This window comes from uncultured Rikenella sp., assembly GCF_910579375.1.
Taxonomy (GTDB): Bacteria; Bacteroidota; Bacteroidia; order Bacteroidales; family Rikenellaceae; genus Rikenella.
In genome coordinates, this window is sequence record NZ_CAJTUJ010000007.1 from 1 (window position 1) to 43876 (window position 43876).

At 53.8% G+C, this 43876-nt stretch carries 58 protein-coding genes and 1 tRNA gene; 45 read left to right on the forward strand and 14 right to left on the reverse strand.

Features of this window, described 5'->3' with window-relative positions:
* Nucleotides 1-857: 857 nt before the first annotated feature.
* From rplT to thrS, 4 genes are all read right to left on the reverse strand, one after another.
* Nucleotides 858-1202, reverse strand: coding sequence for a 50S ribosomal protein L20 (gene rplT / locus QZ302_RS01495; protein WP_294591686.1), 345 nt, complete (start codon nucleotides 1200-1202; stop codon nucleotides 858-860).
* Between the two features lie 144 nt (nucleotides 1203-1346).
* On the reverse strand, nucleotides 1347-1541 hold the full coding sequence (gene rpmI, locus QZ302_RS01500) for a 50S ribosomal protein L35 (RefSeq protein WP_294591688.1): 195 nt from the start codon (nucleotides 1539-1541) through the stop codon (nucleotides 1347-1349).
* A gap of 68 nt (nucleotides 1542-1609) precedes the next feature.
* Complete coding sequence (gene infC, locus QZ302_RS01505; protein ID WP_294591802.1) at nucleotides 1610-2182, reverse strand: translation initiation factor IF-3; 573 nt, start codon at nucleotides 2180-2182, stop codon at nucleotides 1610-1612.
* A 62-nt stretch (nucleotides 2183-2244) separates the two neighbouring features.
* Nucleotides 2245-4197 (reverse strand): threonine--tRNA ligase, encoded by a 1953-nt coding sequence (gene thrS, locus QZ302_RS01510; RefSeq protein WP_294591690.1) that lies wholly within the window; start codon nucleotides 4195-4197, stop codon nucleotides 2245-2247.
* Between the two features lie 209 nt (nucleotides 4198-4406).
* On the opposite strand from thrS, the gene QZ302_RS01515 reads away from it, so the two are divergent.
* Nucleotides 4407-4493, forward strand: a tRNA-Leu gene (locus tag QZ302_RS01515).
* Nucleotides 4494-4574: 81 nt separating this feature from the next.
* Here the strand turns inward: QZ302_RS01515 and QZ302_RS01520 are convergent.
* From QZ302_RS01520 to QZ302_RS01535, 4 genes are all read right to left on the reverse strand, one after another.
* A complete protein-coding gene (locus tag QZ302_RS01520; RefSeq protein ID WP_294591692.1) occupies nucleotides 4575-5102 on the reverse strand; it encodes an ion transporter in 528 nt (175 codons plus the stop codon).
* Nucleotides 5099-5305 carry a hypothetical protein gene (locus QZ302_RS01525; RefSeq protein ID WP_294591694.1) on the reverse strand — a complete coding sequence of 69 codons (207 nt, stop codon included), beginning with the start codon at nucleotides 5303-5305 and terminating at the stop codon, nucleotides 5099-5101. The genes QZ302_RS01520 and QZ302_RS01525 overlap by 4 nt, the downstream gene beginning before the upstream one ends.
* Before the next feature lie 29 nt (nucleotides 5306-5334).
* Nucleotides 5335-6429, reverse strand: coding sequence for a type I restriction endonuclease (locus QZ302_RS01530; RefSeq protein ID WP_294591696.1), 1095 nt, complete (start codon nucleotides 6427-6429; stop codon nucleotides 5335-5337).
* Between the two features lie 86 nt (nucleotides 6430-6515).
* Nucleotides 6516-6896 carry a hypothetical protein gene (locus QZ302_RS01535; protein WP_294591698.1) on the reverse strand — a complete coding sequence of 127 codons (381 nt, stop codon included), beginning with the start codon at nucleotides 6894-6896 and terminating at the stop codon, nucleotides 6516-6518.
* A gap of 134 nt (nucleotides 6897-7030) precedes the next feature.
* On the opposite strand from QZ302_RS01535, the gene QZ302_RS01540 reads away from it, so the two are divergent.
* The 43 genes from QZ302_RS01540 to QZ302_RS01750 all read left to right on the forward strand — a co-directional run bounded on the left by QZ302_RS01540 (nucleotide 7031) and on the right by QZ302_RS01750 (nucleotide 38437).
* A complete protein-coding gene (locus QZ302_RS01540; RefSeq protein WP_294591701.1) occupies nucleotides 7031-7402 on the forward strand; it encodes a hypothetical protein in 372 nt (123 codons plus the stop codon).
* 167 nt (nucleotides 7403-7569) lie between these two features.
* The gene (locus QZ302_RS01545; protein WP_294591703.1) at nucleotides 7570-7776 is read left to right on the forward strand and encodes a hypothetical protein; all 207 of its coding nucleotides are present in this window, start codon (nucleotides 7570-7572) and stop codon (nucleotides 7774-7776) included.
* A gap of 1 nt (nucleotide 7777) precedes the next feature.
* Nucleotides 7778-8098, forward strand: coding sequence for a helix-turn-helix domain-containing protein (locus tag QZ302_RS01550; protein WP_294591705.1), 321 nt, complete (start codon nucleotides 7778-7780; stop codon nucleotides 8096-8098).
* Nucleotides 8099-8109: 11 nt separating this feature from the next.
* Nucleotides 8110-9027, forward strand: a complete 918-nt coding sequence (locus QZ302_RS01555; RefSeq protein WP_294591707.1) for a hypothetical protein — start codon at nucleotides 8110-8112, stop codon at nucleotides 9025-9027.
* A gap of 4 nt (nucleotides 9028-9031) precedes the next feature.
* Nucleotides 9032-9334 carry a hypothetical protein gene (locus tag QZ302_RS01560; RefSeq protein ID WP_294591709.1) on the forward strand — a complete coding sequence of 101 codons (303 nt, stop codon included), beginning with the start codon at nucleotides 9032-9034 and terminating at the stop codon, nucleotides 9332-9334.
* Complete coding sequence (locus QZ302_RS01565; protein ID WP_294591711.1) at nucleotides 9318-9836, forward strand: DUF1064 domain-containing protein; 519 nt, start codon at nucleotides 9318-9320, stop codon at nucleotides 9834-9836. The genes QZ302_RS01560 and QZ302_RS01565 overlap by 17 nt, the downstream gene beginning before the upstream one ends.
* 4 nt (nucleotides 9837-9840) lie before the next feature.
* On the forward strand, nucleotides 9841-12339 hold the full coding sequence (locus QZ302_RS01570) for a DNA methyltransferase (protein WP_294591713.1): 2499 nt from the start codon (nucleotides 9841-9843) through the stop codon (nucleotides 12337-12339).
* Nucleotides 12340-12341: 2 nt separating this feature from the next.
* On the forward strand, nucleotides 12342-12716 hold the full coding sequence (locus tag QZ302_RS01575; protein ID WP_294591715.1) for a hypothetical protein: 375 nt from the start codon (nucleotides 12342-12344) through the stop codon (nucleotides 12714-12716).
* 16 nt (nucleotides 12717-12732) lie between these two features.
* Nucleotides 12733-13560, forward strand: coding sequence for a DNA cytosine methyltransferase (locus QZ302_RS01580; protein ID WP_294591804.1), 828 nt, complete (start codon nucleotides 12733-12735; stop codon nucleotides 13558-13560).
* Nucleotides 13557-14144 (forward strand): hypothetical protein, encoded by a 588-nt coding sequence (locus QZ302_RS01585; protein ID WP_294591717.1) that lies wholly within the window; start codon nucleotides 13557-13559, stop codon nucleotides 14142-14144. The genes QZ302_RS01580 and QZ302_RS01585 overlap by 4 nt, the downstream gene beginning before the upstream one ends.
* A gap of 455 nt (nucleotides 14145-14599) precedes the next feature.
* Entirely contained in the window at nucleotides 14600-15118 is a 519-nt protein-coding gene (locus QZ302_RS01590) for a hypothetical protein (RefSeq protein WP_294591719.1), read from the forward strand.
* Nucleotides 15119-15138: 20 nt separating this feature from the next.
* On the forward strand, nucleotides 15139-15363 hold the full coding sequence (locus QZ302_RS01595; RefSeq protein WP_294591721.1) for a hypothetical protein: 225 nt from the start codon (nucleotides 15139-15141) through the stop codon (nucleotides 15361-15363).
* Nucleotides 15360-16028, forward strand: a complete 669-nt coding sequence (locus QZ302_RS01600; RefSeq protein ID WP_294591723.1) for a phage tail protein — start codon at nucleotides 15360-15362, stop codon at nucleotides 16026-16028. The genes QZ302_RS01595 and QZ302_RS01600 overlap by 4 nt, the downstream gene beginning before the upstream one ends.
* A gap of 113 nt (nucleotides 16029-16141) precedes the next feature.
* The gene (locus QZ302_RS01605) at nucleotides 16142-16744 is read left to right on the forward strand and encodes a hypothetical protein (RefSeq protein WP_294591725.1); all 603 of its coding nucleotides are present in this window, start codon (nucleotides 16142-16144) and stop codon (nucleotides 16742-16744) included.
* Nucleotides 16741-18603 carry a phage terminase large subunit family protein gene (locus QZ302_RS01610; RefSeq protein ID WP_294591727.1) on the forward strand — a complete coding sequence of 621 codons (1863 nt, stop codon included), beginning with the start codon at nucleotides 16741-16743 and terminating at the stop codon, nucleotides 18601-18603. Before QZ302_RS01605 ends, QZ302_RS01610 begins: the two co-directional genes overlap by 4 nt.
* 114 nt (nucleotides 18604-18717) lie before the next feature.
* On the forward strand, nucleotides 18718-19017 hold the full coding sequence (locus tag QZ302_RS01615; protein WP_294591729.1) for a hypothetical protein: 300 nt from the start codon (nucleotides 18718-18720) through the stop codon (nucleotides 19015-19017).
* A 359-nt stretch (nucleotides 19018-19376) separates the two neighbouring features.
* Nucleotides 19377-19505: a hypothetical protein gene (locus QZ302_RS01620; RefSeq protein WP_294591731.1), complete on the forward strand. Its 129-nt coding sequence runs from the start codon at nucleotides 19377-19379 to the stop codon at nucleotides 19503-19505.
* Entirely contained in the window at nucleotides 19502-20878 is a 1377-nt protein-coding gene (locus QZ302_RS01625) for a phage portal protein (RefSeq protein WP_294591733.1), read from the forward strand. The genes QZ302_RS01620 and QZ302_RS01625 overlap by 4 nt, the downstream gene beginning before the upstream one ends.
* Entirely contained in the window at nucleotides 20871-21449 is a 579-nt protein-coding gene (locus QZ302_RS01630) for a hypothetical protein (protein WP_294591736.1), read from the forward strand. Before QZ302_RS01625 ends, QZ302_RS01630 begins: the two co-directional genes overlap by 8 nt.
* Complete coding sequence (locus QZ302_RS01635) at nucleotides 21442-22998, forward strand: Mu-like prophage major head subunit gpT family protein (RefSeq protein ID WP_294591738.1); 1557 nt, start codon at nucleotides 21442-21444, stop codon at nucleotides 22996-22998. Before QZ302_RS01630 ends, QZ302_RS01635 begins: the two co-directional genes overlap by 8 nt.
* 74 nt (nucleotides 22999-23072) lie before the next feature.
* Nucleotides 23073-23405, forward strand: coding sequence for a capsid cement protein (locus QZ302_RS01640; RefSeq protein ID WP_294591740.1), 333 nt, complete (start codon nucleotides 23073-23075; stop codon nucleotides 23403-23405).
* A gap of 1 nt (nucleotide 23406) precedes the next feature.
* Nucleotides 23407-23757, forward strand: a complete 351-nt coding sequence (locus QZ302_RS01645) for a hypothetical protein (protein ID WP_294591742.1) — start codon at nucleotides 23407-23409, stop codon at nucleotides 23755-23757.
* Nucleotides 23758-23759: 2 nt separating this feature from the next.
* Entirely contained in the window at nucleotides 23760-24230 is a 471-nt protein-coding gene (locus tag QZ302_RS01650; RefSeq protein WP_294591744.1) for a Gp37 family protein, read from the forward strand.
* Complete coding sequence (locus QZ302_RS01655) at nucleotides 24227-24418, forward strand: hypothetical protein (protein WP_294591746.1); 192 nt, start codon at nucleotides 24227-24229, stop codon at nucleotides 24416-24418. Before QZ302_RS01650 ends, QZ302_RS01655 begins: the two co-directional genes overlap by 4 nt.
* A 22-nt stretch (nucleotides 24419-24440) precedes the next feature.
* Entirely contained in the window at nucleotides 24441-25643 is a 1203-nt protein-coding gene (locus QZ302_RS01660) for a phage tail sheath subtilisin-like domain-containing protein (RefSeq protein ID WP_294591748.1), read from the forward strand.
* A 2-nt stretch (nucleotides 25644-25645) separates the two neighbouring features.
* Nucleotides 25646-26158, forward strand: a complete 513-nt coding sequence (locus QZ302_RS01665) for a phage major tail tube protein (protein WP_294591751.1) — start codon at nucleotides 25646-25648, stop codon at nucleotides 26156-26158.
* A gap of 2 nt (nucleotides 26159-26160) precedes the next feature.
* Nucleotides 26161-26445: a hypothetical protein gene (locus QZ302_RS01670; protein ID WP_294591753.1), complete on the forward strand. Its 285-nt coding sequence runs from the start codon at nucleotides 26161-26163 to the stop codon at nucleotides 26443-26445.
* Between the two features lie 173 nt (nucleotides 26446-26618).
* On the forward strand, nucleotides 26619-28772 hold the full coding sequence (locus QZ302_RS01675; protein ID WP_294591755.1) for a phage tail tape measure protein: 2154 nt from the start codon (nucleotides 26619-26621) through the stop codon (nucleotides 28770-28772).
* 8 nt (nucleotides 28773-28780) lie between these two features.
* On the forward strand, nucleotides 28781-29650 hold the full coding sequence (locus tag QZ302_RS01680) for a phage tail protein (protein ID WP_294591757.1): 870 nt from the start codon (nucleotides 28781-28783) through the stop codon (nucleotides 29648-29650).
* Nucleotides 29650-29874 carry a tail protein X gene (locus QZ302_RS01685; RefSeq protein ID WP_294591759.1) on the forward strand — a complete coding sequence of 75 codons (225 nt, stop codon included), beginning with the start codon at nucleotides 29650-29652 and terminating at the stop codon, nucleotides 29872-29874. Before QZ302_RS01680 ends, QZ302_RS01685 begins: the two co-directional genes overlap by 1 nt.
* Complete coding sequence (locus tag QZ302_RS01690) at nucleotides 29853-30851, forward strand: contractile injection system protein, VgrG/Pvc8 family (protein ID WP_294591761.1); 999 nt, start codon at nucleotides 29853-29855, stop codon at nucleotides 30849-30851. The genes QZ302_RS01685 and QZ302_RS01690 overlap by 22 nt, the downstream gene beginning before the upstream one ends.
* Nucleotide 30852: 1 nt before the next feature.
* Nucleotides 30853-31446, forward strand: a complete 594-nt coding sequence (locus tag QZ302_RS01695; RefSeq protein WP_294591763.1) for a phage baseplate assembly protein V — start codon at nucleotides 30853-30855, stop codon at nucleotides 31444-31446.
* A 7-nt stretch (nucleotides 31447-31453) separates the two neighbouring features.
* Nucleotides 31454-31813 carry a GPW/gp25 family protein gene (locus QZ302_RS01700; RefSeq protein WP_294591765.1) on the forward strand — a complete coding sequence of 120 codons (360 nt, stop codon included), beginning with the start codon at nucleotides 31454-31456 and terminating at the stop codon, nucleotides 31811-31813.
* A gap of 2 nt (nucleotides 31814-31815) precedes the next feature.
* On the forward strand, nucleotides 31816-32913 hold the full coding sequence (locus QZ302_RS01705) for a baseplate J/gp47 family protein (RefSeq protein WP_294591767.1): 1098 nt from the start codon (nucleotides 31816-31818) through the stop codon (nucleotides 32911-32913).
* On the forward strand, nucleotides 32906-33823 hold the full coding sequence (locus QZ302_RS01710) for a phage tail protein (protein WP_294591769.1): 918 nt from the start codon (nucleotides 32906-32908) through the stop codon (nucleotides 33821-33823). The genes QZ302_RS01705 and QZ302_RS01710 overlap by 8 nt, the downstream gene beginning before the upstream one ends.
* The gene (locus QZ302_RS01715; RefSeq protein ID WP_294591771.1) at nucleotides 33820-34272 is read left to right on the forward strand and encodes a hypothetical protein; all 453 of its coding nucleotides are present in this window, start codon (nucleotides 33820-33822) and stop codon (nucleotides 34270-34272) included. Before QZ302_RS01710 ends, QZ302_RS01715 begins: the two co-directional genes overlap by 4 nt.
* Before the next feature lie 2 nt (nucleotides 34273-34274).
* Nucleotides 34275-35708: a BACON domain-containing protein gene (locus tag QZ302_RS01720; protein ID WP_294591773.1), complete on the forward strand. Its 1434-nt coding sequence runs from the start codon at nucleotides 34275-34277 to the stop codon at nucleotides 35706-35708.
* Nucleotides 35709-35721: 13 nt separating this feature from the next.
* A complete protein-coding gene (locus tag QZ302_RS01725) occupies nucleotides 35722-36213 on the forward strand; it encodes a phage holin family protein (protein WP_294591775.1) in 492 nt (163 codons plus the stop codon).
* A gap of 12 nt (nucleotides 36214-36225) precedes the next feature.
* Nucleotides 36226-36744, forward strand: coding sequence for a glycosyl hydrolase 108 family protein (locus QZ302_RS01730; RefSeq protein ID WP_294591777.1), 519 nt, complete (start codon nucleotides 36226-36228; stop codon nucleotides 36742-36744).
* Nucleotides 36741-37181 carry a hypothetical protein gene (locus QZ302_RS01735; RefSeq protein ID WP_294591779.1) on the forward strand — a complete coding sequence of 147 codons (441 nt, stop codon included), beginning with the start codon at nucleotides 36741-36743 and terminating at the stop codon, nucleotides 37179-37181. The genes QZ302_RS01730 and QZ302_RS01735 overlap by 4 nt, the downstream gene beginning before the upstream one ends.
* 22 nt (nucleotides 37182-37203) lie before the next feature.
* Entirely contained in the window at nucleotides 37204-37668 is a 465-nt protein-coding gene (locus QZ302_RS01740; protein ID WP_294591781.1) for a DUF6808 domain-containing protein, read from the forward strand.
* Nucleotides 37669-37807: 139 nt separating this feature from the next.
* Nucleotides 37808-37996 (forward strand): type II toxin-antitoxin system HicA family toxin, encoded by a 189-nt coding sequence (locus QZ302_RS01745; RefSeq protein ID WP_294591782.1) that lies wholly within the window; start codon nucleotides 37808-37810, stop codon nucleotides 37994-37996.
* Nucleotides 37997-38029: 33 nt separating this feature from the next.
* Nucleotides 38030-38437, forward strand: coding sequence for a type II toxin-antitoxin system HicB family antitoxin (locus tag QZ302_RS01750; protein WP_294591784.1), 408 nt, complete (start codon nucleotides 38030-38032; stop codon nucleotides 38435-38437).
* 80 nt (nucleotides 38438-38517) lie between these two features.
* On the opposite strand, the gene QZ302_RS01755 is transcribed toward QZ302_RS01750, so the two are convergent.
* The 6 genes from QZ302_RS01755 to QZ302_RS01780 form a co-directional block, all read right to left on the reverse strand.
* Nucleotides 38518-38949, reverse strand: coding sequence for a hypothetical protein (locus tag QZ302_RS01755; RefSeq protein ID WP_294591786.1), 432 nt, complete (start codon nucleotides 38947-38949; stop codon nucleotides 38518-38520).
* Entirely contained in the window at nucleotides 38930-39490 is a 561-nt protein-coding gene (locus tag QZ302_RS01760; RefSeq protein ID WP_294591788.1) for a type II toxin-antitoxin system antitoxin SocA domain-containing protein, read from the reverse strand. The genes QZ302_RS01755 and QZ302_RS01760 overlap by 20 nt, the downstream gene beginning before the upstream one ends.
* A 140-nt stretch (nucleotides 39491-39630) precedes the next feature.
* Nucleotides 39631-40956 (reverse strand): site-specific integrase, encoded by a 1326-nt coding sequence (locus tag QZ302_RS01765; protein ID WP_294591791.1) that lies wholly within the window; start codon nucleotides 40954-40956, stop codon nucleotides 39631-39633.
* Between the two features lie 281 nt (nucleotides 40957-41237).
* Nucleotides 41238-41669 carry a hypothetical protein gene (locus QZ302_RS01770; protein ID WP_294591793.1) on the reverse strand — a complete coding sequence of 144 codons (432 nt, stop codon included), beginning with the start codon at nucleotides 41667-41669 and terminating at the stop codon, nucleotides 41238-41240.
* A 108-nt stretch (nucleotides 41670-41777) separates the two neighbouring features.
* Nucleotides 41778-42134 (reverse strand): hypothetical protein, encoded by a 357-nt coding sequence (locus QZ302_RS01775; RefSeq protein ID WP_294591795.1) that lies wholly within the window; start codon nucleotides 42132-42134, stop codon nucleotides 41778-41780.
* A complete protein-coding gene (locus tag QZ302_RS01780) occupies nucleotides 42131-43084 on the reverse strand; it encodes a CorA family divalent cation transporter (protein WP_294591797.1) in 954 nt (317 codons plus the stop codon). The genes QZ302_RS01775 and QZ302_RS01780 overlap by 4 nt, the downstream gene beginning before the upstream one ends.
* A gap of 157 nt (nucleotides 43085-43241) precedes the next feature.
* Here QZ302_RS01780 and QZ302_RS01785 point away from each other — a divergent pair, with 157 nt between their 5' ends.
* Entirely contained in the window at nucleotides 43242-43373 is a 132-nt protein-coding gene (locus tag QZ302_RS01785) for a hypothetical protein (RefSeq protein ID WP_294591799.1), read from the forward strand.
* The last annotated feature ends 503 nt before the right edge of the window (nucleotides 43374-43876 follow it).

The window sequence follows — 43876 nt, forward strand, 5'->3', positions numbered from 1 at the left end:
AAAAGACGCTGTGCGTCCCTCCGCGGCGGGAGGCTTCGGCCCGCGCGACCCTTTAGGGTCGCAAGAACTCCGCCCAAACCTGTGGGGCTCTTCTTCGGCGCACTATTCGCTCTCAGCCTATAGCAATTCGCCGCCAGCGGTGAATGCAACGAGCTCCGGCAAGTTGCAGTCCGCCGCGTGGGGTGGGGCGCACTGCGCGGCTCTGTGAGCCGCAACTGCACTACCTCATTCGTCGCCCCATTCTGCGAAATGCGTTTTCAGCCGCAGCCAGCGGAGAACGAATACGGAGTGCGAGCGGAGTATTTCGGCCCTCCGCATCCGGGGGCTGCGGGCCGACCGTTGGCACGGGAACTTAGCTATTCGCTCTCGGCCCCAAAGCTTGGCAAAAGCACGGCCCAATTCTCTGCCCCGTGTCCGCCTCACTGCGGCTACGGGAGGAGACTGCCCTCGGGCCGGGCAGGCCCCGCGTGCCCGCGGTGGGCAATGGGCCGCCTCGGCCCAATTCCTCCCCCATTCTTTGTTCCGCGCGCCTTGAAAATCCAGTCAAAACGTGCGAGCACATTTTGACGATTTTCCTATTTAGGCGTGGCGCGCGGTCGAATTTTGACCCAGATGGAACTGCCCTCAAGCCGGGCAGGCCACCCTTATACCGGACGGGTGCGTCCACAGGGCGTTTTTACTGCCAAACTCTACCCAAAACTACACGCTACTACCGAGATCCCACAACTGCCCCGCCTCATCTTCCTGCCCCACAAAAAAGATCGGGGAGCAGACCGCTGTATACCGCAAATGCGGCCACAAAACGGTGCTCCCCGATCGGGTGACACACTATCGATAAAATAGACGACGGGCGTTTATTACTTAACCGTCTTGACGATTTCGGCGAATGCCGTCGGGTGGTTCATCGCCAGGTCGGCCAAAACCTTACGGTTCAAGGCGATCCCTTTGGCGTTCACTTTACCCATGAATTCGGAATAGGTCATCCCGTTAGCCCGCACGGCTGCGTTGATACGCTGAATCCAAAGGCCACGGAAATTCCGTTTTTTGTTTTTGCGGTCACGGTAGGCGTAGGTCAAACCTTTTTCTACCGTGTTTTTTGCGACGGTCCAGACGTTCGAACGAGAACCGAAGTTCCCTTTGGCGAGCTTAAGAACCTTTTTGCGGCGAGCGCGACTGGCTACCGCGTTGACACTTCTTGGCATAATGATGCGATTTTCGATCGGCCGGCGGTCGACCCGTTCGGGCGACGCTTGGGGGAACCTGCGTGGGTTCCGCCGGACGCGATCTGGGTTAAAATAAAGTATCGCCCGGTTTTTATGGCCCGGACGGAGGCCGTCGAACAGAATCTACTTCACGAGCATCAGCTTGACAGCCGGCGTGTCGGTAGCGCTCATCGTCCCGGTGTGGGTGAGATTGCGTTTCTGTTTGGTCGTTTTTTTGGTGAGGATGTGGCTTTTGAAAGCGTGTTTCCTCTTCACTTTGCCGGTGCCGGTGAGCGTGAAGCGCTTCTTGGCGGCGGCAACGGTTTTCATTTTCGGCATGGTCGAAATTTATTTAGATGGTTAAAATAGTGTGTTTCAACACAATGAATCCCCTGAAAACATCGGGATTACTTTTTCGCCTTCGGCGCGAGCATAATGCTCATCCGTTTCCCTTCGAGTTTGGGCATCTGTTCGACTTTAGCCCATTCTTCGAGGTCCTGGACAAACCGCAGCAGGAGAATTTCCCCCTGATCTTTGAAGACGATCTGACGTCCGCGGAAGAAGACGTAGGCCTTGACTTTCGCCCCCTCTTTCAGGAAGTTTTCGGCGTGTTTGAGTTTGAAGTTATAGTCGTGGTCGTCGGTCTGAGGCCCGAACCGGATCTCTTTGACAACGACCTTAACGGCCTTGGCTTTAATCTCTTTGGCCTTTTTCTTCTGTTGGTACAGGAATTTCTGGTAGTCGATGATGCGACACACCGGCGGCTCGGCCTTCGGCGAGATTTCCACCAGGTCGAGTTCCTGTTCCTGTGCCATGCGCAACGCCTCCTGCAACGAATAAACATCCTGCCGGGCGATATTTTCCCCGACTAACCGCACCTGCGGAGCGGTAATTTCCCGGTTGATCCGGTGGGGATTCTCTTTCTGTACGCGTCCGCGGAAGGGCGGGCGCGACGGTCTTGGGCGCGGTGGTAGTGCTATAGTTTTGTCCTCCTTAGTATATTTAGTCCAGGGTGTGGCGGTCGCAAAAAGCGTGCCGCACGTTACATGTTATCGGCGATGGGCCGAATCTCTTCGGCAACGAGGTCGGCCACCATCTTGGTGAAGTCGGCCAGAGTCATCGCTCCGCGATCCTTACCCTCGCCCTGCATCCGGACGGTGACGGTCTCGTCCCGCTGTTCGTTGTCGCCCACGATGAGCAGAATGGGCACCTTGGCCAACTCGTTATCCCGGATTTTACGGCCGATTTTTTCGTCGCGGTCGTCGACGCGGGTGCGAATATCGCAATTATTCAGCAATTTAGCAACTTTTTTCGCGTAGTCGTTGTACTTTTCGCTGATGGGCAGTACGACGGCCTGCTCCGGGGTCAGCCACAGCGGGAATTTCCCGCCGGTATGTTCCAACAACACGGCGACGAACCGTTCCATCGATCCGAACGGGGCGCGGTGGATCATGATCGGCCGGTGTTCCTTGTCGTCCGATCCTTTGTAGGTCAGGTCGAAACGCTCCGGCAGGTTGTAGTCCACCTGGATCGTCCCGAGCTGCCACTTCCGCCCCAAGGCGTCTTTGACCATAAAGTCGAGCTTGGGCCCGTAGAAAGCCGCTTCGCCGGTCTCCACAATGGTCTCCAGCCCCTTTTCCGCCGCCGCTTCGATAATCGCGGTCTCGGCCTTGTGCCAGTTCTCGTCCGTCCCGATGTATTTCTCCTTGTTATCCGGATCGCGCAACGAAACCTGTGCCGTAAACTCCTTGAAGTCCAAGGTCTTGAAGATATACAGCACGATGTCGATCACCTTCTTGAACTCGTCTTTGAGCTGGTCGGGCCGACAGAAGAGGTGGGCGTCGTCCTGCGTAAACCCGCGCACACGGGTCAACCCGTGCAGCTCCCCGCTCATCTCGTACCGGTACACTGTCCCGAACTCCGCCAGCCGAACGGGCAAGTCCTTATAAGAACGCGGTTTCGACCGATAAATTTCGCAGTGGTGCGGACAGTTCATCGGTTTGAGCAAAAATTCCTCGTTCTCGTCCGGCGTATGAATAGGCTGAAAAGAATCCTTCCCATACTTGGCATAGTGTCCCGAGGTGACATACAGATCTTTCATCCCGATATGCGGGGTAATGACCTGTTCGTACCCGTACTGTTTCTGCACCCCTTTGAGAAAATTCTCCAGCCGCTCTCTGAGCGCCGCCCCCTTGGGCAGCCACAGGGGCAAGCCCTGCCCCACCCGCGGACTGAAGGTGAAGAGTTCCAGCTCTTTCCCCAGCTTCCGGTGGTCGCGTTTCTTCGCCTCCTCGACCAGCGCCAGATATTCGTCGAGCATCGATTTCTTCGGGAAGGTAATACCGTAAATCCGGGTGAGCATCTTCCGCTTTTCATCCCCGCGCCAGTAAGCCCCCGCCACGGCGGTCAATTTCACGGCCTTGATCGGAGCGGTATCCGCCAGGTGCGGCCCCCGACAAAGGTCGGTGTACGCGCCGTTGCTGTAGAAGGTAATCGTCCCGTCGGTCAAGTCGCCGATGAGCTCGCACTTGTACTCGTCGCCCTTCTTCGTATAGGTCTCCATCGCTTCCGCCTTGGAGACTTCGCGCCGCACGAACGGCTGTTTCTCTCTGGCGATTTCGAGCATCTTCTGTTCGATCTTCGCCAGGTCGCCTTCGGTAATCGGCGTGGGCGAGTCGACGTCGTAATAGAATCCGTTATCGATGGCCGGCCCGATCCCGAACTTGATGCCGGGATACAGCTGCTCGAGCGCCGCGGCCAACAGGTGCGACGAGGAGTGCCAGAAAGCATGCTTCGCCTCCGGTTCGTCCCATTTGTGGAACCGGACAGAGACGCTGTTTTCGATCGGTTTCTGAATATCCCAGCTCTGTCCGTTCACGGTCGCGGCAAAGGTCTCCTGCGCCAGTCTCGGACTAATCGATTCGGCGATCTGAAGCGGCGTGACGCCTGCTGCGAACTGACGGCTGCTGCCGTCGGGGAATGTAATGTCGATCATACTTGCTCGGTGTGTAAAACGCCGTCCGCTCCGGCTCGGCGCGGACGGATTGACAAAGTTAGCCATTTTTCTCTGTTTCGGTACACGGAGGGGCGGAAAAGCGAACTTCCGAACGGTTTTTTCATCCGAGGGGTTGCACGAATCAAAAAAAGCGTTACCTTTGTCCCGCTTTCGTACTTTTCTGCGGTTTGCGGAGGGTGCGGCCTCTCGCCCAGGTGGTGAAATTGGTAGACACGCTACTTTGAGGGGGTAGTGCCGGTTGCGGCGTGCAAGTTCGAGTCTTGTCCTGGGCACCATGAAGAAAGAGAGATGATTGACATTCAGTCGGTTACCTCTCTTTCTTTTTCTATCCGCACAACATTTGCACAACAAATCCCCTATTTCCCGTCCCGCTCCTTGCGCAATTCATCCAGGTAAGAAGCCGTGATAATCCCCGACGGCAGCGCAATGATCGCCACGCCGAACAACGCAGAAAGCATACTAATCACCCGCCCCAAGTCATTCGCCGGGCAAATATCGCCGTATCCTACCGTCGTCAAGGTCGTCGTGGCCCAATACAGCGCATCGAAATAGGAATCGAAATGGGAACTCCCCTGCCCCGCATTGAACATGATAAGCGCGGTAACAACGATGTAGAACACGGCGATCATCAACACCGACAACAGCACCTTCCGTTCGTTCCGCAAGACGCGAAACAGCAGCTGGAACTGCTCGGAGTAGCGAAAGAATTTGAACACCCGCACGATCTTCAGCAGCCGCGACACCCGGAAAATCTTGTACCCGTTCGGTAGCAGATTGACGCCGGGCAAAATGGACAACAAATCCACAATCCCCATCGGCGTGATCGGATACAGCAGGAAAGCCGCCCACCGATGCGCGTAAGTCCGCCGCAGGTCGGCGGTCATCCAATGGGCGATATAGTCAGGATAAAGACAATAACGGTGAAGAGGTCGAAATAGTAAAACACCGGATACTGCTGCCGAAAGAACAGCGGCAACAAGCTCAGGCAGATGCAAACGGACATGAATATGTCGTATCCGTAACTGAGTCCGCTGTGCCCCTCGCTCTTTTCTACGATCTGATATATCCGCTGGCGAAATTCAATCATACTTTGCATGAAACGCCCAGGGTCTACTATTACTCCCCGCCGTTGGTCGTCCCTTCGTAATAATCGACAGCCGCACAGATAGGTTCCGCCAAAGTATAAATCTCGTCCAGGCTGTTGATCAAATGTCGAGTTTCATTCTTCTCCGCATCGAATGTGCCGACGTATTTATTGCTCCGGTTGAACCACAATCGACAAATCGGCTTCCGGTTGTTGTCATCCAGCAGAACCCCGAAATACGACTTCGTATCGCGCCCGACAACTCGATTCAAAGATACTTTTTGCGCCAGAATAGACTTAACGATATAATAGCCCTGCAATTCTTCCGCAGTAGTTACGATACCGTTGTCGGAATCTTCGCAATGTTCCGCCTCTGGTTCCGATTTTTCCGCAGTTGAAGTAGTCGAAACTTGAACGTCATTATTTAAAGCGGCTTTCAACCGTTCATTGATAATGTCGTTTTTCCACTGCGAGGCGGCACGCTTCATCAAGCCGGTAAACTGCTCCATTGCCCGCTCTTTCATCTGGCCGCTATACACCTGCCGAGCGAAAAACTTCACAAATTCCGGCGTCGGATTACTCATCTCGGAAGCGATCAGCCGTTTCAACTCATTCGTATATTTGAGTTCGCTTGCCGTATTCATGATGTTATCCACATCGAAATACGACTTATGGAACTTGCGCAACTCCTCGATCTGCGTGTCCCGCAATTCCAACAAATTGACCTCCAAGAACGGTTTTTCATCCATCACATTCTCTTTCTCCAGATCGGTATAGAATCGATAGATGATACCATTGGTCAACACACCGAATTTGGCCGGCGAAACGGTGAAGTACCGCAACAATTGATTATCGTGCAGGCTAAGATCCTGCAAGCAATGCTTGCACTCGATAAGAATGACAGGCTTCCCGTCCTGCATAATGGCATAATCGATCTTCTCCCCTTTCTTGGTGCCTATGTCGCAGATGAACTCGGGAACGACTTCGGTCGGATTGAAAACGTCGTAACCCAACGCATTGATAAACGGCATAATAAAAGCGTTTTTTGTCGCCTCTTCCGTCAGAACGTTATCTTTCATCTTTTCGATGCGTTCCACCAACTGCCGTATAATGTCTTGAAAATCCATGTGAAAAATTTTAGTAGATATTTCTAATTGTTAAAGCGCGCTTTTCTTGAATGTCCGAAATGCGGCATGCCGTTGAGGTGTCGAGACTATCCGCGTGCCGCCGTCGATGCAACACCCGGCACACCCGCCACATCCCCCTTTTGTGCCAACTGTTGAGTCAGCGCAGCAATCGTATTAGCATTTTGCTCAATCGTGCGTTGTTGCGACTCAATCACCGCCCACAATTTTACGTCATTTTTTGCAATATTCAAACCACCGTCTTTCAGCATTTCCCCTTTTCCAGTAATAAGCCATTCGATATTCAGATCAGGATAAGCAACTAAGATTTTCGCAAGAACGACATCGGAAACAGTTGCATTCATCTTGTCGGCATCTAATAATCCCCGTTTTATATCCGTTGACTGGAAAAAAACAGTCTTACTAATCCCCTTAAATTCAATGTATTGTAAAATTCTTTGCTTTGTCATTGCGAAAATCTTAGCAGACTACTTGTTTATTGCGATAATATTCGCAATCTTTGCCCTTGCAATCACAGTTGCAATAACAAATGTAACAATTTAACGGAGCGATAACTATAAATAGGCTTTAATAATCGAATACGATGCCAGCAAAACAAGTGAAACAGGAAAGCATAGCAAGACGATTTTTTGAAAAACTAAAATCCATTTGGGGATGGGTACATAAATACAAATGGATTGGTCAACAGAATGACCTTTTAGGACCTTGTTACGTCCTGCTTCTAACTCCTGGGCCACTTTCAGCGACTGATTGGATAATGCGTATAGTTGAATCGCATTTAACAGACAAGAAATGCACAATAGAATTAGAGCAAATAGATACAGAACTCGGAGCCGTGGTAAAGTGGAAATGTTTACAGGAAGGACAACCAGTATTCCAAGGATGCTTGATGATACAAGAAGAAGATTTTGAAAAAACCGCTCGATTTTATTTAGATGATCCCGGCGATAATTAGAAATCCGACCAGCAAGATCATTGATTAGTTGAGTATTCATAACACTTGATTTTAAGTTTTGGACATCTCAAAATTAAGTGTTTTCCCGTAGCGGCGCAAGGCCGCCGCCCGGAGCGAGACCGGGGCGGGAGCGACGAACAATAGAAAAACCCAAAGACCACACACCCATGGTGGAAATAGTCAAAAGAGTCGATTTGATCGCCACGTTCGACAACCTCAAAAAGGCCGGCGATACGGTTGAAATCCGGCTTTCGGATGCCACCGAATCGAACGTACGGTCGGCTGCGTCTCGGTATTCGCAGCGCAAGAAAGTCCGTTTGGTCGTCGCGGCGACGTTGGGGGCCGATAGTATCAAAGTAATGCGTGATTCCTAACATGGCAGCCTTGAAACTCGAAGAATTGATAAACGGCGGGGCCAACATCACGCTGGCCATTTCGTCAGCGGATTTGAAGGAGTTCGCCCAGGCCGTTGCCGATGCCACACGCCTCAAGATCGAGCGGGAAATCGCCGACGGAAAGACGGAGATGTTATACACGATCGAATACGTGGCGGAAAAGCTGTCGGTGAATCGCAGCACGCTTTGGCGGTGGGACAAAAACGGCTACTTGAAAGTCATCGAGATCGGCGGACAACGTCGGTACCGAAAGTCGGACATCGACCGGATTTTGAATGCCAAAAACGAACCGGCCCAATAAACGAACAAACGATGGAAGGTTGGATCAAATCATATCGGGCCATACTGGATAACCCGATCGTCTGCAAAGACGCGGATCATTACGCCGTATGGGGCTATCTGCTGCATAACGCCGCGCATACGCCCACGGACGCCATGTTCAACGGTAAGCGAATTACCCTGCAACCGGGGCAGCTGATTACCGGGCGGCGGAAAATCGCCGAAATGTTCCGGATAGACGAGAGTAAGGTGCGCCGGATTCTGAAACTCTTTGAGAGCGAACAACAGATTGAACAACGACCGACCAACACAAGCACCTTAGTCTCAGTATGTAACTGGGCTATTTACCAAGGCGGCGACCAACCGAATGAACAGCCGGTAGCCAACGAATGCACAACGAATGACCAGTCAATGGCCAGCCGTTGCCCATCTGATGGCCAACGACCGACCATCGAGCGCACAACGACCGACCAGCCATTGACCACTATACAAGAATGTAAGAATGAAAAGAATATAGAATGTAAGAATATCACACACACAGATTTTTCCACAGAACGTAAGAAAAAATCGCGCGCGACGGAAATTTTGAGCTGGGTGGCGACCAACTATCCGGCCGTGCTGCGGATGGCCGAACCGCTGACGGAGCAACAGGCGGAATGGCTGGCCGGGAAATACACCGATGACGACATCCGGCGAATTGTGATGGCCATGGACAACAAGGGAGCGACCAAGAACAAATCGGCCTATTCCACCTTCGTTGCCTTTGCCGGTCGGGATGCGATTCTACGTGAGCGCAAAGAGGCCGCAGCGGGGAAGCAATACACGTACAGCGAGGTTTGCGACCTGGTATCCACGGGGCGGTATTCGATGGACGATTTCGGACCGGTGGCAACGACCCCGAACGGCAAAAAGCTATTCACCCGTCGACAAGACATCTCCCCCAATGCGTAATGCCATGGAAATACTCGACATCATCCGCCGTATTGTCGCCCGCAAGCGAGCGGCCCGGAAAGAGCCGGTATTTGCCCTGTTCCCGGAGATACTGGCGGAATACGTGGCCGCCGGGGGTACCGATGGACTGAGCGACAAACTGGCGGCCCTCGAAGAGCAGGGGGTAATCTCCTCCCATCGGACGGCAACGAGCCGATCATACGGGCCGGTTGAGGAGGAAGAGGATGAGAAAAACGAAAAAGAGGTCGGAAAATCGAATCAAATCGACTTGGATAATGAAGTATTCGGATTTGAAGAGAAAATTTAACAGTGAGGCTAAAAACGGGCAAGACGGCGGCGTTTCGGATCGGATGCCGGATCGGAAATCGCAAAATGGCGAAACGATGACCGTTGAGGAGCTTCGGGCGATGTGGTCAAGCGGAAGTCCGAACGGCAATCGGAAGGTCCGGAATGCCACCCGAATCGAGCGGGACGGGGTTGTTTTCGCCAGCAAGGTCGAACGCTTCATGTATGACCTGCTGACCTTGCACGGGATCGGTTTCGAGTTTCAGAAACGATATGTCTTGCAAGAGGGGTTCCGGTACAATGGCGAAACGGTACGCCCCGTAACATACACCACGGATTTTTGGCTGCCGGATCACGACATGGTGATCGACACCAAAGGCCACAAGACCCAGCAGGGGACTTTACGAATCAAAATGTTAAAACGACAGTTCGCCGAAGCGGGCATGACGACACGGATCGAGCTGCCGCGAAACCCGGACGAATGCAGTGCCCTTGTCGGGCGATTGATAGACGAAAAACGTTGAGGCCATGAAAACCTATTCGGATTTTTTGAACGGCAAGATCAATTTGGCCGTACAGAGCGGGTTCGAGATTGAGGAGACGGAATTATCCCCGATCCTCAAACCGCACCAGCGCGAAGCGGTCAAATGGGCCGTTCGCGGCGGTTGCCGCGCCCTGTTCGAGAGCTTCGGACTTGGCAAGACGCTCCAGCAGTTGGAGATATGCCGCATCATTACCGCCCGGGAGGGCGGCCGCGCACTGATCGTCTGTCCGCTCGGCGTGAAGCAGGAGTTTACGCAGGACGCCCGGGAGCTGCTCGGCATGGAAGTGGAGTACATCCGCAACCGCGCTGAATCGCTGGCCAGCACCGCGACCGTACAGATCACCAACTACGAGCGGATGCGGGACGGGGATATAACACCGAACGACTATACCGTCGTTTGCCTCGACGAAGCCTCCGTATTGCGGTCGTTCGGGTCGAAGACCTACCAGACTTTCCTGCCGAAGTTCCGCGATGTCAAATACCGGTTCGTCTGTACGGCCACTCCGTCGCCGAACAAGTACAAAGAGTTGATCCATTACGCCGGTTTCCTCGGGGTGATGGACACCGGCCAAGCTCTGACGCGGTTTTTCCAGCGAGACAGCACCAAGGCCAATAACCTGACCCTCTATCCGCACAAGGAGCGCGAATTTTGGTTGTGGCTGTCGTCGTGGGCTCTGTTCATCACCAAGCCGTCCGACCTGGGTTTCGACGACGCAGGGTATGACCTGCCGGAGATGCGGGTAATCTACCATGAAGTAGCGGTCGAGCACGATGCGGGATTGGTGGACAAGTTCGGCCAAAGCCAGCTGTTCCGCGATGCGGCGTTGGGCCTCAAAGAGGCGGCCCGCGAAAAACGCGACAGCATGGCGGCCCGGATCGCCAAAACCAGGGAGATCATCGAGGCCGATCCGGAGAGTCATTACGTAATCTGGCACGATCTCGAAGCCGAACGGCATGCACTCAAAACGGCCATCCCGGAGATCACGGAGGTGTACGGCTCGCAAGACCTCGACCAGCGAGAACAGCGGATTGTTGATTTCTCGCACGGTCGGATCAAATATTTGGCCACCAAGCCCAGTATTAGCGGTCAGGGGTGCAACTTCCAACGGCATTGCCACAAGGCGATCTTCACGGGGATCGGTTACGAGTTCAACGATTTTATCCAGGCTGTCCACCGGGTGTATCGCTTTCTGCAAACCGAAGAGGTCGAAATACACATCATCTATGCCGAAAGCGAGGGCGAAATCCTCAAAGCCTTGCAGAAGAAATGGAAACAGCACGACTATTTGGTCGAGCAGATGACGCGAATCATTCGGGAAAACGGATTGAACACCACCAATATTTACGAAAAAATGCAACGTTCCATCGGCGTCGAACGACGCGAAGAGGCCGGCCGCTACTATCGGGCCATCCACAACGACACGACGATCGAAACGGCCCGGATGGCCGACAATTCGGTCGCACTGATCCACACCTCTATCCCGTTCAGCAACCATTACGAATATACGCCCAGTTACAACGACTTCGGCCACAACGAGAACAACGCCAAGTTCTTCGAGCAGATGGATTACCTGACGCCGGAACTGTTGCGGGTGCTCCAGCCGGGGCGGATCGCGGCGGTTCATGTCAAGGACCGGGTATTGTTTGGCAACGCCACCGGTACCGGAATGCCGACCATCGACCCGTTCCATTCGGAGTGCATATCGCACTACCTCAAACACGGGTTTCACATGGTGGGGATGATTACGGTGGTTACAGATGTGGTTCGGGAGAACAACCAAACTTACCGCCTCGGATGGTCGGAGCAGTGCAAGGACGGTTCGAAAATGGGGGTGGGATGTCCGGAATACATTCTGTTGTTCCGCAAGCGGCCCACGGACGGGAGTAAAGCATACGCGGATGTTCCGGTATGCAAGTCGAAAGAGGAGTACACCCGGGCGCAATGGCAGATCGACGCGCATGCCTTTTGGAACAGTTCGGGTAACCGGCTCCTGTCGGCGGATGAGTTCGCGGCTATGGATGTGGACAAGGCGCGCCGATTCTTTCGCCTCCAATCTCGGGAACTGGTGTACGACTATGCGGCCCACGTGGAGTTGGCCAAGCGGATGGACACGGCGGGGCGGTTGCCGGCGACGTTCATGGCGGTGGACCCGGTCAGCAAATCGGAATGGGTATGGGACGATGTCGTCCGGATGCGGACGCTCAACAGCCGACAGAAGCAAAAGAGGCTCCAAAACCACATCTGTCCGCTTCAGTTGGACATCGTGGAACGAATCATCAACCGGTACAGCAATCCGGGCGAGGTGGTCTACGATCCGTTCGGAGGAATCGGCACGGTACCGTACACGGCTGTCAAGATGGGGCGTTTCGGCCTCTCTACGGAGCTAAATCCGGATTATTGGCGGGATTCATTGGTGTATCTCCGAGAAGCGGAACAAAATCGAAACGCCCCCACGCTTTTCGACATGATTCAAACGGCATAACTATGGGAAAATTGACATTGAAAGACGGCAAGTTTTGGCGCGATGGCGTTGAAGTGCCGCCACGCATCGGCGACGCAGAACAGATCGCTCTCTTGCAGCAAGCAGAAAGAGAAGCAGAACAGCGTGAAATCGACGCGAACGGAGACGGGATAGAACTCGAATTTTCGATAGAAGAGCTCCGGTATACAGGGCAGATTACTTGCATTTGCGGAAAAGTGATAAGCAACGATTTCGAGTGCAATTACTTCGGCCGTAGCGATTCATTCGAGGATGTTATGACGGCGGCCTGCGATAGTCATTGCATGAAATGCCCGAAATGCGGGCGTGAATATGAAATTGTTTACGGGCGGGCGGTGCTAATTCACGGGAATGACTGATACCACCGAAAACCAAATGACCCACGCATCGCTGTTCTCCGGGATCGGAGGGTTCGACCTGGCCGCTGAATGGGCCGGGTGGACGAATCTTTTCAACTGCGAAATAGACCCGTTTTGCCAACGAGTGCTCAAATACCACTTTCCGAATGCTGAACAATACACCGACATACGAACGACAGATTTCACTCTTTGGAGAGATCGAATCGACGTGCTTACGGGAGGTTTCCCATGCCAGCCGTTCAGCGTTGCCGGTAAGCGGCAAGGAACGGATGATCCCCGCCACCTGTGGCCCGAGATGCTTAGAGCAATTCGCGAGATTCGTCCCCGCTGGATCGTGGGCGAGAACGTTCGCGGAATCCTTAGTTGGAACGGCGGGATGGTCTTCGAGCAGGTGTGTGCTGACCTGGAGGCTGCGGGGTACGAAGTGCAACCGCTTATACTTCCAGCTTGCAGTGTCGGAGCTCCCCACCGCCGCGACCGGGTCTGGTTTGTTGCCCACCGCACAGACGCAGGGTCTGAAACGGAACGAGGGAGGTCGGACGGTGTTTTATCCGACGGCCTTGCTGCCAACACCGACGGCTCAGGAGGGGAAGAATACAACGCTCCCGAAAAGTCAAGCGAACAGATGCGGAAGCATCGTGAAGGAAGTTATCATCCGATGCCAACCTGGGAACGGTTCCCGACTCAATCCCCGGTTTGTAGCGGAGATGATGGGCTTCCCGCCGGATTGGACGGAATCACCGTTCCTCGCTGGCGCGCAGAATCGATCAAAGCCTACGGAAACGCGATAGTGCCGCAGGTGGCCTATCGGATATTTCAAGCCATAAACGAATACGAAAGATGATAACCCACGCCCGCTTTACGCATTACGAACGGTTGCAGCTGCTCCGGCAGCAGCAAATGAACCGGAAGCCATCGCCGCCAACTGTAGACGAACAGCAGCAGGCCTACTATGCAGTCGATATGCTGCTTTTCGTGCAGTGCCTGCTGTTTGCCGTGGGCGACCTGACCCGCACGCTCCGGGAGGCCGGGATGTTGCGCCACGCCGCCAAACAGGCCATGAACCGCATGGACGCCCTCACGGCGGAGGTCAGCGAGGCGGCCTATCGGGTTTTCACCCGCCACACCGACCTCGGGCGGCCCTACGTCGACCGGTGCGAAGCGGCCTACCGGATCATTGACGACTCTGTGGAAGGGGTATCCGAGCCGAGGGAGGTGTCAAAGTACAAGAGCATCGCATTGGCCTTGGCGGAGCTGATCGCGGAGTACAACGACCGGCTTTGTCCCCGCTTCCGGTTCGACACGGCAGACAGGCTCCGGGGGATCCCGACCCTGCTCCGGCACGTCGCCGCCGAGACCAACCCGCTGGCCGCGACCGTCATCCGAACCAATGTAACAGCCAAAAACCTACAAATCAAAATCGAATAACTATGGGACTTTTCGGAAGACCAAAATGCCCCCACTGTGGCGCAAAGTTAGAACCGACAAATTACAGTTTCCCTTACCCTCAATGGCGTTGTCGCTCTTGCATCGAGAGAAACGCAGAAGAAGAGAAGCGAAAAAAACGGATTGCCGAGTTGGAAAAACGGATTGCAGAACTGGAACAAACGAAACAAACCGAATAGTGAAAACAAAAACCCACATACACGAATATTGCAAGGAGTGTCGCACATACCTTTCCAAGGACTGGTATGGTGGGAACTACGATTGTCGATTTGCAGATGTTTGTAACGAACGAAAAGGTATCTTGCCTTCGTAAACGATTGCCAGGCTAAGGCAGTTGAGGCGTTCAAACGGATGTGTCCGTTCCAGGACGGCAGATGTCGGCCAAACTGCGAGGGTTGCGCCCGTCTGAATCAATTTGTCCAAAAACTGAACGAATAATGAAAATCGGCACCAAAAGTCTCTTGTTCGGGGCGCACTGCCTATTCATTCACCCCCTGTTGGTGGCCGCGGCATGGTGGCGGCTCTATGGGTTCCCAAGTGATCCGCGCTTGTGGTTGGCATTCATTGTACACGACTGGGGATACTGGGGAAAGCCCAACATGGACGGTCCGGAGGGTGAAACACACGTTGAGGCCGGCGCGCGGATCATGGCCCGCTTATTCGGTCCGGAATGGGGAGAGTTTACCCGTTACCACTCCCGGCATTATGCCCGCAAAGACGGTGTTGCGCCGTCGCGGCTTTGTTATGCCGACAAACTGTCGCTATGCTTTGAATGGGATTGGTGCTATCTGTTGCGCGTGTGCCTGACCGGTGAAATCCGGGAATACCGGGCGCACGCAGAGCGAGGCGGAAAGTACGCGAAAGATTCGTACCTGAGCGGCGCAAGTACCAGCCGCCGGAAATGGTTGCGAACGGTCAAACGGTTTATGCTGCGGTATGTGGCTGCCAATTACTAACCCTATCCCACTGAGCAGCTATGCAAGAGCCGACACCGAACGAACTGGCACAACAGATTACCCGCCGGGCCAATGCCCTCGGAATTTCCATCGCCAGCCTTTGCCGCCAAGCGGGCGTTTCGCGCCGCTGGTTTGAATTTCTTAAGAAACGCACCCCTAAGGCCGTCGAAGCCTACATCAAGATCGAACAGCAGCTGACGGCCATGGAACAGGAGCAAACAGCAGGTCAAAAAGCTAATCAATGAAGATCGAATTTACCCAAGAGAAACGGGGCGAAATCGAACGCATCCAGCATGAGTTTCGCAACAGATTGTCTCAGAATGAAATTCTCCGGTTGACGTCGCAAGCCATTAACAGAGTCTTGTCAAGGTCCATATCTCGGATTACCAAGAACATTAAGGACGAATACAACATTACTCAAAAATACCTGGCCCGTACGGCTAAAGTATCGCCCTGGTCCAATCGCGGCAAGCTATGGGGTGCCATCTCGATTAACGAGAATCGGTTGCCGGTCATTGCATTCAAACCCAAACAGTCGAAATCGTCTATTTCTGTCGCTTTTCATAAAGGGCAAACGAAATATATCCGCAATGCGTTCATTGCCACTGTTCCGGCGGGTAAGAAAGGAGAAGAGACCAGCGAACACACTGGAGTGTTCAGTCGAGGAAAATACATCAAACGAAAGGGTTTCTACTACTATACGAAAGCGGAGCGGCGTAAGGGCGGGATCGGTCGTACAAAGAACGACAAAGTGAGGATTACCCAGCGTATGGGACCATCTGTTTTCTCAATGAGTGTGAATAAAAAGATTGCACAGGATGTTCAACAGTTTATGGGGAACGAAGTAACCGCCCGAGTGCGCGGGATATTGACCGCTCGGGTCGCTAAAATCGCCGCGCAAAATCGTTGAGTGGCGAATTTTTGTAGGTTCTTTCCGGCGATCCGCATCGGGGGTAGTCGGCACCGCGGTTTTCGGTTAGTTAGCGGGAAAAATTATCATAGGAAGCAGAAAGCGTTCGGAGGATGAAAAAGAGAGCACCCAAGGGATGGGTTAAAATATCGGATTTCGAGGAGCTGACCGGCATAAGTTCAAAGACCATCGCTGCGGCCATCAAACGCGGACATATCCCGGAACAGGTTGCCGCCCGTGTCGGAACCGCTGCGACATCCCCGTACTATCTCGACCCGCACGAGGCGGCCAAAACGTGGTACTGCTCCATGAATGCCGCGCATCCGACATCCCGTAAAATCCGCCTCACTTTGGCGGGGTACATCAAAACTTTCGACAGTGCTTTTATTACCCCCGAACAGAAACACGTCGAAAATCCGGCGATAACCTTGACCTATGAAGACGCTCAGCTACAAGAGAAGATCGCCAAGGCGCGTTTGGCCGAACTGGAGTTGGCGGAAAAAGAAGGATCGCTTGTTGAGAAAGCAACCATAGATGCCGAACTATTCGCCGCGGCACAAGAGATACGAAACGCCCTGCTGGTCATCCCGGATCGGATCATCGACCAAGTGATTGCGGAAGCTGCGAACCGCAATAAAGCGCATGGCATCATCTACAACGCCATTGCGGACGAGCTGGAGAAGCTGGCCGACATCGGCGCACGACTGGAGAAATGAGTGATTACACGAGCATAGGCAGATTTTTTCAGGGACTACGTCCGGTTCCGCGCATCTCGGTTGCGGAATGGGCCGACCGGTACCGATACCTGTCCCCCATGTCGTCGGCAGAGCCGGGGCGGTATCGTACCGACCGGACTCCGTACCTACGGCGAATCATGGAGTGTCTGAGCATTCACGAGCCGTACAAGAAGGTGGTTTTCATGAAGGGGGCACAAGTCGGGGCAACCGAAAGCGGAACAAATTTCATCGGCTACGTCATGCACATATCGCCGGCCCCAGCTATGTTCGTTCAACCCACGGAAGAGATGGTCAAACGGTTATCCAAAGGCCGTATCGATCCCCTTATCGAAATGTGCCCGGAGGTAAAAGCCCGCGTGGCGGTGAACAAGAGTAGGGACAGCAACAACACCATCATGCAAAAGAGTTTCGACGGCGGGGTTTTGCTGTTCGCCGGCGCAAACAGTGCCGCCGGGCTACGGTCCGTACCGATTCGTTTCCTAATCTTGGACGAAGTCGATGCGTATCCGCAGGATTTGGATGGCGAAGGGTCGCCGATCGAACTGGCCATCGCCCGTACCCGCACGTTCCCGAACAAGAAAATCTATATCGTCAGCACTCCGACCATTAGCGGGCTGTCTGTCATCGAAAGCGAGTTCCTGGAAACGGATCAAAACTACTACCATGTCCCGTGTCCGTATTGCGGCGGGATGCAACCGCTGACTTTCTCGCAGTTGAAGTGGGACGAGGGTCGTCCGGAAACGGCCCGTTATGAGTGTGTCCATTGCGGCGCGCGGATCGAGGAGCGGCACAAGGTCGAAATGTTCGCGCACGGCGAGTGGGTGGCCAGCAAACCCGAAAAATCCAATCCGGATACGATCGGGTTCCACCTCAATTCCCTGTATTCTCCGTTCGGGTGGCAGTCGTGGGGCGAAATCGCCGCCGACTTCGTCAAGGCGAAAGACAATCAATCCCGGCTGAAAGTGTTTGTCAACACGACCCTGGGCGAAACGTGGGCAGAGCGGGGCGAGGCACCGCCGTTCAAGAATTTGTACAACCGGCGGGAAAGCTACCGGACGAACAGCGTTCCGGACGACGTTTGTTTCATCACGGCCGGGGTGGACGTCCAGCGCGACCGGCTGGAGCTGGAGATCGTGGGATGGTGTGCCGACAAACGTTCCTACTCCATCGACTACCGCGTGATCGATGGCGACACGGCGGGTAAAAAAGTATGGGACGAGTTGGCCGAAGTGGTGGGCGAACGGTGGGAACGTCGGGACGGTGCGGAACTGCCGCTGCAACTGATGGCCATCGATAGCGGATACAACACGACGCACGTTTATACTTTTTGCCGTCGGTTCTCCGGTTCGCGTGTCATTCCGACCAAGGGACAGGACGGGCAGAAGATGGCGGTCATGCCGCCCAAATCCGTCGATGTGACCAAAGCCGGAAAGCGGGTCGGAAAAACGAAGCTCTGGAACATCGGGGTGTCGCTCCTCAAAGGCGAATTGTATTCGGATTTACGGCTCGAAAAAGACAGCGACGGGAATCCGCCGCCAGGTTACTGCCATTTCCCGGAGTACGACGAACACTATTTCCGCGGACTGACCGCCGAAGAACAGGTCGTCAAGATCGTGCGCGGCTATCGCCACACCGTATGGGTCAAGAAATACGAGCGTAACGAGCCGCTGGACTGCCGGATATACGCGCGTGCCGCGGCAACGATTCTCGGTCTGGACCGTTTGTCGCCCGAAAAGCTGGCCACCCTGGGCGGATTAGCCGCCAAGTCGGAACCGAACAAATCAACCAAACCCAAAGGCGAACGAAAACGACGCCGAAGCAGCTTTTGGGATAGATAGCCTGACAAAATGACCGATGAGATGGGTTGGTACGGATTTTGTAAAAGGGGGCTGCACCAGTGGTTCCGGAACAGCTGCTGAAAAACAATCTATTATTAATTAAAAAATTAAACTATGAGTAAATTAAACAAATTGAAAGTACAAAATGCAATCGGCACAAGTCCGTTATCCCCTCGTGGTTTTTCCTCTTGGTTGGAATACTGGGAAAACTTCAAGGGACAACTCTCTGCAAAATATTATTATTGTCCTGCATGCGGTAATCTCACACACAAAAGCAAGTTCGTCGGTGCTCATGTAACGATAGGGGGACTTCCTTTCGGACAAATGTATATTGTGCCGCTTTGCAACAGTTGCAATCACAGGACTGGTGTGTTTTCTGTCAATGCAGACCTTTTGGTACCTTCTAACCTCTAACGCATAGAGGTATGTATGTTAGCTCTGTCGGAACTGCCAATTCCGGCAGAGCTTCTTTATCACAAATCAAAGACCATGCCAATGTAATGATTTCCTAAAAATCCGTTTCTGAAAAAATGTAGATATGGCCCCGCCCCAAAGCGGGGCTTTTTTATTGGTTGGGATAGATAAATCTTTCCACATTTTTCTGTTTTTTGGAAAGTTCTTTCCACGTTTTCGCAAGTTGATTGTTAGATACTTGCGAGGTCTTTACATTAGCGTCAAATCATGCGCTGATGGCATTCACGGTCGAACAATACGAAACACTCAAAAGGGCCATAGTGAGCGGCGTCCAATCCGTCACGTACGGAGACAAAACCGTGAACTATCGCTCTATTGCCGACATGAAAGAAGCCTTGCGGATCATGGAGGCGGAATTGTTCCCGGAACGCACGCCCCACCGCCGGCGGTTTGCGGTGGTCGATCGCGGTTATTTCCCGAAAAAATGAAAGTCTTTGGGTTGGACATAAAACGGAGTCGGCCCAAGCGACGAGCGTATGAGGCCGCCGATAAAAGCCGCCGGGGCAAATCGTTCCGGATGGCCGGCTCGACCGGAGTCAATCGCGAAATTGCGGGGGCGTTGGTTACGCTGCGGGACCGGTCGCGGCACTTGGTGCGCAACAACGGATGGGCCAAACGCGCCATCGAAGTCATTGCCCGCCACACTATCGGCGAAGGTATCCAGCCCGCACCTATTGGCGACCTGGAGCAAATCCGACACATCAAGGATATATGGCACGACTGGGCGGAAAGCACGGCTTGCGACTGGTACGGAAAGATGAATTTCTACGGGTTGCAGGAACTGGCCATGCGAACCATTGCCGAAGGAGGCGATGTCCTGATCGTGCGCAAGTGGGTGATGCCGGACGAAGATTGCACCGTTCCTATCAAGCTCCAGATTTTGGAGGGCGACCAGCTGGACCACACCCGGGACGGTATTAACGACCAAGGGATTGTGCGCCTTGGCGTGCAATACAACCAAGAGGGGCAGGTACTCGGATATTGGATTTACGATTACCACCCCGGCGATGGCGTGTTTTTCGGAACTCGGTGCGAAAGCCAATATGTAGACAAGTCGGATGTAGTACACGCTTTTGAGGTCCTTAGGCCGGGCCAATGCCGGGGCATTCCGTTCGGGGTGGCCGCGTTCATGAAAACGGGGGATTTCAGCGATTACGAAGACGCCCAGCTGGTCAAGCAGAAGATCGCCGCCTGTTTCGCCGCGTTCGTGCTGGGGTCGGAAGATACGGACACCGAGCCTTACGAGGCTTTGGAACCGGGGATTATCGAGCACCTGAGCGACGTCGAGAAGGTCGAATTTGCCAACCCTCCGGCTGTCGGCGATTACGACCCCTATTCCAGCCGCATATTACAGGGGATTGCCGCCGCGTACGGTATCACGTATGAGATGCTGACAATGGACTACAGCCGGGTCAATTTCACCTCCGGTCGGATGGCCAAGATCGATGTAACCGCCAACTTCCGAAGCTGGCAATACAACATGATCGTACCGCAGTTGTGCGCGCCGGTTTGGAACTGGTTTTTGAAAGCCTGCCTAATCGCAGGCAAGATTACGAGACCTATTCGTGCCGATTGGACGGCCCCGCGCGTACAGCAGCTGGACCCGACCAAAGAGACGGACGCGCAAGTCAAACGGATCAAATCCGGGTTGGCCACGATTAGCGAGGTGATCCGCGAAATGGGGCGCGAACCGGACGAGTTTTTCAAAGAGTACCAGCAGGATGTCCAACGACTGCGGGAAATGGACATTACCGTCGATAGTCTGAATGTATTTGTAGATAATCCACCACAAAATGGCTAAACAGAAAAGAGCAGCATCCACCCAGTATGGCCGGGCACTCGTTCAACCGGCGTCGCTCGATACGGAGGCGCGGGAAGTCGACGTCGTATTTGCCACCGAAACCCCCGTGCCGCGGTTCGGGTGGGAGGAAGACTACGACGAAGTGTTGGTTTGCGAGGCCGGGGCGATCCGGATGGAGCGCGCCAACCGTGGACTGCCGGTGATGGACTGTCATAATACCTGGTCTGTGTTCGCGCAACTCGGTCGAACGGTGAAAGTGTGGATCAACGAGAAGCGGGAATTGTGCGCCCGTATCAAATTCTCACAGCGGGGGCAGGTGGCCGAACTGTTCCAGGACATCACGGACGGGATCGTAAAAGATATTTCGGTCGGTTACAACGTGTTCAAGTTCGAGCGCGTCGAACAGCCGGGCGGTAAGAATCCCATCTATCGGGCGATCGACTGGATGCCGACCGAGCTATCCTTTGCCCCGGTGCAAGCCGACATCAAAAGTGAAATCCGAGGAGGTCAGCGGACGCATACGGTCGAAATTATTTCCAACAAACAACAAACAACAAACCACTATGAGTAAACGGGCAAAAAAACGCGGGCAAACGACCCAGTATGTCGTTACCGACGAACCGGTCAAAGCGGGCGATATTATCACCGTGGAAGGCGTGGATGGAGTCGCTCTGTCCGACGGTGAGATTGGGGACGAAATCACCCTGTCTATCATCGAGCAACCGACCCCCGACAACGAGGGAGAGGAAGGCCGCGATGCGGGTACCGAAGAGGAGGAAATCGAAAACGACGAAGAGGAAAGAGAGGAAGAGGGAGACGACGAAAACGACAGAGACGAAGATAACCAGGACGATGAAGAACAGCGTAAAGGTTCGCGCCGTCGGATGTCGGCCATCACACGCGCAACCCGTGCCGCCGGATTGCCGGATTCGTATGCCATCGAGCTGTTCCACAGCAAGAAGACGATCGACCAGTGCAGGGCGGCAGTGATCGAAAAACTCGCTAAGCGGAATCCCCGATCGAACGGGATAAACGGAACCGGCGTCGGACTGGAAGCCGGAACGAAAAAACGCGCCGCGGTGCAGAACGCTTTGTTGCACCGAATCTACCCGGCAAAATTCTCCCTCGATGCGGGAGCCCGTGAATTTCGCGGGATGACACTCGTCGAACTGGGGAAAGAGCTGCTGTCCGGTCAGGGAATCAACACCCGCGGCATGGACAAGATGGCCGTGGCGGATATGATTTTCAAACGATCTCACAGTACCGGAGATTTCCCGTTGCTGCTCGAAGGGGTCATCGACAAGATGTTGCGCGAACAGTACGAGTTCGCCCCGGAATACTGGGACAAGATCGCCCGGCGGACCAGCGTGGCCGATTTCCGGGAAAAAGGGCTGTACATGGTCGGCGGAGCCAACGGGATGAAAAAGGTGGCCGAAGGCGGCGAAATCAAATACACCACACTGAAGGAAAGCAAATCGACCATCCGGGTGGAAAGTTACGCCGAAGGGATCATGTTTACCCGGCAGGCCTTTATCAACGACGACTTGTCGGCATTCGCCATTGTTCCGTCGAGCTTCGTGCGTGATTGGGAGATTTTGCGGGGCAATATGGTGTGGGGGCTGATCGTCGATAATGCCAAGATGTCGGACGGCAAGGCGATGTTCAGTGCCGATCACGGGAACTTGCTTACCGGAACTGACAGCGCATTAAGCGAAGATAGCCTGGCCGCGGCAAAAGTGTTGTTGTCGAAACAAAAAGACCTGGCCGGAAAAACGATTCGGGTATTGCCGAAGTACCTGATCGTACCGCCGGAGTTGGAAATCACGGCCAAGAAGTTAGTGACGGCGACGACCCCGGCCAAAGTATCGGACGTCAATGTGTTTGCCAACGAGTTCGACATCATTGTCGAACCGCGATTGACAGACCCGAAGGGCTGGTATCTGGCGGCCGATCCGAATGCAGTCGATACGCTGTACTACGCTTACCTGGAGGGTAACGAAGCCTTGCGGGTCAATAGCGAAGAGGACTTCAATACCGACACCATGAAATATGCCGTTCGCGGCGATTTCGGCGCGTCGGCTATCGACTACCGCGGGATGGTCAAGTCAGCCGGCAAGTAGGCCCGGCCATCATGGACGAAACGAGCGGGGGCAACTGTTCCCCGCTCCATTTCACAACCTAACAACGAAAGAACATGAAAAATCTGACTGAAGAGGGTAAAACCATCGACTATACCCTGACGGAAGAGGCCGTCGCGAGCGGCGAGATCGTGGTTGTCGGCGACATGGCCGGCGTGGCCGTTACAGGTGGACAAACCGGCGATACGATCGCTTTGGCCGTCGAGGGCGTGTACGAGTTGCCGAAAGGCTCCGGCGCGCTGGCGCAAGGCAAAAAAGCGTATGTGAATGTCGCCGAAGACAAGAGTAAGACGGTCGTCGGGACCGCCTCCGGGAATACGTTCATCGGCTACGTATGGGCCGCAGCGGCTGCCGGCGACTCGACCGTTGCGGTAAAACTGAGCATCTGACATGAGCGATTTTGACGAGCTGGCCGAACAGACGTTCTCGCAGATTTCCAACCTTCTCGGTGAGGAGGCTGTTTGGCCGGCGTCAAAATCCAAAAAGATACCGGGGCGGGTACTGTTCAAGAATCCCACCGAGCCGGTACAGGTCGGCGACACCGAACGGTATGAATACCGGCCCAGCACGGCGACGGCGGAATATTACACCGGGACGTTCGACGGATTACGACAGATCGTCGATGCCGGCGGGGAAGCACATTTGATCATCCGCGGCGTAAAATATTCGGTGCAAAGCATCGAGACGAAGTTCGACGGCAATACGCTCGTAGCCCATCTGGAGCCCGTAGATGAACCGTAGCTATGACTTACGAACAATACGAAGATGCGATTGTCGGTCTGTTGGCCATGCCGGGCGTTTCCGTTACGGTCCTGCCGCACGAAGCGGCATTGGTCGAGATGCGTGCGACGGCCCGCCCGCAGCTGTATGTCATTATCAACGGCAGCAATCTCGGCGAACCCGAAAGTATGGGGATGACCGCCCAGCGGGAGACCCTGCAATGCGAAATTTTCATCCGGGCGAAAGCTCGTCGGGGACGGCTTGGAATATTCGACCTGTATGGAAAGATAAGCGAACGGCTGTTGGGACGCAAGTTGCCGGATGCCGTTACGCCGATCGCATTCAGTCAGTTCGGGTACGTGGCCGGAATACAGAACAACTGGCAATACGCCCTGACCTTTTCGTTCGACACTTATCGGGTCGAAGCCGACTCGGACGAGACGGAAGCGGTCGGACGGATCAAACGAATAACGATTCAAACCAACGAACCATGAGATCATACGAAGTACTTACGCCAGTCTTGGTATTCGGCCTCCACGGCGAAAACGGCACCCAGGATTACACGCTGAAACGGGGCGACGTCGTCGAGTTGCCGGAAGAACATGTCGCCGTGCGGGCCATGTTGGCCCGCAAACAAATCCGAGAGGTTGAAGCCGCCAGGTCGCACAAATCAAAGAAATAACAACCGCATAAAAATTCACGACATGAGTAGTTTTCTGCATGGTATCGAACATGTAAACCTTGCCGCCGACTATACACCGGTCAACGATGTGGTTACGGCTGTAATCGGGCTGGTCGGAACTGCGGATAAAGGCGCGACGAACGAACTGATTTTGTGTACCTCCGAAAAGGACGATGCACAATTCGGTACCGCCGGCACCATTCCGGAAGCCTTGGCCGCGATCCGCAAACAGGACAGTTCCAAAGGCAGTGCCTTGGTGCTGGTGGTGAAAGTGAAATCCGCCACCGAAGAGATCGCCCCGGCCGATGTGATCGGCGCGGTGGACGAGGTCGGCAACCGCACCGGGTTGAAACTGTTTGAAACAGCCTTTTCCAAGTTCGGGTTCGAGCCGATGATCTACATCGCGCCGCGGTATTCGGCTCTTAGCGCGGTGGCCTCGGAACTGGTCGCGATTGCGGACAAAACCGAAGCGGTTGCCTACATCGATACGCCGGATGGTTATACCTTCTCCAAAGCCCTCGAATCCCGCGCCACCAGCGGCGAATTTGCCCGTCTTGGCGAGGGGGCCAAGCTGCTCTTTCCGCACTTTCTCGTGGCCAATCCGAGCTATAATCCCGACGCCGAAGAACCGGCAGCCAAGTATCTGAACGTGCCGATGTCGGCCTATGCGGCCGGTCTGCGGGCTAAGGTGGACTTGGAGGAGGGTTGGCATGTCTCGTCCTCCAACCACCCAATCGCAGGGGTCGAGGGGACGGATGTGGCACTGACTTTCGCCCTGGGCGACACGACGTGCGAAGCTAACCTACTCAATGCCGCCGGAATCACCACCGCCGTCAATCTGTTCGGAAACGGCATTGTCGAGTGGGGGAACTATACGGCCGGTTATCCGGGGAAAACCGATACGGAGGCTTTCGAGTGCGTACGCCGCACGCGGGCCATTATGAAGCGCGCGATCGAACAGGCGTGTATCCCGTACATCGACAAACCGTTTATTCAGGCGAACGTCGATGCGATCCGAAACACGGTCAATCAATATCTGAACGGACTGGTGGCGCAAGGTAAAATCGTCGCCGGGCAATGTTACTATCGGGCCGAAAGCAATCCGGCCAGCGAATTGGCATTGGGACACTTGACGTTCGACATCGAGTTCACGCCGGCCCTGCCGATGCAACAGCTGACTTTCCGGTACAAAATCGACCTGTCAAACCTTTCAACCATTGCATAACCATGAAAGTCAACAAAGTATTTGACGCGAATGTCTATCTGAACAACGCCAGCAAACACGGCCTGGCGTCGGAAATCACGTGCCCCAATATTGCCGCCGTGCTGGCCGAGTACAAAGCGTTGGGGATGGTCGGATCGGCCGAGTTTTTCAACGGGTTCGACAAGATGGAGGCCTCGATCAAATGGACCTACCCGGACAACGAAGCGAAAAAGGCGTGTGCCAATTTCCTGAAACCGGTGGACATTATGGTCCGGTCCAGCAAGGCCCAGTACGACACGGGCGGCATCACGGCCGAAACGCCTATTGTCATCTACATGAAGGGGTATCCGAAGCAACATCCGGGCGGAAGCTACAAAAAGGGGGAGGATACCGAGGTCGAAAGTACGTTCCACGTCCTCTACTACAAAGAGGAGGTCGATGGCGAAACCATCGTCGAGCTGGATGTGATGAATAATATTTACAAGGTGGACGGCGAAGATCTGCTTGCCGAACGCCGTCAAAATTTGGGGATTTAAACATGGAAGCACTGAACAGAAAACCGGACATGTCGGTCCGGAAGACGATGAATTTGCCCGACGGCACCCGGATCGACGTCGTCGGGATACCGGCCCGTAAAATGATGGCGATTGCCAACGACAAGAAGATGTCGGACATGGAACGGGGGATTCACATCACGGCGGCAAAAATTTTGGTGAACGGCGCGACGGTCGTCTATGACGACTTGTTGGACGGTTTCACGGACGAGGAGGTGGAACAGATTGTCCAATTTGCCAACGACGTCAACGAAAAAAACGGGGAATAGCCCGCGCCGACGTCGTCTTTCTGGCGCACTTCACCGGGAGCGGGCTGAATGACATTTTGGATCTGGATACGGATGATTTTTTCGATTATCTGGACGAAGCGATAGAGTTATACCGGCAAGAGACCGATAACCCCCGCCGGGTAGTGCTGGCGGGGATCGAAAAGTAGATAACTATGGCTGATAATGCACTGCGATTAGCGTTCATCTTGTCCGCAACGGACAAGATGAGCCGTGTTATCGACGCGGCGGTAAAGAAATCCACGGACAAACTGTCGGCTTTCGAGCGGAACGCGTCAAAAGTTGGTCGCGGCATGGTGAAAGGCGGCGCCCTGATTATGGGTGCCGGGGCCGCAGTCGGCGGAGCGGTCTTCAGCGCGGGCAAGTCGATCGCCGACTATGCCGGATCGGTCAAAGATGCTTCCGACTCGACGGGGGTAAACACCGAAGCGTGGCAAAAGATGACCTATGCCGCGAAAATATCGGGTATCGAGCAGGAGAAGTTAATGACTTCGATAGTCAAGTTCGACAAGGTGTTGACCGACGCCGCCGGAGGATCGAAAACAGCCGGGCAGATATTCAAAGATTTAGGGATTAGCATCAAGGATGCGAGCGGCAAGATGCGCGCGCCCGAAGCGGTATTTGAAGATGTGGCCGAGCTGCTTGCTAATGTGGAGGACGGCGCGACCAAAACGGCGGCTGCTTGCGCCTTTTTCGGCAAATCCGGTGCGGAACTGTTGCCTATGCTGAACGAGGGCCGGAATGGTTTGCAAGGGCTGTATAGAACCGCAGAAGAGACCGGAAACGTGTTGGCGAACGAGACATTAACCGCCGCCGATGAGTTCGGAAAGTCGTTGGACGCCGTGAAATTACAGGCCCAAGGGGTCATGTTGCAGTTGGGTTCGGCATTGATTCCCGTGCTTTCCGAGATGAAAGACTGGGTGAGTGGTGTTATCGGCAAGGTCGGTGATTGGCTCAAAGCCAATCCGGAATTGGCATCGACCATTGGCAAAGTAGCTGCACGAGGTAGCGCGTTACTGCTCGGGTTGGGGGCGTTGTCCACGGTTATCGGGGGTGTTGCCTTTGGTATCGGGAAATTCGTTTCCGCCTGGAGGGGGCTGAAGACTGCACTCGATTTAGGCCGCAAGGCGGTTTCGTTTTTCAATAAAACACTGCTGACCTCGCCGATCTTTTGGATTATTGTGGGGGTAGTGGCCTTAGCCTTCGTTGTTTATAAGCTCATCAAAAACTGGGATAAGGTTTCGGCCTTTTTCAAACGGCTCTGGGACGGCATTAAGAAGATATTCGGGGCTGTGTGGGAATGGATCAAGAATATGTTCCTGAACTACACCCCGGTCGGGCTGGTCATCAAACACTGGGACAAGATCAAAGGGTGGTTTGCCGGACTTTGGGACGGCGTGAAGAACGTTTTTCGGGCCACGTGGGAGTGGGTCAAGAAAATGTTCTTGAACTACACCCCGGCTGGGCTGGTCATCAAACATTGGGACAAGATTAAAGCCTGGTTCTCGAAGCTATGGGAAGGAGTCAAAAATGTCTTCCGGTCTGTGTGGGATTGGATCAAGAAGATGTTTTTGAACTATACCCCGCAAGGGTTGGTCATAAAACACTGGGACTCGATCAAAGGGTGGTTTTCCGGGCTATGGGAAGGGGTTAAGGGGGTGTTTGTCGGCGCATGGGACGGAATCAAAGGGTTTTTCGCCGAACTGAATCCGGTAGAGTGGCTTTCCGACATGTGGAACGGTATTTCGGAGTTCTTTTCCGGTCTTTGGCAACGCTTCCACCAAGGGGGCCGACAGATTATCCAAGGGCTGATCGACGGGATCACCGGGATGGCCACAAAAGCAATCGACGGAATCAAGAACATCGGTCGGAAGATCGCCAACGGCTTCAAGTCGTTTTTCGGCATCCATTCGCCCTCCAAGCTGTTCACCGAATACGGGGCCAATATTACAGCCGGTCTGACTGTCGGCATCGACGGCGGAACCGGAAAGGTGGAACGCTCGGCATCTCGGATGGCCGAGCGCGCCAACCGCGGATTCAGCCGGAATATCGACGAGGGGGGGAGCCGGATCGGCCAGGTGAACCGAGCATTGGCCTCCGAAAATCGAGCAGCCACGGTGCCGGTATCACAGATTGCCAACACCGTCGGCGGTACTTCGATCACTTATGCCCCACAAATCACCGTTGAGGCCGGTGCCGCGGGAACTGTCGAACCGGATTTCCGCAAATTACTGAAAGAACACGAGCGGGATATACTGGAAATGATCGACCGCGCCGCGGCAAACCGCGCCCGGCTTTCATTCGCATAGAGAAAGGCATGTTAGCGCAGCTTGGTAACCACATATTCGAAGGGTTGAAATCGCCCGGATCGTGGTCGGAAAACGGCGGCGTCCGCTATGGACGTATTGCGTTGGTAAACGGGAAAGACGCTCTGCAATTCACCGGCGAAGAGTTGGGCGAAATCCGGCTTTCGTTGCTCTTCTCGGTCGACTTCTGCGATCCGGTCGCCGAAGTCGAGGCCTTGCGGCAGTCGATGGTGTCGGCTGAGGTCCTGCCCTTCATCATGGGCGACGGTACGGTGGTCGGAAAGTATGTCATAACCTCTGTAGACTTAACCCCGCAACGGTATTCGCCGACTGGGGTACTGGAGGTGGCGAGCGTTTCGGTCGATTTGCTGGAACATACCGGGGGCGACGCTCCGGCGGCAAAAGGCATGGCGGTCAAGCCGGATCGTTCGGCAGCCCGGATAACGCCCCCGCCACCACCGGTGCAACCTCCGGCCACACCGGTTCCTACCGCCGCAGACAGCATTGCGGCGGACATAAGCAAAGGTCGGGCCGCGGTAAATCGAATGAAAGAGACGGTGCGAAAGGTCAAGCAAGGTACGACGAAATTCAAACGCGGGGTCCGGGATGTCCGCCGCCTGGCCGACGAGGTGAAACATGTGTATCAAACGGCCAAAACGAAGGTCGAGAACACGAAAAAGATCATTCAACGTGCCCAGCAACTGCCGACCTCGCTGGAAGGGGCGATCCAGTATGCCGAGAATTTGGCCAAGCTGGACAACGTTGCTGACATGTCGGTCTTGGAGATGAATGTCGATACGCTGGCCGCATCGGCTGAAAAAGTGGGTATTTCGGCCACGTCGATCGTGGCCTTTTCGGCGACCAAGGAGGGCGGGAATTGATGGAAAGTTTCAACTATACGACTGTTGAGGGGGACCGTATCGACCGGTTGGCCGTCAAGTTTTACGGCACAAACGCAGGAATAGCGATCCTTGCCGATGCCAACCCGGCTGTGCCGCTCGATGCTGTTTTCCCGATGGGGACGGTGTTGGTGGTTCCCATCGTGGAAAATATGGACATAGAAACGAACGATAATTTGCCGCCGTGGAAACAATCGGTAAAATAGCTGTTGAAATTACGATTGCCGGGAAGAACATCACCGGTGACGTAAGTCCTTACCTCGCCAAGATCACGTACACAGACCGGGTGGAGGATGAGAGCGACGACATTTCGCTGACATTTGAAGACACGGCGGCCCGGTGGCAAAAAGCGTGGTATCCGCAGCAGGGCGACAGCCTGGAGGTCCGGTTGGGGGTTGCGGGAAATACGTTGGATTGCGGCCTGTTCGAGATCGACCAAATCGAGTTTGAATTTCCGCCCGATGCGCTCCATGTAAAAGCACTCGGGGCGGCGATCTCGAAAAGCCTGCGGACCAAAAATAGCAAGGCTTTTGAAAAGCAGTCGTTGAAAAAGATCGCTCAGTACTTCGCCGACAAACACGGTTTGAAATTGACCGGAAACATGGGCGATCTGGCCAAGATTCAGATCGAGCGTAAGACCCAGGACCGAGAGACGGATATTTCGTTCCTGGCAAAGCTGGCCAAGGAATACGGGCTAATATTCTCGGTGCGCGGGCAGCAGCTGGTGTTTATGACGGTCGACGAGTTGGAGAAGAAACCGGCGGTTATGACGATTGGCAAAGATCGAATGAGCAAAGCCCGGTTTCAGGACAAAACGTCGCAGGTCTACGCGGCGGCTACGGTGGCCACGCGCGACGTGCGGTCCAACACGGTCAAGAAGTGGCAGATTAAACCGTCCGGCGATCCGGCCAAAAAAGATACGTTGATTGTCGGCGGGCGGGTCGAAAACGACGGGCAAGCCCAGGCAAAAGCAAAAGGGGCCTTGAAAGCGAAAAACAAAGACAAGACGACCGGAACGATCACCCTGCCGGGAGATTGTCGGCTGGTTGCCGGTGTGAATGTCGAGTTGACGGGCGTGGGGGAATTTTCGGGGAAATGGCACATCGCTCAAAGCACCCACACCGTAGATCCGGCCAGTGGATACACAACGGACATTTCGGTCAGAAAAATAGTTCAATCGTAGGATGTTGAGACTTGGGATCATTTCGGAGTTAGGCGAGGGCGAGAACCTGGGGTTTGCGCGGGTGTCGTTCGACGACAGCGAAATCGTGTCGGGGTGGCTGTCGCTGCCGTCGTCCAACAGCCGGACGGTCAAACAGTGGATACCGGTCGAGGTCAATTCGCAGGTGGCCTGCCTGATGGACGACTTTTGCGAGCAAGGTTGCATTGTGGCCGTTCTGTGGAGCGCAACGGACACCCCGCCCGATTGGGCGACGCCCGACACGCTGGGCATCCGCTTCGGCGACGGGACCGAAATATACTACGATGCCGAATCGCACGCCCTGACGGTCAATGCCCCGGATGCCGAATTGAATTTCCGGTGCAAGAAATTGACCGTTGAGGGCGATGTGGCGATAACCGGCGATACGGAAATAAAAGGAGACACAGAGATAAAGGGCGATACGGAAATAAAGGGCGATACCAGTATTGCCGGAAATACCTCCGTTGACGGCGATGTGTCGGCCAGCGGAGAGGTAACCGCCGGTCCGTTGAAACTGGCTTTGACCACCCACAAGCACACGACCCCGGCAGGACCTTCCGGGCCACCCATACCCTAACCGAAAGATGACAGGAACAACCGGCGACACCCGCAACTGGCAAGTCTGCATAAGCGATCCGACGGCCCGAGTCGAAGGGGCGGAGGATATTGCCCAGTGCATTTATATCATCCTGAATACCATTCCGGGCAGTGATCCGCTGCGGCCTGCATTCGGCAGCGGTATTTATCGCTATATCGACGCTCCGACGAACAAGGTAGAGCCTCGGTTGGTCTACGAAGCGATTACCGCCATCGAACGGTGGGAACCGCGCGTCACCGTGACCCGTTGCCGATTGGTCGGGAATGGTCCGGCAGGGCGAAGCTTGCAGATCGAGGCGACGGCCATTGCTTCGGCGGCACAAATGACGATTAGCGTAAAAATTTAACCATGAACAAAATCCCCGTATTTGTCGAACGCGATCCGGATGTGATTATGGCCGAATGCAAGGCCAAATTACAGGAGTTGTTGGGGCGTGAATTGCAACCGGCCCAGGTCGAACAACTGATGCTCCAATTCATCGTTTACCGCGAAGTGCTTTTGACCAACCGGTTCAATGCGGGGATGGCTCAGATGCTCTATCAATTCAGCCGCGCCCCGATCTTGGATTATATCGCCGGACTGGTCGCCGTCGAACGCCTGCCAGCGGCGTATGCCGGTTGTACGGTGCGTTTCGATTTGGTCGAGGGGCACGGAGCGGTATTGATACCCGAAGGAACGCGGGTGGCAACGGACGACAATGTGATTTTCCGGACCGTGGACGATGTAGCGATACCGGATCATGTCCATGCGGTCGAAGTCAATGCGTTGGCGGATACCGCCGGGAAGGGCGCAAACGGGTATGCGCCGGGAACTGTCGCTAAGATCCTCGATCCGCTGGCCTTTGTTTCGACTGCCGCCAACCTCGACACGACCGGCGGGGGATCGGATGTCGAAACCGACGAACAGTTGAGGGAGCGTATCAAACTGGCTCCGTCGCAATATTCGTCGGCGGGTTCCCGGTCGAGCTATAAGTTTTACGCCAAATCGGCCAATGCGTTGATAACGGATGTTTCGATCACCTCTCCGACGCCCGGAACGGTGGTCATCGTCCCGCTGACCGAAACCGACGATACCCCCGAACAGGTTATCACGGACGTATATGCGGCGTGCAGTCCGGAAGATGTCCGACCATTGACCGACACGGTCATCGTGGCGGCTCCGGTACGGACGGACTACCGGATACAGGTAGATGTCGTACTGTACGAAGATACGGACGCGAACGAGGCGCAAACGCAGATTACCGCCGCATTGAACGCTTTTGCCTCGGAGAAGCGGACCCGACTGGGGCAGGACATCATCCGGTCGCACATCGCCCAGATATGCCGGATCGGAACGGTGTACGATGTCGCAGTGGCCCTGCCGGCCGAAAACATCATCATCTCGGATGCGGCGTTTGCCAGTTGTACGGAGATCGCGGTAAACATAACGGGTTTTAATCGTGGATAACAAGAACGTCATAGCGAGCGGTATATCCGACAATGAATTGGCGCGGGCTTTCTCGGAGCTGGTAGCCGACCGGTGGGATAACTGGGACCTTTCCCTGTTCATGGCTTATCTGGTCGACATATGCGCTCCGGCGGCACTGCCATACCTGGCGGAACAGTTCGACGTGGACGGTCTACAGGGGTTCGCTATCGCGGAGAACGAGCAGCAACAGCGCGAGATTATCAAGCGGTCGATCGCCTTGCACAAATACATCGGTACCCCGTGGGCCATCCGGGAAGCGTGCCGCACGGTCGGATTCCCAGTCATTGTGATCGAAGAGGGAGTTACGGCCATATCGGGCGGTCCGGCCAGCCCCGACGACTGGGCCCGATTCCGGGTGTTGGTCGAGGGAGGCGTGTCGCGCCATATCACGGCCGACGATGCCCGCAAACTGCGGTTGTTCGTCGAGTTCTACAAAAACGAACGGTCGCACTTAGTGTCGCTCGGATTTTTTCAGCCCCTGGAAGACACCCGGGTGTTCCGCCCCGCTGTCGCCGACCGGGAAAGTATGGACGTCATGGTTTTGGAAGCGTGTCCTAATCCGCTCGTACTGGATCCGGCCGGAACACTTGATAAAGTAACCGTTACGGCCAGCGTACCTTGGGTAATTGAACAAACCCGATATGGATGGGAGGATGGCACCGGCGATGCCTTTACCTTGGAGTTTACCGGCGCAGCGGGTACCTCGGAAATCGTCGTCGCATCGGATCCGAATACAACGGCCAAACGGGAAATGACCGTTGAGATCAAAACGACGTCCGGCCGGACATTAGGGACGCTGACCATCGTACAACTTCTCCATTGGAACGCATACAGCCGTGCGTACAGTAATGCCTACAATACTTTTACGGATAATACAGCCAAGCCATGACACGCGAAGAACTGGAACAGTTGTCGGACGATACGTTTTTTGACAACAACAAAGGAGAGATACAGCCGGAAGCCCACCGCCAATTCAATGCCCAACTGATCGGTTTTATCGATAGTTGTTTGGAGGCTGCGAAACAGTATGCCGTTACAAAAATCGGCGAATTGGTCGGAGGTTCGCCGGAGCAGTTGGATACGCTGAGAGAGCTGGCCGCCGCACTGGGCGACGACCCGAATTTCGCTTCGACGGTCATGCAGCTGATCGGCGAAAAGCTCCCGGCTGCCAGCTACACTGCCGACGATGTACTGGCCAAACTGCAGACAGTGGACGGAAGCGGGTCCGGATTAGATGCCGACATGACGGACGGCATCCACCTTTGGCGAGGTACCCAGGCCGCATACAATGCCATAGCCGACAAGGATGCGAATACGTTGTATATCGTAACAGACTGACTATGATCGGGACAGGAAATAAGAAATCCAAGTTGTTTTTGGGTAAAACGTCCGTCAGGAAAGCCTATTTGGGAGCAGTCAAAGTCTATCCGAATAGTTTTCTCGAACTTTCCGCAACATCGTTTTCGTTCGCTGCCGCCGGAAGCACGGCCGAGTTGAAGATCGAAGTGAACGATGGACAGGCGTGGAGTCTCAACGAGTTGCCGTCCGGATGGAGCGTGTCGGCCGCCAGCGGAACCGGACCGGCCTCAATCTCGATCACCGCACCAAATAACAGATCGACGAATACCGTTACAGCCACTCTAAGCGTAACATCGGAAGACGATTTATCCGCAATCGTATCCGTTTCGCAAGCAGCTGGCGTAAAAATTTATGGAGCATGGCAAAATGTGGGGCTGACGATCGATACGACTTCGTTTCCGGCATCGGGCGGATCATGCGCGATGCGGGTTCAGGTGCAGCGTATCTGGACGTGGAATGGCGTTGCGGGAAGCGGCGGAACAGACGCATCGACAGCTTCACTCGTCCATGCTACCACATCGGACAGCATCGCTACAGTCAGCGGCAACACACTGACTGTCGGTTCTCTTGACACTATTGCCAAGTCTGCAACCGTCATCACCATATCTGCCGAAACAGAATACGACACGACCAAAGTGTCGGCGAATATTACGCAAGCTGAGAATAAAGCGACATACGGAGATACGCATATCGTGTATAACGGATCAAGTACGGGAACGAACTTTGGATCGCAGTTCTCCTACAATATGAACTCTACTTCTCTGAGTCTGAGTCAACGACAGAAAGTCGACTATTCGTCCGGAGCTACAAAGACGGTTACCACATCTGCCAAACCATCGTACAAATCATCGGCAAACTGGGTAACCGTATCGGATATTACGGATTACAACGGTTATTCGACAGCGCAAACCTATAGTTTCTTGTTCTCTTTTGGAGAAAATTCGACAGCGTCGTCCAGATCGGCGATCATAACGTTCACATTCCCCAACGGCGATGTTTTCACAATGACGCTTAGGCAAGATGCTATTCCCAAAACATTCCAATATCTGAAGTTAGTCCCCCTCAATACCTCCAGTGAGATGCATATAGGTTCGCTAACCGTCGAATGGGGAACGGCAAACGGGAACTACTCAAACTCGCAAACATTCACCGGCGATGCTCTCCTTGCCGATCGAACCCTGACGCTCGGTCAGTACCTTTCCGGGCAGACTATCTATTTCAGATTCACAGGGACGACCGGTGGCATGAAAACAAAAATGACATTCAGTTCCGGAAGCAAATTATCTTTTACCTCCGGTCGATATGTCTACACGGGGGCAGATACGATCGAACTTTACGCCACTATGACCGCCGGAACGAGTGATACAGCCGTATTGCAATGGACATTTAGCTCTGGTGGCTTGATAGATTTGTAAAATACTTAAGGAAATGAACGAACTGATTATTGAGGTAATCAATCTCGAGGGATTGATGCGCACGTTTATCGTCATCTTTATCTTGTGGGTCATGGTGCTGATCGCGGTCTTTTGCGACATGTGGACCGGCCTCAAAAAGGCCAAAGCCTTGCATGAAAAGGTAGACAGCCAGGGTATGCGACGGACGTTCTCCAAAGCGTCGGACTACTACAGCGTCATGTTTATGCTGTTGTTGCTCGACGTGATCGGAAATGTGTTTCCCTGGTATGCTTTCCCTTATATCTCCATTTTGGGAATTGTCGGGGTAATCTATATCGAGCTGAAAAGCATGTTCGAGAACCTGAAAGCGAAACGGTCCGCCGCCGCCAATATCCCCGATGCCATCCGGCAGATCGTCCAGTGTAAAGATGCCGGCAAAGCAGCCGAAATTCTGCAAACGCTCAAAGGGATTGCAGATGATACCGGATCGGTGCAAAGTCCGATCCCGACCGATTTTCGAGAATAAACATCGTGAATTATGGCAGACTACAAACTATTGGTGCCGTTTATCCGGAAGTGGGAAGGCGGCTTTGTCAACGACCCCTATGACAAGGGCGGTGCCACGAACGCAGGGGTAACGATTGCCACTTATCGGGCCTATCGCAAACAGAAGGGATATGCAACGACCTCCGTGGACGACTTGAAACGCATGACGTCGGTGGAGTGGCAGGAGATATTCAAAACGCTGTACTGGGATCGTTGGTGGGCGGATGGTATCCGGTCGCAATCGGTAGCCGATATTCTGGTCGATTGGGTGTGGGCATCCGGGGTATGGGGAATTAAGATTCCCCAGCGACTGTTGGGCGTCGCCGTCGATGGCGTGGTCGGGCCGGTAACACTGGAGGCATTGAACGCAAAAGACCCGCACAAGATATTTGATGCAATCATGGCGGCACGTGTACAATTCATCGACGATATATGCCGCCGGACGCCGACAAACGAACGATTCCGGCGCGGCTGGATGAACAGATTGAACGATATACGTTTTGAGGAATGAAAAACAAAGACGATATGCGCCGCGTTCGTGGCATGCTTACTCTTCGGGCCTATGATACGGCCGGCGTCGAATTGTGGTGCGATGCCGGGAACAACCACATCGTCGCCACCGGATATGCTGCGGCGGCCGAAGCTCTTGCCGGTGTTCCCGGGGCGCGTATTGCGCGGGTGGGGGCGGGAACATCGGGAAGTGAACCGACAGACAACGATACACCGATCGCGGATGCGGTATTTGTCGATATTCAGAGTGTCGAATATCCGGCCCCGGCAACGGTCCGGTTCAATTTTACGTTCGGTTATGCCGATGCCGTCGGTATGGCGATCCGAGAGTTCGGCTTATACACTTCCGACGGGCGATTGTTTTCCCGCAAGGTTCGGGAACCGATAGAAAAGACGCCGTACATGTCCCTGGTCGGCACGTGGGACATTCACTTTTAATCGCCCAGCTATGAAAAATCTGATGACTGTTTTACTGGTCGTTGCGGTAATCGCAGGCTGTTTCCTTTGGAGTCGTTGGCCGGGCTCCCCCATCAAATCGGAACCAGCGCGGACAGATACGGTGGTTGTCCGCGATACGATCCGGGAACCGATCCCGGTGCCGGTGGTGCGAACGGTTGTCCGCTACGATACGGTGCGGGTGGCTCTGCCGGCGGTGGATTCGTTACCGGGGGATTCGGCGGCGGTTGTCCTGCCGATCGAACGCAAGACGTACGAGACGGAGGATTACCGCGCAGTGGTTGAGGGTTACAAACCCAGCCTGGTAGAAATGGAAATCTATCGACAATCAACGACAATCACAAATACCGTCATGCAACCGAAACGGCCACGGTGGGCCCTAACGGTCGGGCCGGGGATCGGTTATGGCCCGCATGGGGTGCAACCGTACGTCGGCGCCTCGTTCGGATTCGTCCTGTGGAGCAAATAATAACGCGGAAGACCAATTGTAAGACCTCGTTTCGAGGTCTTTTTTTGCACGAAGTTTGCATAAAAGTAGAAAAATAATGTGCTTTTATTTTTTAAACAATGGAAATATTTCTATCTTTGTAGTGTCAAACCACTACAACATGAAGTACAACGAACTACACAGATTGATTCGTCAGCGAGGTTGGCGGCAGATCAGTAGAAAGCAACGGGGCAAAGGCAGCCACGTTATCTACGAAAAAGACGGGCGAACCTATCCGGTACCAGACCACGGAAGCGCCGAAATCGGGAAAGGGCTGGAAATGAAAATTAAACGGGAGATGGGGCTGTAAGCCCCATCCTTCCACACTAAAAAGAAAACAGATATGAAAACGATCGAAGCGAAAATAGAACGGGCTACGGATGGAACCTTCTCTGTGTATTGTTTGGAGGAGATGTTTTCCGGGGTCGGGGATACGATCGAGGAGGCCAAGAAGGATATGCAGGCTCAAATAGAGTTTTATGTGGAGCATTGTAAAGAGGAAAGAAAGGCGTATCCGAATTGGCTGGATGAAGATTATCGGATCGAATACCAATTGGACGTGCCGAGCATTCTGCAATACTATGAGGGGGTGATTACGCCGGCTGCTTTGGGTCGATTATCGGGAATCAATCCGAAACAGATTTGGAGCTATGCGCACGGAAAATCGAAACCCCGGCCGGCACAGTTGGAGAAAATACAGACGGGATTACGCAAGCTGGCTGCGGAACTTTCTGCCATTTCGTTGCTGTAGTGGTTTGACGATTATTACGCAATGAATGGCTGGCCGCTCTTCCTCTTCTATGAGGAAGAGCGGTCCTTTTTCTATAATTACTAAACTTTGATGAAATATTGTTTTTGCTTCGACCCGTTAGCTCCGTTTGAATGAAACAACCCTTGCATCATAAATCCAACAAGACCAATCACGGAGACAGTAGTACCACCAACCAAAGTGGTTAAAATAGTGTCAGATAAAGTAAAGCATTGCCCTAAAAATCCTTTAATAAAGAGCATAGAAAACATTATCACCGCCCAAAAACACATAAAAACAAACACGCACCCTGCATATCTATTGCGTAATTTTCGATAGTGTTTGAGGTCTTCTATTAGCTGTTGCAAATATTCATCCCGATCGGAGGAAAGTTCCCGAGATTCATCTTCTATCATAGAGGTGTCCCTCCTTGTTTCCGGAGATGTTGCTTCTTTTTGTTCCTCGCTCGCCGAATCTGCAATAATTTCCTTGATTTTACTTAGATTCTTCGTCATCGGGATCGTCGGCTTTTTTTATCTTCCTTTTATAATATGCCTCAATGAGCGAGTCTGGAATAACTGCACAACGTCCGCAATGCCCACCATTCCAAATTGTAGACCAAGGTGTCCCTGCTTGGTGGATGATATTAGACATAGTTATACCATCAAAGTTTTTATAACTATCCCATACGGCATCTACTACAGCCTTTTCTCCTTTAGTTAAGTTGGGATAGATTACCTCATCTTTGGGGAAATCTCCGGTTCCCAATGCTAAAGATAGGGCATATTTGGCTTGATCTTTCAATATAGGAAAGCGTATATTTCCTGATCCGTAAACCTTAAGAGAATGATACAACGAAGGGATAACGGTTCCGAAACGCCATGCTTGTATCGGCTCATTCAAAAGTGGTTGTGAGTGGAATCCCAAATACCAAGCATGGGAAAAGTAGACTAATTTGATTGCTTGCATGGGGGTGAGGGGAATGCCCTCTTGTTGCGCTTTCTCAAAGAGGTAATTAAACACCTCTTTGGATTTTAGCGTTTCGTCAAATTTCATAATTGGGTCCTCCTTTTCCGTGTATTTGCTCCTTCTCTCAAAGATACAAACGCAACAGGAGCCATTAAATTATGGTGAAATGTGTTACAAAGATATTGAATATTTTGTTGTAGATGCAACACCCAAAGTTCATGCCATTATTATTTTTCCAGCAACTTTACCAGGTCGCGTTTCATCTCTTCGTCGATTTCCCGATAACGGGCGAAAGCCCGCGAACCGTCCACGTGGCCGGACAAAGCCCCTACCAGATTCGGGTCCTTGACCTGTTTATACAGGTTCCCGACAAAACAACGCCGGGCCAGGTGGGAAGAGGCGATCTCGTTCAGCGGCCGTATTTCCTGTTCGCGGGTGGTCGGATTGATGACCACCACCGGGCGACATAGGCCCGCAGCAAGAAAAATGCGTTTAATGGCTTTGTTGTACTGTTGCTGGGCCATGAATGGAAACAACGGGCCGCCATTGGACGGGTACTTGGCTAAAATTTCCAAAGCGATCGAGTTGAGGGGGACACGCACGGTTACGGGGCGGCCCTCTTTCGTTTTCCGGGGGATGTACTCTATCGCACCGTTTATGACGTTATTTCGGGTCATCTGGTACAAGTCCCCCACCCGGCAGCCGATAAGGCATTGGAATACGAAAATATCCCGCTGAATGGCCAGTTGAGGATGTCGCGAAAGATTGGTCCGGTATAATTTGTTCCGCTCCTCAATGGTGATGTAATAGGGGGTGCCGTAGACGCTTTCGGCAATCGCATAGTTGCGAAACGGGTTGTTCGCGGTCTTCCCGACCTTATTGGCCCAAATAAAAAAGGTGCGTATCTTGATTAAGATACCATTGATCGTATTTTGTCCCCGCTGTGCGGGTGTTCTGCTTTCCGGCACCGCTTCGTAAATGTCGGGGTGTTGGTCGGCATATTGGTATTCGTGGCGTAAAAAATCCTCGAAATCGGACAACAAGGCGGGGGTAATCGCATCCACCGACAGGACAAAGGCCGGACCTTGTTTTTTGCGGGTATACAGTTCGTAACGTTGCAAAGCACGAATCACCACTTGGAAAGCTCGTTGCCGCCACTGTGAGTATTTATGCACCCGCAAAAATTCGGCAAAGGCGTCGAAAAAAGTTTGCTTGTCGCTGGTATCCGCGTACTTTTCGGGATGCAGTCGCCGATCGATTTGTTCGTCCAGCCAATCGGATGTAAGCCCATCTTTGTTTGCTGTGGCGTCGTATATCTCCAAAATAAGGTTTTTCCGATCCGCAACATTCCGGTTGATTTCGATCCGTTTCGCGCTATCGAAAACTACTTTGGCTTTCACTTCTTGCCTGGCATCATCCCACACGGCTGGAGGAACTTCGATTTCGCTGGAATGAAACAGTTGAACGCCACGCCCGGCACTCAGTCGGAACCGGATATTGACGGCCGTCGCTTTACGGGTGGAGGTGCGGATAAAAGCTTTCACGGTAGCCATGGCAAGACAAATTTCGGTTATGCAAATATATGTCCTTTGCACAACATTCGCACAACACATTGCAATATTCTGCAACAAAATGAAATTTCCAATCGTTCACAATGAATATATAATTCACTATTTTACAGATGATTTATCAACTATTTGCTACATGAACTCAAAATCGAATATTGCATTATTCAATTCTTGTCCTGGGCACCAACAAAAAGGATCGCTGAATGTCAGCGATCCTTTTTCTTTTCGAAGCGTGCCTTTCCGCACCTCCGGAACGATCGGTCGGTCTATTTAAACTCTTCCACGATCACCGTCCACTTGCCGTTGACTCCCATCACGTTCAGGTAATAATTCCCGGCAGAGAGATGACTCAAGCTGCTCTCCCCCTCTTCCGATTCATTCACCATGACTTCGGGTATGCCGCCGCTACGCATAATATCCACTCCCTCTTCCACGACGTAAACGCCGAGCATACCGCCGAACTGACCGGCTTTGAAGTCATAACGCAGCCGAGACTTTCCTTTGCCCAGCGTAAATACATCGGATTTCTTGTCTCCCGAGCCGGTGAGACGTGCCACTTCGGTCCATTGCTTGGGCGTCTCTTCAGCAGCAGCGGTTTCGGTATTTTCGCCGTTTGTCGTCGAAGCGGCAGGGCCGCCGCAAGCGGTCAATGCGACAGAGGCAATCAATGTCCATCCCCATGCGTAGATTTTCTTCATTTCGTTTTGTTTTAGGTAAAAAATAATACAGGCTATGACAAATATAATGATTTTTCACTGACCTGCATCTTTTTCACTCCGAATTTTCTCGCCCGAGAGCTGCTCAACCTACCGCTTCGTCACCCGAATCCCCCTGCACCTGATGGGTTTGTTAGACCTTTTGACCGTCTCCTGCAAACAGTTGAACACTTCGGACGACATATTCCCGTCCTTCGGCGAAGCGATGGCCATCCGCCAAACCCCGTCCACTCGTTTAACTTTCGCCCGATCCAACGCCTCCAGAAAAACCGGCACATTCTCACCTTCAGGCACCCCGCTAAACCCGGCCGTAAATTCCAGGTAAGGCAGTTTCCGGTTGACTTTCCGCAGCTGCGACGCGGCGGGATAGTCCGACCTCGCGCAAGAGGCCGTCCATCCGGCAATTCCCAAAAACAGGGCGACAAAAAGCACGAAACGCCTCATCACATCCACCGTTTTCGTTTAAAGAAGTAGAGGGTGGCGCCGATCGACAGGAACATCAGCAGAATGGCGAAATGGAACCCGTACTCCCACTCGTCGAACGGGGCGAGCCGATAGTTCATCCCGTATATCCCGGCGATCAGGGTCGGGGGCATGAAGATCACCGAAAGGATGGTAAACATCTTGATGATCTTGTTCTGTTCGATGTTGATCAACCCCATGAAGGTGTCCTGAAGGAATTCCAGCCGTTCGAAGCTGAAATCGGCGTGGTTGATGAGCGACCCGACGTCTTTGATCATGATCGAAACGCGGGGGTAAGTGTCGTTCGGGAAGCGTTCACTGCGCTGGATGCCGGAGAGGAGCCGCTGGCGGTCGAAGATGCTCTCGCGCAGGATCATGGTGTTCTCCTGCAGGCGGTTGATGTCCAGGAGCACCTGCTTGTCAACGCTCTTGTCCACGTCGTTGTTGGCGGCGCTGAGGGTGGCGATCTGGCGCGAGATGATTTCGACCATGTCGGCGTCGAGGTCGATCCGGGCTTCGAGGATCGAGATCAGGACGTGGTATCCGGTCGTATAGGAGCGGTAGTTCATCTGAATCTTGCGGCTGGCTTCGCTGAAGGTGCGAAGGTCGGTGTTCCGCTCCGAGACGAGGAGTCCTTCGCTCAGGATAAAGGAGACGGTTTCGGTCTCGAAACCGCCCTCTTTGAGGATGGTGAAGGTGGTGTTGCAGATGATGGACTCTTCGAGTTCGGCATACCGCGACGAGGTTTCGATCTCTTCGGCCTGCTGACGGGTGAGGAGGTTGACGTCGAGAAAGCTCTCAACGAGTTTGCGTTCCTTGGCGGTCGGGACGACGAGGTCGATCCACAACAGGTCGTCGTACCCCAGCTCCTCGAAAACGCCGGGATCGGGGTCACGGATGATCTTATTGATGGATTTCAGGTACAGTATAATCATGGATTCGTCCTCTTCTCCGTTTGTGTGTGGTTGAAATTCGTTCGTTTCGGGCGGTCGAAGGCTCGCCCCGGGCTACCGCGGCGGTCGTGAGGGTGCGTTATGGAACGTCGGCGACGGCGGGTTCAACTGGTCTGCCGCCAGAAGCAGTAGCAACGGCATGGATTTGCACTTCCTCGCGCAGTATCTCAGCACCAGCTATTCGGGCAGCCGCGCCCACGGTTTTCAGTTGCGTTCCTCTCGGAATAAACGCCGCGGGCCCGCGGTGGGCAATGGGCAGGAGCTACCCTAATATTAGACAGCCTCTACCCTACTTTTGAGCTGAATCCTGCGGTTCGAAGAACCGCCCGGGCCGAAGCCTCCCCCAGCGGAGGCCCGCAACTAACGTTGCTCTGGGCCCCGCAGGCTTCGACCCTCAAAAGCAATCTCTAATTCACTACCTCCCTAGCAAAGCGGGTCGGACGTCCGGGAGGTATCGCAATTTTCGACGCGCAAGCGGCGTGTTGCGGGCCTCCCGAGGGGAGAGGTTCGGCCCGCGCGGCTCTGCGAGTCGCAGAAACTCAACCAACAAATCAGCCCAAACCACGACCAAAGGTTCAGCCCAATTCTGTCGGGTTCGGGCTGCGCGCTCCCCAGGTGGGCTGAAGGCCCAGCGCGCAGGCCCGGCGGTTTTACGAACCGCAAAAGCACGCCCCATTCGTCCTCAGCCTATAGCAATTCGCCGCTTGGGGTGGCGGCGAACTGCGCGGCTCAAAGAGCCGCAGAAGCACAGCCCACAGTTCAGCCCAATCTACA

Bases quoted from the DNA above. Each gene is read 5' to 3' on its own strand.
- QZ302_RS01555 (WP_294591707.1), top strand. From the start codon at position 8,110: ATGGAAGGTTGGATCAAATCATATCGGGCCATACTGGATAACCCGATC.
- QZ302_RS01695 (WP_294591763.1), top strand. From the start codon at position 30,853: ATGTTGAGACTTGGGATCATTTCGGAGTTAGGCGAGGGCGAGAACCTG.
- rpmI (WP_294591688.1), bottom strand. From the start codon at position 1,541: ATGCCGAAAATGAAAACCGTTGCCGCCGCCAAGAAGCGCTTCACGCTC.
- QZ302_RS01625 (WP_294591733.1), top strand. From the start codon at position 19,502: ATGAAAGTCTTTGGGTTGGACATAAAACGGAGTCGGCCCAAGCGACGA.
- QZ302_RS01780 (WP_294591797.1), bottom strand. From the start codon at position 43,084: ATGATTATACTGTACCTGAAATCCATCAATAAGATCATCCGTGACCCC.
- QZ302_RS01745 (WP_294591782.1), top strand. From the start codon at position 37,808: ATGAAGTACAACGAACTACACAGATTGATTCGTCAGCGAGGTTGGCGG.
- QZ302_RS01730 (WP_294591777.1), top strand. From the start codon at position 36,226: ATGGCAGACTACAAACTATTGGTGCCGTTTATCCGGAAGTGGGAAGGC.
- QZ302_RS01665 (WP_294591751.1), top strand. From the start codon at position 25,646: ATGAAAGTCAACAAAGTATTTGACGCGAATGTCTATCTGAACAACGCC.
- QZ302_RS01685 (WP_294591759.1), top strand. From the start codon at position 29,650: ATGGAAAGTTTCAACTATACGACTGTTGAGGGGGACCGTATCGACCGG.
- QZ302_RS01640 (WP_294591740.1), top strand. From the start codon at position 23,073: ATGAAAAATCTGACTGAAGAGGGTAAAACCATCGACTATACCCTGACG.
- QZ302_RS01615 (WP_294591729.1), top strand. From the start codon at position 18,718: ATGAGTAAATTAAACAAATTGAAAGTACAAAATGCAATCGGCACAAGT.
- QZ302_RS01705 (WP_294591767.1), top strand. From the start codon at position 31,816: ATGAACAAAATCCCCGTATTTGTCGAACGCGATCCGGATGTGATTATG.
- QZ302_RS01630 (WP_294591736.1), top strand. From the start codon at position 20,871: ATGGCTAAACAGAAAAGAGCAGCATCCACCCAGTATGGCCGGGCACTC.
- QZ302_RS01715 (WP_294591771.1), top strand. From the start codon at position 33,820: ATGACACGCGAAGAACTGGAACAGTTGTCGGACGATACGTTTTTTGAC.
- QZ302_RS01785 (WP_294591799.1), top strand. From the start codon at position 43,242: ATGGATTTGCACTTCCTCGCGCAGTATCTCAGCACCAGCTATTCGGGC.
- QZ302_RS01600 (WP_294591723.1), top strand. From the start codon at position 15,360: ATGAAGATCGAATTTACCCAAGAGAAACGGGGCGAAATCGAACGCATC.
- thrS (WP_294591690.1), bottom strand. From the start codon at position 4,197: ATGATCGACATTACATTCCCCGACGGCAGCAGCCGTCAGTTCGCAGCA.
- QZ302_RS01605 (WP_294591725.1), top strand. From the start codon at position 16,142: ATGAAAAAGAGAGCACCCAAGGGATGGGTTAAAATATCGGATTTCGAG.
- QZ302_RS01530 (WP_294591696.1), bottom strand. From the start codon at position 6,429: ATGGATTTTCAAGACATTATACGGCAGTTGGTGGAACGCATCGAAAAG.
- QZ302_RS01750 (WP_294591784.1), top strand. From the start codon at position 38,030: ATGAAAACGATCGAAGCGAAAATAGAACGGGCTACGGATGGAACCTTC.
- QZ302_RS01765 (WP_294591791.1), bottom strand. From the start codon at position 40,956: ATGGCTACCGTGAAAGCTTTTATCCGCACCTCCACCCGTAAAGCGACG.
- QZ302_RS01650 (WP_294591744.1), top strand. From the start codon at position 23,760: ATGACTTACGAACAATACGAAGATGCGATTGTCGGTCTGTTGGCCATG.
- QZ302_RS01575 (WP_294591715.1), top strand. From the start codon at position 12,342: ATGGGAAAATTGACATTGAAAGACGGCAAGTTTTGGCGCGATGGCGTT.
- QZ302_RS01570 (WP_294591713.1), top strand. From the start codon at position 9,841: ATGAAAACCTATTCGGATTTTTTGAACGGCAAGATCAATTTGGCCGTA.
- QZ302_RS01545 (WP_294591703.1), top strand. From the start codon at position 7,570: ATGGTGGAAATAGTCAAAAGAGTCGATTTGATCGCCACGTTCGACAAC.
- QZ302_RS01675 (WP_294591755.1), top strand. From the start codon at position 26,619: ATGGCTGATAATGCACTGCGATTAGCGTTCATCTTGTCCGCAACGGAC.
- QZ302_RS01740 (WP_294591781.1), top strand. From the start codon at position 37,204: ATGACTGTTTTACTGGTCGTTGCGGTAATCGCAGGCTGTTTCCTTTGG.
- QZ302_RS01560 (WP_294591709.1), top strand. From the start codon at position 9,032: ATGGAAATACTCGACATCATCCGCCGTATTGTCGCCCGCAAGCGAGCG.
- QZ302_RS01580 (WP_294591804.1), top strand. From the start codon at position 12,733: ATGACCCACGCATCGCTGTTCTCCGGGATCGGAGGGTTCGACCTGGCC.
- QZ302_RS01610 (WP_294591727.1), top strand. From the start codon at position 16,741: ATGAGTGATTACACGAGCATAGGCAGATTTTTTCAGGGACTACGTCCG.
- QZ302_RS01585 (WP_294591717.1), top strand. From the start codon at position 13,557: ATGATAACCCACGCCCGCTTTACGCATTACGAACGGTTGCAGCTGCTC.
- QZ302_RS01755 (WP_294591786.1), bottom strand. From the start codon at position 38,949: ATGACGAAGAATCTAAGTAAAATCAAGGAAATTATTGCAGATTCGGCG.
- QZ302_RS01550 (WP_294591705.1), top strand. From the start codon at position 7,778: ATGGCAGCCTTGAAACTCGAAGAATTGATAAACGGCGGGGCCAACATC.
- QZ302_RS01660 (WP_294591748.1), top strand. From the start codon at position 24,441: ATGAGTAGTTTTCTGCATGGTATCGAACATGTAAACCTTGCCGCCGAC.
- QZ302_RS01595 (WP_294591721.1), top strand. From the start codon at position 15,139: ATGCAAGAGCCGACACCGAACGAACTGGCACAACAGATTACCCGCCGG.
- QZ302_RS01725 (WP_294591775.1), top strand. From the start codon at position 35,722: ATGAACGAACTGATTATTGAGGTAATCAATCTCGAGGGATTGATGCGC.
- QZ302_RS01590 (WP_294591719.1), top strand. From the start codon at position 14,600: ATGAAAATCGGCACCAAAAGTCTCTTGTTCGGGGCGCACTGCCTATTC.
- QZ302_RS01655 (WP_294591746.1), top strand. From the start codon at position 24,227: ATGAGATCATACGAAGTACTTACGCCAGTCTTGGTATTCGGCCTCCAC.
- QZ302_RS01525 (WP_294591694.1), bottom strand. From the start codon at position 5,305: ATGATTGAATTTCGCCAGCGGATATATCAGATCGTAGAAAAGAGCGAG.
- QZ302_RS01635 (WP_294591738.1), top strand. From the start codon at position 21,442: ATGAGTAAACGGGCAAAAAAACGCGGGCAAACGACCCAGTATGTCGTT.
- QZ302_RS01770 (WP_294591793.1), bottom strand. From the start codon at position 41,669: ATGAAGAAAATCTACGCATGGGGATGGACATTGATTGCCTCTGTCGCA.
- QZ302_RS01540 (WP_294591701.1), top strand. From the start codon at position 7,031: ATGCCAGCAAAACAAGTGAAACAGGAAAGCATAGCAAGACGATTTTTT.
- QZ302_RS01760 (WP_294591788.1), bottom strand. From the start codon at position 39,490: ATGAAATTTGACGAAACGCTAAAATCCAAAGAGGTGTTTAATTACCTC.
- QZ302_RS01670 (WP_294591753.1), top strand. From the start codon at position 26,161: ATGGAAGCACTGAACAGAAAACCGGACATGTCGGTCCGGAAGACGATG.
- rplT (WP_294591686.1), bottom strand. From the start codon at position 1,202: ATGCCAAGAAGTGTCAACGCGGTAGCCAGTCGCGCTCGCCGCAAAAAG.
- QZ302_RS01720 (WP_294591773.1), top strand. From the start codon at position 34,275: ATGATCGGGACAGGAAATAAGAAATCCAAGTTGTTTTTGGGTAAAACG.
- QZ302_RS01535 (WP_294591698.1), bottom strand. From the start codon at position 6,896: ATGACAAAGCAAAGAATTTTACAATACATTGAATTTAAGGGGATTAGT.
- QZ302_RS01735 (WP_294591779.1), top strand. From the start codon at position 36,741: ATGAAAAACAAAGACGATATGCGCCGCGTTCGTGGCATGCTTACTCTT.
- QZ302_RS01700 (WP_294591765.1), top strand. From the start codon at position 31,454: ATGACAGGAACAACCGGCGACACCCGCAACTGGCAAGTCTGCATAAGC.
- QZ302_RS01680 (WP_294591757.1), top strand. From the start codon at position 28,781: ATGTTAGCGCAGCTTGGTAACCACATATTCGAAGGGTTGAAATCGCCC.
- QZ302_RS01520 (WP_294591692.1), bottom strand. From the start codon at position 5,102: ATGACCGCCGACCTGCGGCGGACTTACGCGCATCGGTGGGCGGCTTTC.
- QZ302_RS01645 (WP_294591742.1), top strand. From the start codon at position 23,407: ATGAGCGATTTTGACGAGCTGGCCGAACAGACGTTCTCGCAGATTTCC.